The 57,671-nt window shown below is 36.8% G+C and carries 51 protein-coding genes, 2 tRNA genes and 4 pseudogenes (1 of these 57 running past the window's edge); 13 read left to right on the top strand and 44 right to left on the bottom strand.

Annotation, left to right across the window (positions count from 1 at the left end; translation table 11 throughout):
- On the top strand, positions 1-950 hold the 3' portion of the coding sequence (locus FC37_RS07540) for a replication initiation factor domain-containing protein (RefSeq protein ID WP_162148731.1). 16 nt of this gene lie to the left of the window's left edge; only the last 950 of its 966 coding nucleotides appear in the window; its start codon lies off the left edge, out of view; the stop codon is at positions 948-950.
- 1,961 nt (positions 951-2,911) lie between these two features.
- Here FC37_RS07540 and FC37_RS07535 read toward each other — a convergent pair.
- From FC37_RS07535 to FC37_RS07450, 18 genes are all read right to left on the bottom strand, one after another.
- Positions 2,912-3,316 (bottom strand): DUF1492 domain-containing protein, encoded by a 405-nt coding sequence (locus tag FC37_RS07535; RefSeq protein WP_025006055.1) that lies wholly within the window; start codon positions 3,314-3,316, stop codon positions 2,912-2,914.
- Between the two features lie 977 nt (positions 3,317-4,293).
- A complete protein-coding gene (locus FC37_RS07530; RefSeq protein WP_025006056.1) occupies positions 4,294-4,710 on the bottom strand; it encodes an ArpU family phage packaging/lysis transcriptional regulator in 417 nt (138 codons plus the stop codon).
- Positions 4,711-5,246: 536 nt separating this feature from the next.
- A tRNA-Gln gene (locus tag FC37_RS07525) sits at positions 5,247-5,318 on the bottom strand.
- Between the two features lie 173 nt (positions 5,319-5,491).
- Complete coding sequence (gene gtfA / locus FC37_RS07520; protein WP_025006057.1) at positions 5,492-6,934, bottom strand: sucrose phosphorylase; 1,443 nt, start codon at positions 6,932-6,934, stop codon at positions 5,492-5,494.
- 121 nt (positions 6,935-7,055) lie between these two features.
- Positions 7,056-8,162: an ABC transporter ATP-binding protein gene (locus FC37_RS07515; protein WP_025006058.1), complete on the bottom strand. Its 1,107-nt coding sequence runs from the start codon at positions 8,160-8,162 to the stop codon at positions 7,056-7,058.
- Between the two features lie 14 nt (positions 8,163-8,176).
- Positions 8,177-9,469, bottom strand: coding sequence for a glycoside hydrolase family 32 protein (locus tag FC37_RS07510; protein WP_025006059.1), 1,293 nt, complete (start codon positions 9,467-9,469; stop codon positions 8,177-8,179).
- Positions 9,469-10,326 (bottom strand): carbohydrate ABC transporter permease, encoded by an 858-nt coding sequence (locus FC37_RS07505; RefSeq protein ID WP_082603680.1) that lies wholly within the window; start codon positions 10,324-10,326, stop codon positions 9,469-9,471. The genes FC37_RS07510 and FC37_RS07505 overlap by 1 nt, the downstream gene beginning before the upstream one ends.
- Entirely contained in the window at positions 10,319-11,203 is an 885-nt protein-coding gene (locus FC37_RS07500) for a carbohydrate ABC transporter permease (RefSeq protein WP_025006060.1), read from the bottom strand. The genes FC37_RS07505 and FC37_RS07500 overlap by 8 nt, the downstream gene beginning before the upstream one ends.
- 20 nt (positions 11,204-11,223) lie before the next feature.
- Positions 11,224-12,513, bottom strand: a complete 1,290-nt coding sequence (locus tag FC37_RS07495; RefSeq protein WP_025006061.1) for an ABC transporter substrate-binding protein — start codon at positions 12,511-12,513, stop codon at positions 11,224-11,226.
- Between the two features lie 200 nt (positions 12,514-12,713).
- Positions 12,714-13,685, bottom strand: a complete 972-nt coding sequence (locus FC37_RS07490) for a LacI family DNA-binding transcriptional regulator (RefSeq protein ID WP_025006062.1) — start codon at positions 13,683-13,685, stop codon at positions 12,714-12,716.
- A gap of 40 nt (positions 13,686-13,725) precedes the next feature.
- The gene (locus FC37_RS07485; protein ID WP_056945584.1) at positions 13,726-14,406 is read right to left on the bottom strand and encodes a glycerophosphodiester phosphodiesterase family protein; all 681 of its coding nucleotides are present in this window, start codon (positions 14,404-14,406) and stop codon (positions 13,726-13,728) included.
- A gap of 51 nt (positions 14,407-14,457) precedes the next feature.
- Positions 14,458-15,117 (bottom strand): putative quinol monooxygenase, encoded by a 660-nt coding sequence (locus FC37_RS07480; RefSeq protein ID WP_025006063.1) that lies wholly within the window; start codon positions 15,115-15,117, stop codon positions 14,458-14,460.
- A gap of 65 nt (positions 15,118-15,182) precedes the next feature.
- The gene (locus FC37_RS07475) at positions 15,183-15,770 is read right to left on the bottom strand and encodes a histidine phosphatase family protein (RefSeq protein ID WP_025006064.1); all 588 of its coding nucleotides are present in this window, start codon (positions 15,768-15,770) and stop codon (positions 15,183-15,185) included.
- A complete protein-coding gene (locus tag FC37_RS07470) occupies positions 15,771-16,349 on the bottom strand; it encodes a histidine phosphatase family protein (RefSeq protein WP_025006065.1) in 579 nt (192 codons plus the stop codon).
- Between the two features lie 69 nt (positions 16,350-16,418).
- Positions 16,419-17,477 carry an SEC10/PgrA surface exclusion domain-containing protein gene (locus FC37_RS07465; protein WP_025006066.1) on the bottom strand — a complete coding sequence of 353 codons (1,059 nt, stop codon included), beginning with the start codon at positions 17,475-17,477 and terminating at the stop codon, positions 16,419-16,421.
- Positions 17,478-17,616: 139 nt separating this feature from the next.
- Entirely contained in the window at positions 17,617-18,291 is a 675-nt protein-coding gene (apf, locus tag FC37_RS07460) for an aggregation-promoting factor (protein WP_025006067.1), read from the bottom strand.
- A gap of 551 nt (positions 18,292-18,842) precedes the next feature.
- Positions 18,843-19,715 (bottom strand): metallophosphoesterase family protein, encoded by an 873-nt coding sequence (locus FC37_RS07455; protein WP_025006068.1) that lies wholly within the window; start codon positions 19,713-19,715, stop codon positions 18,843-18,845.
- Between the two features lie 30 nt (positions 19,716-19,745).
- A complete protein-coding gene (locus tag FC37_RS07450; RefSeq protein ID WP_025006069.1) occupies positions 19,746-20,138 on the bottom strand; it encodes a hypothetical protein in 393 nt (130 codons plus the stop codon).
- Positions 20,139-20,249: 111 nt separating this feature from the next.
- On the opposite strand from FC37_RS07450, the gene FC37_RS07445 reads away from it, so the two are divergent.
- From FC37_RS07445 to FC37_RS07435, 3 genes are all read left to right on the top strand, one after another.
- A complete protein-coding gene (locus tag FC37_RS07445) occupies positions 20,250-20,450 on the top strand; it encodes a hypothetical protein (RefSeq protein ID WP_025006070.1) in 201 nt (66 codons plus the stop codon).
- A gap of 97 nt (positions 20,451-20,547) precedes the next feature.
- Complete coding sequence (locus FC37_RS07440) at positions 20,548-20,946, top strand: iron-sulfur cluster biosynthesis family protein (RefSeq protein ID WP_025006071.1); 399 nt, start codon at positions 20,548-20,550, stop codon at positions 20,944-20,946.
- A gap of 62 nt (positions 20,947-21,008) precedes the next feature.
- Positions 21,009-21,215, top strand: coding sequence for a hypothetical protein (locus tag FC37_RS07435; protein ID WP_025006072.1), 207 nt, complete (start codon positions 21,009-21,011; stop codon positions 21,213-21,215).
- 57 nt (positions 21,216-21,272) lie between these two features.
- Here the strand turns inward: FC37_RS07435 and nagA are convergent, their stop codons facing one another.
- From nagA to FC37_RS07415, 4 genes and pseudogenes are all read right to left on the bottom strand, one after another.
- Entirely contained in the window at positions 21,273-22,427 is a 1,155-nt protein-coding gene (nagA, locus tag FC37_RS07430; RefSeq protein WP_025006073.1) for an N-acetylglucosamine-6-phosphate deacetylase, read from the bottom strand.
- Between the two features lie 16 nt (positions 22,428-22,443).
- Positions 22,444-23,157 (bottom strand): GntR family transcriptional regulator, encoded by a 714-nt coding sequence (locus tag FC37_RS07425; protein WP_025006074.1) that lies wholly within the window; start codon positions 23,155-23,157, stop codon positions 22,444-22,446.
- A gap of 165 nt (positions 23,158-23,322) precedes the next feature.
- Positions 23,323-23,395: transfer RNA gene (locus tag FC37_RS07420), tRNA-Thr, on the bottom strand.
- Between the two features lie 306 nt (positions 23,396-23,701).
- Positions 23,702-24,241 (bottom strand): annotated as a pseudogene (locus FC37_RS07415) (RNA-guided endonuclease TnpB family protein); the annotation flags it as partial.
- A 423-nt stretch (positions 24,242-24,664) separates the two neighbouring features.
- On the opposite strand from FC37_RS07415, the gene FC37_RS07410 reads away from it, so the two are divergent.
- Positions 24,665-25,417, top strand: a complete 753-nt coding sequence (locus FC37_RS07410) for a TIGR02452 family protein (RefSeq protein ID WP_056945583.1) — start codon at positions 24,665-24,667, stop codon at positions 25,415-25,417.
- Positions 25,418-25,428: 11 nt separating this feature from the next.
- On the opposite strand, the gene FC37_RS07405 is transcribed toward FC37_RS07410, so the two are convergent.
- From FC37_RS07405 to FC37_RS07390, 4 genes are read right to left on the bottom strand one after another with little or no spacing between them, the layout of a single operon-like run.
- A complete protein-coding gene (locus FC37_RS07405) occupies positions 25,429-25,800 on the bottom strand; it encodes a hypothetical protein (protein WP_025006291.1) in 372 nt (123 codons plus the stop codon).
- A gap of 32 nt (positions 25,801-25,832) precedes the next feature.
- Positions 25,833-28,064: a DEAD/DEAH box helicase gene (locus FC37_RS07400; RefSeq protein WP_025006290.1), complete on the bottom strand. Its 2,232-nt coding sequence runs from the start codon at positions 28,062-28,064 to the stop codon at positions 25,833-25,835.
- A gap of 11 nt (positions 28,065-28,075) precedes the next feature.
- Positions 28,076-29,401, bottom strand: coding sequence for an ATP-binding protein (locus FC37_RS07395; RefSeq protein WP_025006289.1), 1,326 nt, complete (start codon positions 29,399-29,401; stop codon positions 28,076-28,078).
- A 4-nt stretch (positions 29,402-29,405) separates the two neighbouring features.
- Complete coding sequence (locus tag FC37_RS07390) at positions 29,406-31,247, bottom strand: TerB N-terminal domain-containing protein (protein WP_056945582.1); 1,842 nt, start codon at positions 31,245-31,247, stop codon at positions 29,406-29,408.
- 219 nt (positions 31,248-31,466) lie between these two features.
- On the opposite strand from FC37_RS07390, the gene FC37_RS07385 reads away from it, so the two are divergent.
- The 3 genes from FC37_RS07385 (at position 31,467) to FC37_RS07375 (ending at position 33,878) form a co-directional block, all read left to right on the top strand.
- Entirely contained in the window at positions 31,467-33,125 is a 1,659-nt protein-coding gene (locus FC37_RS07385; protein WP_025006288.1) for a phosphoenolpyruvate carboxykinase (ATP), read from the top strand.
- Between the two features lie 188 nt (positions 33,126-33,313).
- On the top strand, positions 33,314-33,601 hold the full coding sequence (locus tag FC37_RS07380; RefSeq protein ID WP_025006287.1) for a type II toxin-antitoxin system RelB/DinJ family antitoxin: 288 nt from the start codon (positions 33,314-33,316) through the stop codon (positions 33,599-33,601).
- Positions 33,588-33,878 (top strand): type II toxin-antitoxin system RelE/ParE family toxin, encoded by a 291-nt coding sequence (locus FC37_RS07375; protein ID WP_338107506.1) that lies wholly within the window; start codon positions 33,588-33,590, stop codon positions 33,876-33,878. The genes FC37_RS07380 and FC37_RS07375 overlap by 14 nt, the downstream gene beginning before the upstream one ends.
- Positions 33,879-33,922: 44 nt before the next feature.
- On the opposite strand, the gene FC37_RS07370 is transcribed toward FC37_RS07375, so the two are convergent.
- The 8 genes from FC37_RS07370 to FC37_RS07335 form a co-directional block, all read right to left on the bottom strand.
- The gene (locus tag FC37_RS07370; RefSeq protein WP_025006285.1) at positions 33,923-34,342 is read right to left on the bottom strand and encodes a bis(5'-nucleosyl)-tetraphosphatase; all 420 of its coding nucleotides are present in this window, start codon (positions 34,340-34,342) and stop codon (positions 33,923-33,925) included.
- A 155-nt stretch (positions 34,343-34,497) separates the two neighbouring features.
- Complete coding sequence (locus FC37_RS07365) at positions 34,498-34,725, bottom strand: P8 family protein (protein ID WP_003632732.1); 228 nt, start codon at positions 34,723-34,725, stop codon at positions 34,498-34,500.
- Positions 34,726-34,811: 86 nt separating this feature from the next.
- The gene (locus FC37_RS07360) at positions 34,812-35,543 is read right to left on the bottom strand and encodes a carboxymuconolactone decarboxylase family protein (protein ID WP_025006284.1); all 732 of its coding nucleotides are present in this window, start codon (positions 35,541-35,543) and stop codon (positions 34,812-34,814) included.
- Between the two features lie 109 nt (positions 35,544-35,652).
- Positions 35,653-36,837, bottom strand: coding sequence for an acetate/propionate family kinase (locus tag FC37_RS07355; RefSeq protein WP_025006283.1), 1,185 nt, complete (start codon positions 36,835-36,837; stop codon positions 35,653-35,655).
- A gap of 331 nt (positions 36,838-37,168) precedes the next feature.
- Positions 37,169-37,642, bottom strand: a complete 474-nt coding sequence (locus FC37_RS07350; protein ID WP_025006282.1) for an LPXTG cell wall anchor domain-containing protein — start codon at positions 37,640-37,642, stop codon at positions 37,169-37,171.
- Positions 37,643-37,854: 212 nt separating this feature from the next.
- Entirely contained in the window at positions 37,855-38,058 is a 204-nt protein-coding gene (locus FC37_RS07345) for a hypothetical protein (RefSeq protein ID WP_051519010.1), read from the bottom strand.
- Positions 38,059-39,351 carry an MBG domain-containing protein gene (locus tag FC37_RS07340; RefSeq protein WP_155830914.1) on the bottom strand — a complete coding sequence of 431 codons (1,293 nt, stop codon included), beginning with the start codon at positions 39,349-39,351 and terminating at the stop codon, positions 38,059-38,061.
- Positions 39,352-39,495: 144 nt separating this feature from the next.
- Positions 39,496-41,055: a Rib/alpha-like domain-containing protein gene (locus FC37_RS07335; protein WP_025006281.1), complete on the bottom strand. Its 1,560-nt coding sequence runs from the start codon at positions 41,053-41,055 to the stop codon at positions 39,496-39,498.
- A 234-nt stretch (positions 41,056-41,289) separates the two neighbouring features.
- Here FC37_RS07335 and FC37_RS07330 point away from each other — a divergent pair.
- Together FC37_RS07330 and FC37_RS10080 are read left to right on the top strand one after the other, a co-directional pair.
- Positions 41,290-41,592: pseudogene (locus FC37_RS07330) on the top strand (amino acid permease); the annotation flags it as partial.
- 226 nt (positions 41,593-41,818) lie between these two features.
- On the top strand, positions 41,819-41,932 hold the full coding sequence (locus FC37_RS10080) for a putative holin-like toxin (RefSeq protein ID WP_081776578.1): 114 nt from the start codon (positions 41,819-41,821) through the stop codon (positions 41,930-41,932).
- A 230-nt stretch (positions 41,933-42,162) separates the two neighbouring features.
- On the opposite strand, the gene glmS is transcribed toward FC37_RS10080, so the two are convergent.
- A complete protein-coding gene (gene glmS / locus FC37_RS07325) occupies positions 42,163-43,974 on the bottom strand; it encodes a glutamine--fructose-6-phosphate transaminase (isomerizing) (protein WP_025006279.1) in 1,812 nt (603 codons plus the stop codon).
- Positions 43,975-44,168: 194 nt separating this feature from the next.
- A complete protein-coding gene (gene adhE / locus FC37_RS07320) occupies positions 44,169-46,793 on the bottom strand; it encodes a bifunctional acetaldehyde-CoA/alcohol dehydrogenase (protein ID WP_056945581.1) in 2,625 nt (874 codons plus the stop codon).
- 322 nt (positions 46,794-47,115) lie between these two features.
- Here adhE and FC37_RS07315 point away from each other — a divergent pair, with 322 nt between their 5' ends.
- Positions 47,116-48,489, top strand: coding sequence for an amino acid permease (locus tag FC37_RS07315; protein ID WP_025006278.1), 1,374 nt, complete (start codon positions 47,116-47,118; stop codon positions 48,487-48,489).
- 26 nt (positions 48,490-48,515) lie between these two features.
- Here the strand turns inward: FC37_RS07315 and FC37_RS07310 are convergent, their stop codons facing one another.
- Complete coding sequence (locus FC37_RS07310; RefSeq protein WP_155830913.1) at positions 48,516-48,968, bottom strand: DapH/DapD/GlmU-related protein; 453 nt, start codon at positions 48,966-48,968, stop codon at positions 48,516-48,518.
- A gap of 184 nt (positions 48,969-49,152) precedes the next feature.
- Here FC37_RS07310 and FC37_RS07305 point away from each other — a divergent pair, with 184 nt between their 5' ends.
- Positions 49,153-50,961, top strand: a complete 1,809-nt coding sequence (locus FC37_RS07305; protein ID WP_056945580.1) for a thioester-forming surface-anchored protein — start codon at positions 49,153-49,155, stop codon at positions 50,959-50,961.
- Positions 50,962-51,191: 230 nt separating this feature from the next.
- Here FC37_RS07305 and FC37_RS10840 read toward each other — a convergent pair.
- Positions 51,192-51,983 (bottom strand): annotated as a pseudogene (locus FC37_RS10840) (transposase).
- Between the two features lie 649 nt (positions 51,984-52,632).
- On the opposite strand from FC37_RS10840, the pseudogene FC37_RS07295 reads away from it, so the two are divergent.
- Positions 52,633-53,516: pseudogene (locus FC37_RS07295) on the top strand (LysR family transcriptional regulator).
- 42 nt (positions 53,517-53,558) lie between these two features.
- Here the strand turns inward: FC37_RS07295 and FC37_RS07290 are convergent.
- The 6 genes from FC37_RS07290 to FC37_RS07265 form a co-directional block, all read right to left on the bottom strand.
- Positions 53,559-53,927 (bottom strand): DUF956 family protein, encoded by a 369-nt coding sequence (locus tag FC37_RS07290; RefSeq protein WP_025006440.1) that lies wholly within the window; start codon positions 53,925-53,927, stop codon positions 53,559-53,561.
- 6 nt (positions 53,928-53,933) lie between these two features.
- On the bottom strand, positions 53,934-54,854 hold the full coding sequence (locus tag FC37_RS07285; protein ID WP_025006441.1) for a PTS system mannose/fructose/sorbose family transporter subunit IID: 921 nt from the start codon (positions 54,852-54,854) through the stop codon (positions 53,934-53,936).
- A gap of 28 nt (positions 54,855-54,882) precedes the next feature.
- A complete protein-coding gene (locus FC37_RS07280) occupies positions 54,883-55,695 on the bottom strand; it encodes a PTS mannose/fructose/sorbose transporter subunit IIC (protein WP_025006442.1) in 813 nt (270 codons plus the stop codon).
- 18 nt (positions 55,696-55,713) lie between these two features.
- Entirely contained in the window at positions 55,714-56,724 is a 1,011-nt protein-coding gene (locus FC37_RS07275) for a PTS sugar transporter subunit IIB (protein ID WP_025006443.1), read from the bottom strand.
- 208 nt (positions 56,725-56,932) lie between these two features.
- On the bottom strand, positions 56,933-57,133 hold the full coding sequence (locus tag FC37_RS10835; RefSeq protein WP_025006444.1) for a GH36 C-terminal domain-containing protein: 201 nt from the start codon (positions 57,131-57,133) through the stop codon (positions 56,933-56,935).
- Positions 57,134-57,135: 2 nt separating this feature from the next.
- Positions 57,136-57,579: an alpha-galactosidase gene (locus FC37_RS07265; protein ID WP_056945579.1), complete on the bottom strand. Its 444-nt coding sequence runs from the start codon at positions 57,577-57,579 to the stop codon at positions 57,136-57,138.
- Positions 57,580-57,671: the final 92 nt, after the last annotated feature.

Raw genomic sequence — 57,671 nt, 5'->3', positions numbered from 1 at the left:
AAATAAAACCCTATCTAACAAGCCGACTAGAGGTTCACTTTTTAGACCTTTTAGAAAATAATCTTTGTGAAATTAGTTTAGATAGGGTAACGGTGAACGGTGTATTTCATGCTGAACAGTTTACTAGTAAATTACATGAAAATAACTGGGCTTTACAGAAAGAACTAGACGGACACCCAACCAAATTCGGATTAAAAAGGATTAATAGTAATGGTGAGTTATTAGAAAAGCACAATATAGCAACGCTAGTTAGAAATAAAGGGAAAAATAAGCATCAAGGGAATTGGCGTTTAGATACATCAAACCATATTTATAGCGACAAAGAAAAACAAAAAATATTAGCTATTATTAATTTATTTGATGAGGTGCATATAACTAGATTAGATATAGCAATAGATTTTATTAACTTTGATAATGCTGGTATGAATTATAGGTTTTATAAGCCTAATGTAAAACAGTATAGGATAACAGAGCGGAACGGAGCAATAGGCACTATTTACTGTGGGAGCTATGGTTCAAGCGTCCAATATTGCTATTACGATAAATTAAAAGAGCGGAATAATAAAAAAGCTAGAATACCGCCTAATATTAGGAACTGGGAGCGCCTAGAAATAAGGCTAAGAAGAAAAAAGACGCTTAATTGGCTAGATGAAACCAAAAAAGCGTTAAATTATTTTAAATGCCCCGATAAAGTAAAGCTAAATCCAAATAAAAAAGATATGCGAAAAGTGGCAATGCTAGAATATTTAATCAACCACCCCGACCGCCTTAATAATAACTATTTATCTAAAAGTACATTAGCTAAGTATAGAAAGTTATTAAGGCAAAATAAAGGCTTAGATAATAGTTTAGCCCTAATAGCTATAAATAGACTTGATAAACAAACTAAATCGTTAGAGCGAGAAATAAACAGTTATTTAGGCACTAATAAATTAAAAGAAGTTAGTTGATGCAGAAAAACAAAGGCAAGCTAGTTAAATAAGCTGATTTTGCTTAGCAATACCCTATTGATAAAAAGATCAATACCCCCTTTAATGAATTAAAATTAGAAGTGCAAATATTGAACCTTTGAATTAATATTAATGCAAAAATAAGAAAGACGAGCTAGTTAAATAAACTAGTTCGCCTTTTTGCTTTGCATCCCTTTATTGGCTTGTTAACAGTCTAGTTTTTGAACTTTGCATTATTTGACGCACCTTAATAGCTTGTTAGAGGTCTAGTTTTTTGTCATAGTTTGCACTACCGTACCCGCTAAAAAGCCAAAAAACATCGTTATAGGTTCAAAGTTTGAACTCATATTATTATACGCACTCTATTAAATATGGTCGTCCAATGGACGTCCAAACATGAAAATAAAAATTTACATTTTGAAAAGAAAAGTTCAATAATCTTGAATAAAAATTGCATCTTATGAGCGTAGTTACAACTACGTACATATTAAAAATAAGCAAATTTAGATAGATGCTAATTAATAGATCACAACAAGAAAATATTCAAGAAAAGCATTAAAAAATTCATAGTATATAGGCTTTATGAACCTTACAAAGCCTATCATAGAACCTGTTAAAAGTTGTTAAACCTGAAAAAACATGAACTATAATTCGTGATTGACTGATTCAGCATGCTAAATGGTGGCATCACGATAGCGGGCTATTAAATACTATGTTAGATGCAGTAAGTAGCACCTAGCACAATGCATTTCACCACCTCTGCTATAACCTATGGAAATACATTTCCGCACTCTACCATAAAAGCTACGTACCCGAATCAGGTATGCAGGTCAAACTCTGTTAAGGGATGCAAAGTTAGATAATCAATCATAGGCATCACTTACAGGTTACCTCGTTAGGTTATAAGGTATCGGTGTTTCATCGACCCCTAACAAGGCATCATTATTTCAATGACCCCTTATAATCTAAACTACCAAAATGGTACTTTAGGTATATACATGTGAGGTTACTTACAGGTTACCTCACAATATAGAGTAACGATTCGTTACCCTATATGTTTACTAACCATTGAGCCACAAGGATTAGGGCATTTTGGTAGTTAGCCTCAACGTATGTATGTGTAATTGCATTCATACAACCGTACAACAAGTACACTTGTAAGTAAGTGAGTTAGATATACTTTGAACCTCCGTATTTATAGATACGCTGGTTTATTTATCTGATTCAGCAAGTAAAGCACAATTTTTGAAAAAGTATGTAATAATGTACCTGTCATTCAAAAAGCTCAATAAAGCCCCCTATTAATCTTTAAATATTGATAGAGGGCTTTATTATCTGATTCGGTAAAACATCGACCCAGCTTAAATCACTATTTTAAATTAAGGCAATGATTCAAAGCAGGGGTAGCAAAACGTTCACCCTTGTACATATTCTGATAACAAATGCTAACGACTGTACCTTTTGGAACAGTCGTTTTTTAGATGCATTTCAACAATGGACCTTGTAAGTTACTTAGTTAAATGCTCCTATTTAGAAATAATGTAAAGGTTTCACTAAAATTAACCGCCTTAACTACCCTATGGAAACCCCTTGTTTCACTTTAAAAAACTACTAAGAAAACCTAACTAGAACCCTAATTTTACCCCAAGTGTTAAATGCGTTTGAACCCTCCTATTACCCTCCTTTATTTGTTCATTAGAACCCTTACAAAACCCTACTTACTACCGTTAGATTTCCCTTAGTGTAAAATCGAAAAATCACTAAGAAAACCTAATTGAAACCCTATCAAAACCCATTGTTATAACCCCTATAAAACCCCCACAAAACCACTCATAAATAAGCATTTAAGATAATAAAAAATTCACTGCATAAAATTAAGCAGTGAGAATTAATATTTTTATTTAGTTGGGATGCAATAAACTAACAGAACAAATCGTTATATTAGAGCTAACGGGCTAAGTTTAACTTAGTTCGATTAGTGAGCTAATGCCCTCTTGAACGGCATAATAATTAAAACGTTCAGCAAACTCTTCTAATGCTTGCTTTTTTAATACGTAATATCTTGTATTGGAATAGCCTATTTCATTTCTTACTTCCCAATTAAGTTCATTTTTCAAATAAACGCCCGTTAATATTGCTTTATACGGCTTTCTAGGTTCACTTTTGCTGTCATTGATTGCCTTTGCTACACAATGAATAACCCGTTCAGCTTGTTTTATTTCATTTGAATAACCATTATCCCGTAATTGTAAATTATTAATGTTAGTAGGCATTAAATCTGCAAAAGAATAACCCGAAATTCTAATTAAACGATCAAAATATGTTTTAAAAAAGGTTTTTGCATCCATAACCGTTTTATCAGACATTGTTCTTAATACCTCACTTTATTTAATTTGAACTAAGTAGCATTTAGCTATTAAATTGCAACCATGTAAGTAAATTTCAACTCTAACAGGTTTTAAAGTCATACATGTATAAGCATACTAAAAATAATAGAGCCTCTTAGAATGCATTTAAAAGGGATGCATCCCTCATTAGTAAAAAATACTGCTATAGGTTCAATTTTTGAACTATGTAACTTTGTATCTTTTAGCCTTATTGAAAATATTGATACAAACCTAAACAACAAGCTTAAATGCAAGTTAGCAAAGTAGACATTTTATAAGCGTATCTATAAATCGAAATGCAGAAAAGATGCGTCCAATTTTGGATAGATGTTATAAGATGCCCACAATTTTGGGTAAGTGTTAGGAATGCGCTCAAAATTGAGCAGATGTCCCCAATTTGGGGTAGATGCTAAGCCGTGCTATATGCTCTTAACACCCCAACAAAACCCAACATGAAACAAGAAAAAGCTAACAATAGCTAACGTGAAAACCGTAAAAAGAGAATAAAACCGAATGTGAACCTCAAAAAACCTCAATAGAACCTGTCAAAACCTATCCTGAACCTGAAAAAACCTGAACTATGATTCGTGATTAACTGATTCAGCGTATTAATTAAAGGTTTACAACGTCCTAACAAGCTATTTACTAACAAATAATGCCGTCGTAGAGGTTTAACCGTTATCGGGTAAAACGGGCATAATTGGCAAAGACCTTAAAAAAGGTATTCTGACATTGCGGACACTTTAAAAAGGTATCGAGACATTTTAGAGCCCTTAAAAAAGATATAGGTCATATTTGTCAGACCTTAAAAAAGACATAGCGACATTTGAGACACCCTAAAAAAGGCATAGCAATATTTTAGAACCTTTAAAAAGATATTCAGCAACTAAAAAACTCACTACGCAATTTTGCGCAGTGAGAATTAATATCTTTCAATATTAAACGGGATGCAATGGTTAGGCTAGGCTTAATTCAATTATCGAACTAACACCCACCTTAATAGCATAGATGTTAAAACGCCCCGCAAACTCGTTTATAGCTTGTCTTTTTAACACGTTATATCTTGAATGCTCATAGCCTACCTTTTGCATCGTATCTATATTACTTAATTCTTTTAAGTAAACATCAATCAATATTGTTTTATAGGGCTTTTTAGGTTCGTTTTTGCAGTCATTTATAGCTAATGCTATGCAATATGCAATGGTTTCAGCCTGTATTATTCTTTGTGGGTAGTTTTCAGCATTAGACGGCTTTATATTACTAATATTTTCGGGCATTAAATCCATAGGCAATAGCCCCGAAATGCTTAATATTCGATCAAAATACTTATTAAAGAATTTATACGCATTTACTATAACAGTCGTGCCACTCATTGCTTTTTACCTCACCATTTCATATAAGATTTTTCTACCTGAAACTAGTTAGCATTTTGCTATTGAGTTAATTATATAAGCTCTTTTGGATTCTAACGAGTTTAAAAGTCATACATGCATAATCATACTAGAAATAATAAAACCACTTAGAATAGCATTTTAAGGGATGCATCCTATAACTAAAAAATGCCGTAACGATTCGTTACCCTATAGTGCATCCCTATAACAAAAAAAGGCTTACCTCGTAAATGAGATAAGCCTTTTAACTATGAATCAATGATATTAAGTTAATTATATCATTAAAGCCCTTTGATAAGCCTATTTACACCAAAATTGTTCTAATTATTTCGGGTCAATGTTGCCACCTGTAGACCAATTTTAGCAAGTCGCATTTTTACCCTATTTTTCAAAATATTGCCACCTAATGTTGCCACCTTTTTAAGTAAACTCAGAAAAACAGAAATAAACTCAAGGTAACAAAAAAGCTTTAATACCAACGTTTCTAAACATTAGATATTAAAGCTAACTAATTTATATTGGGTTAGCTGGACTCGAACCAGCGCATGATGGTACCAAAAACCATTGCCTTACCACTTGGCTATAACCCAATCTTCAAACCTTTTACTTGATTGGTTCTATTTGAATGACCTCTCGATCACCCAACAGATATTAGTATAGGGGAATGAAGAAAAAATATCAAGGAAAAATTCAAAAAAATTTTGATTTTTTCACATTTGCTCAAAAGTATCATGATTATAATCTTTGCATTTTCTAACGCCTTTTAAAAACCAAATACTTGATCATTATATTTAACTTGATAAGTCAAATTCTGGAAATCAACCTTAGCACTAGCCACGTCAGTCTTAGCTTTATTCATTCTAGTAATGACAATTTCATGATCACTAGGCGTTGCTACATCAATTGATCCGTCTAAGTCAAAGGCAGCCGCTGAATTACGGAATTCCAGTAACTTAATTAATGACTTAACTACTGGTCTATTAACTTGTTTTTTAATCTCAGCTAATTCGTAATAATGCCGATTAATATCGCGACCTTCCTTAGTCTTTTCCAACAATTGAATATCGTTTTCACCAGCAAGCAAACCAACATAATAAATTTGAGGAATACCTGGTGCAAAGATCTGCAATAACCGAGCAAGGAAGTACTTTTTATCATCATTACCTAATGCAGAATAATAAGTAGTATTAATCTGATAGATATCCAAATTATGATATTCAGCACTTGAATACTTCTTCTTAACATTTGCGCCAATTTGATAGAGCTTTTTGGTTGTATAATCAATCTGTTCATCGGTCAAGACATCCTTAGCATCAACTACCCCTAACCCATCATGAGTATCTAGCGTAGTAAATTGCTTCATTGGACACTTCTTTAACCAGTTAGCTAATTGTGTACTATTACCGCTATAAAGTGAATATAGCAAGACCATTGGCAAAGCAAAGTCATAGATGAAGTAGCCATGCTTAGCCACCTTAAATGGCATAGTGTAATGCTCATGAATTTCTGGCAAAATCGTTGCTGGAGTATCTTTCAAATAATCATTTACCTCTTCAAGCAATGACCAAATTTCAGGCTCCACAAAGAAATCATTGGTATCTAGTTTTTTAATGGCATAAGCAAAAGCGTCCAGACGAATCAGACTAGCACCATGCTTAGCCAAATTTTGCAAATTATTCTTAATAAATTCTTGAGTGGTCTTAGTTCTTACATCCAAATCCATTTGATCGGGGCCAAAAGTATTCCACATCTTTTCATGACTGCCATCTTTGAATTCAATATCTTGATATGGAGCTTTAGCCTTACGTTTATAAATTAAATCAATATCCTTTTGTATTGGTCGACCAGCAGGCCAGAACTTATCCCAGCTTAAGAACAAATCACTATACTTGCTCTGATCATGCTTAGCCTCAAAATCTTGGAAATAAGCTGAATGCTTGGATAAATGATTGATCATAAAATCAAACATCAAATAATATTGCTGACCTAATTTTTCAACGTCTTCCCAAGAGCCAAATTTAGGATCAACCACATCATATCGTGTTGGCGAAAAGCCACGGTCACCATTTGATGGGAAAATTGGCAATAAGTGAATGCCACCAATCGCCTTTTTAAAATAATGGTCCATTACGTAAGATAAATCTTTTAAATTATGACCTAAACTATCTGCATAAGTTATCAACATCGCTTTATTTTGTAATTTCATTTTTAAACCTTCTTTACAAAAATAGGTTCAATCTTCGAGAAAAGATCGAACCTATAAATATTTTTGATCATCGAGGATTATGTCGAATTGTTTTTCAAAAATTAGGGGGGAGAGAAAATTATTAATTGTAAATAGCCATTGTAGTGTCTTTATCGAAGAAGTGAGCTTTATTAACATCGAAGCCCATCTTTACATGATCACCTGGCTTGTGGTAATCACGTGAATTTACATCGGCTACAAATTCAGTACCATCGACTTTTTGATACAGTTGAATTGTAGCACCAAGCAATTCGGAAACTACAACTGTTGAACTGATTACAGCATCAGGCCACGTTTCCAAGAATGCTTCCTCAGCATGAATGTCTTCAGGCCGAATGCCAAATACGATGTCCTTATCGTTATAGCCCTTCTCATTAAGCATCTTTGCCTTACCTTCTGGGATGCCAATGTTTAAGCCTTTACCATCGGAAATACGGCCATCCTTGTAATGAACATTAAAGAAGTTCATTTGTGGTGAACCAATAAAACCGGCTACAAACATATTCTTTGGCTTGTTGTAAACTTCAAGTGGCGTACCAATTTGTTGTACCTTACCTACTGACATAACTACTACTCTATCAGCTAAAGTCATAGCTTCAGTTTGGTCGTGAGTAACATAAATTGTTGTCGTACCTAATCTTTGATGAAGTTTAGCAATTTCTGCACGCATAGATACACGTAATTTAGCATCAAGGTTTGAAAGAGGCTCATCCATCAAGAAGATTGGTGCATCCCGCACAATTGAACGTCCTAAAGCAACACGCTGACGTTGACCACCTGAAAGAGCTGCGGGTTTCTTCTTTAAATAGCTAGTCAAACCCAAAATTTCAGCTGCGTGCTTTACTTTTTTATCAATATCTTCCTTAGAATAATGTCTAAGCTTTAATCCAAAGGCCATGTTGTCATAAATAGTCATATGTGGATACAAAGCGTAGTTCTGGAAAACCATCGCAATATCTCTGTTCTTTGGAGCAACATCATTCATGACTTTATGATCAATCTCAAGCGTACCTTCGGTAATATCTTCCAAACCGGCAATCATTCTTAATGTTGTTGATTTACCACAACCTGAAGGACCGACAAAAACGATAAATTCCTTATCTTTGATATGCAAATCAAAGTCATTTACAGAATACTTGTCATTGCCATCATATTTTTTATAAACATGGTTTAAATCTACTTCTGTCATTTTTCATTTCCTTGCTAATTTACCTTTTTAAGCATTGCTTGTTTTATTCCAGCAACAAAAGTAACAATACTTAAAGTCTTACTTTGACTAAAGAGTTCAAAGCTCGAATTATCAATCACCAATGTCAATTTATGATTATCTGGATGCCATGAAACATTTTTAATAAATACAGGTGAATGAATTTCAATTACATATTGATCTTCTTTTTTGCGAGTAATGTGAATCTCACCATTATCACCTTTTAATATCAAACTATGATCAATAGGAATTTCTTCAGTTAATTTATAACTGCCTAAATCAATATCTCGACTGTCAGATAATGACATATCATTTATTGTTCCAATTGGCTTTTGGATTAATTGACCATTAATTGTAGTCAGCATTCTTGGGATCCCCATCATACCGTTCCAAAGATGACCGGATTCTTCAAGATAGTTAACATGATCAGCACTTCTCAACCAAGGAATAATAATTCGATTGTCTTTTTCATCTACAAAGCTTTGAGAAGCATAGAAGTCATCGCTATCATCTAAACGATGTTGTTCTTCTAACTTAAACTTAAAGTTTTGCCAATCCATATATCCCTTAGCAAGATAAACAACACTATTTCTGCCATCGCCTAAAATTACACTAAAGGCTAAATAATCTTGACCATTAATATTAAAGTAATCGGGACATTCGGTCATAATGCCGTACTCTTCACCTTGAAGCAAAACAGATTTAAATGACCAGTGAAGCAAATCGTCTGATTCAAATAAAACTAGGCTACCATGCTTTTCAAGTGCAGCGGCAACTACACAATAGTATTTATTACCGTGCTTAAAGACCTTAGGATCACGGAAGTTGCTTTCGTCTGTTTCTCCAGGCAAATCTGCTACCGTCATTACTGGGTTATTTTCATATTTCTTAAAATCAACACCATCATCCGAAACAGCTACACATTGTGTTTCAGTAATTTGACCATCTTCATCTACATGCCCTGTATAAAGAACATATAACTTGCCATCCTTTTCAATAGCAGAACCGGAGAAAATACCGGTTTTATCATATTGATGATCAGGTTTCATCGCTATCGGCATGTCTTCCCAATGAAGACCATCTTTGCTACGAGCATGACCCCAATGCATGTTATCCCAATGAGGGGCATAAGGATTATATTGATAATACAATTGATAATAATTTTTATAATGGATTAGTCCATTAGGATCATTGATCCAACCCACTGGAGCAGTGAAATGAAAAAGTGGTCGCAATTCATCATTATCAATTTTTCTTATTTTTTCATATAAGTAAGAATTTTCTTTCATTATTTATCACCATTACCTGCAGAACCCATTCCTTGAGTAAGGTACTTTTGGAAGAAGATATAAACTAAAACCAAAGGAACAGTAGAAATGGTCAAAATAGCCATAACTTGATTCATGTAAACTGGGTTCGTGCTGTTAATATTTGTAATAGCCACTTGTAGTGGGAATTGATCAGAATTGGTCAAAACCATTAATGGCCATACATAGTCGTTCCAACTACCTATGAATGATAACGTTCCAACTGTCGCAACTGTAGGAAGCGTCATTGGCAAAAGGATATTCCAGAAAATTCTTAGATTACTTGCCCCATCTAGTTCAGCAGCTTCTGTAATACTATCTGGAATTGCTGCGAAAGCATTTCTAAACATGTAAATATAGAATGGACTAGATATACCTGGCAAAATAACTGCCAAAGGCGTATTCAAAATACCAATAGTTTTAGCAATTTGGAATTGCTGAATTAAAAGTGTAGTACCTGGGATAACCAATAATGCAATTAATAAACCAAAGAGTAGTTTGCGTCCTGTAAAGTTGAATTTTGCGAAACCATAACCAGCTAAAGCATTTACTACAATTGAACCTATCGTTACACTTGTTGCATAAAATACACTGTTTAAAATGTATCTCATTACTGGGAATCTATGGAAGATGCTTACATAAGCTTTGCCCCAATCAGAAATATGACCTGAAGGCAAGAATGCCTTAAAGTTACTGATGTTGGCATAAATTTGAGATTCAGGTTTCATTGAAGAAACGATCATCCAAACCAATGGGAACAAGAAGAATAAAGCTAAAATTGTAATTAACACTGTAGTCCAGATCACGTGAAATCTTCTACGTGTCATAAATTTATGCATTCTCGTCACCTCCGGCGTTTGTGATCTTTCTTTGAATAATAGTAAAGATAATAATGATAATGCCGTAAATTACACTCATTGCACTTGCATAGCCTAATTGACGATCAGTAAACCCAGTACGATAAATGTAATAGATTGGTGTCATAGTTGCATTTTGTGGGCCACCTTGGGTCATGATCATTGGTTGAATCACCAAGTTGAAAGCACTAATGAAAGTCGTCGTTAAGATCATCATTGAAGTAGGTTTAAGCATTGGCAAAGTGATATGTAAAAATCTTTGCCAACTATTTGCTCCATCCAATTCAGCTGCTTCATACAATGAATCAGGAATATTTTGTAATCCTGCTAAAAAGATTAACATCTGATAACCAGCACCCTGCCAAGCAGATACCCCAATGATGGCAAACATAGCTTGCTTAGGTGAAGTTAAAAATGGCTGTGGTTTAATGTGAAAAATACCCAAAATACCATTTAACAAACCTTGATCTGGATTAAGAATGTACATCCAAAGAATAGAAACAACAGTTAATGAAACAACTTGTGGTGCAAAGAATGAAATCTTAAAAAATGTATTTCCAGGTCTCTTTTTATTAACAATTAAAGCTAATCCTAAAGCTGCACCAACCTGAATTGGCATAATAAAGATGACGAATTGTGCAATGTTTTTTAAACTTTGTAGAAATACGGGATCTTTAAAAGTATTAATGTAATTTGTAAAACCTACATATTGTTTAGCCCATGGTGTCAAAATGTTGTAGTTCGTAAAAGAATAGCTAAATGACATCAGGAACGGAATGATTAAAAACGTTAACAGAATCAGAATTGCTGGTAAAACGTACAGCCATCCGATTTGTCTCTTTATACCTTTAGTCTGCATAAAGATTCCCCTTTACTTCTCTATTTCTGAAGGTACTTTTGAATAACTTTAGCTTGTTCGTTCATTACCTTTTGAACATTAGGATTCTTCTTGTACAAAGTTACGTTTTGAACAGTATCAGCAAATGTTCTAGTTACTTGTGGGTAGTTAACTAAAACTGGACGAGCATGACCCGTAGTTTGGTTTTGCTTAATGAAGAATCTCATTTGTTCATTAACTTTAGGCATCATCATCTTAGATACACTCTTACGTGCTGGCAAAACAGTGTTAGCCATATCGCTGCGGTACATACACTTCTTACTCATTAAGAAGTTAATCAAAGCACCAGCTGCCTTCTTGTTCTTAGCTGTAGAAGACATTGCGTATTGCCATGAGCCTGTTGGTGAAACTTGCTTATGAGTAGCTGGAGATACAGGATATGGCATTACGCCCCATTGCAAATTCTTGTATTGGTTTTGCAAAGTTTGAACTTCCCAAGTACCAGTCATCATCATGGCATATTTGCCAGTTTCAAAACCTTTATCCTTTGGTGAAATAGTAGTGTAACCATCTTTGACCATGTCTTGAATTAATTGGAAGGCTGAAGTAGTTTGCTTGGAATTAAAGTAGCCAACTGCCTTAGTGCCAGCAGGATTAGTAATGCTACCACCAGCTGACCATACAAATGGTGCTAATGAATAAAGAGCCATTTCTGAGTGGTCATTCAAGTTCATATTAATTGCTGGTTCATGGAAGTGATTTTTAAGTCTCTTACAAATATCTTTAAATTGAGTCCAAGTCCATGGATGCTTCAAAGTAGCAATTTCTGAATCTTTAATCCCAGCCTCTTTGAACATCTTCTTGTTGTAATAGATGCCGATGCTTGATTCTGAATAGCCAGCAGCATATAACTTACCTTTATAAGTACCTTGTTTAATAATGGTTGGTAAGATATCTTTCTTGTTAGTAATATATTTATCAATTGGTTGAATAATCTTTGAATGAGCATAAGCAGCAGTGTTAGGACCATCCAAAGTTAAAACATCTGGCAAACTTCCGGAGTTCAAAGCGGCATTAACTTTATCTTCATAACCACCACCTGAACCAGAACGTGGAATAAATTGAACTTTGGCTTTATAGCCGTGTTTGTTTTCTTTATTAAAGTCATTAACATTCTTTTGAAGAGCCTTACCTTCAGGGTCAGTATTTGAAACGTGTACCCACATTGTCACGTTCTTACTGTTGCTGCTCCCTTGGTTATTGCTACATCCTGCTAAACCTAGTGCTGCAATAGCGGCAACTGTTGCAACTCCTAATTTCCACTTTTCCATAGTATCTCTCCTTTGAAACGTTTCAATTCTATTCGAAAAAATAAAACGCTTCTTAGCTCTAACATAATTCCAATTAATTGAAACGTTTCTATTTTTGCCTTAAAAAATAATCATTAGCACAAAACTATTTTCATTTCCTTTTTTGGAAACGTTTCAACTTACATTTAAATAATAATACCGCTTTCATAGCTTGTCAACAGTTATTTTGTGGTATTTCCATCAACATATCTTACTGGGTACATTTTAGCTTCATTTTTCAAACTAGGATCCGCAATTTTGCGTAAAACTAAGTCAACTGCACCATTGGCCAATTGCTCAACAGGTTGGGCAATTGTAGATATCCCTAATGGAAGATCTGAGGACAAATTCATCCCATCAAATCCTATTAATTGAATATCTTCAGGAACTCTATATCCATATTGATTTAAAATTTTTCTTAATTTCAACAATAATAAATCAGTATGACAAAAAATTCCATCAATTTCTGGATTATCTTTTAACATCTCTAAAAAATACGGTGTAAAGTCTTTTACAGGTTCTTGCAAAAAGATCTCTTTATAATCAATTCCCATATCCTCGAGATAATCTCTAAAACCATCTCTTCTTAGCATAGTCCCATTAAGATATTTACTATGACTACCAACATAAGCTAAGTTTCTAGCACCATGCTCTAGCAATTCTTTAGCAGCTAATTTTCCGCCTTCATAATTATCCGATGTAACATAAGATACTTTTTTATCAAAATAACGGTCTAAACTAACGAATGGAATATTGGAATAAATATATTGACCAATATCACTGTAAGTAATCGCAATAATTGCATCAATTTTATTTTGCTTCAGCATCTTAATATGTTTTGCTTCTTCTGCTGGATTACCGTTAGAATTACATAATAATATTTTATAGTCTTCATTATCTAAACGTTTTTCTACATAATAAGCGAATTCTGAGAAAAATGGATGCCAAACTGAAGGCAAAATAAGAGCTATGGTTCTTGAGGAATTGGTCTTCAATCCTCTAGCATATTCATCTGGAATATAATTTAATTCTTTAATTGCTTGATTAACCTTAACTAGAGTACTTTCTTTAACTCCTGGCACATGATTAATCACACGAGAAACCGTACCTACTCCTACCCCTGCTCTTTGAGCAACATCCTTCATAGTTGCCACTTTTATCACCTCTTTTTTTCACTTTCTTTTTCATTATACTTCAATAATCTTTTTTCAACTGATTCATTAATTCAAAATTGTTGGTAAAAATGCCTGCTACGCCGCGTTTCATATATTTTTTAGCCAATTTAGGATTATCCACAGTCCAAATGCGCTGTGTAATTTTGCTTTGCAAGTACCAATGTGGATGAATTGCCGCAAAATGATTTTTTCTAACAAATCTTTGTGGAAAAATAACCGGAACTTTGGTTAAAAAGCAATATTGCTGATGCGGATCGATTTGCTGGCAGTTTTTTAACGTTTGATAATTAAAAGACGAAAAGATAATGGGATGCACGAAGTGATACTCTTTTACTAGTGCCAAAACAATAGCTTCGATTCCCTTATCGTGAATCTTATTAGTCTTGAACTCTAAGTTAATGTACAAATCTTTATCCTGCAAAATTTCAAAAAGTTCTCTCAACATAGGTACAGGCTCACCATTTTTCAGATGAAACTTCCTGATCTCATTCAACGTATAATCCTTGATATAGCCACTACCATCAGTTGTCCGATCAATCTCTTCGTCATGCATAACTACGGGGACTTTATCTTTAGTCATATGCACGTCAAACTCAACGCCTTCTGCACCATGCTTTGCTGCATAGCGAAACCCTTCTAAAGAATTTTCTGCAAACTTCACCGGCAAGCCTCGGTGAGCAAAAATAATTGTTTCTGTCATATTTTACCCTACAAAAAAATACCACCTTACGGCAGCATCCCTTTTTCAAAATTAATCTAACACAATTGCACCTTGAGTTGCCAATGCATCACGTACAAGAGTCTTAACATCTCTTCTAATAACCATACCATCAGTTTCTTCAATATATTCCTTATATTGAGGACTTTGTACATGCTTATCATATGCTTCATCGTTTGCATAAACTTCAACAAAGTTCCATTCGTTAGGATCATCCTTGTTAGTACCTGACATCATAATTTCCATACCTGGTTCAGATGCAATGCTGGTAGTCATTTCCTTCTTAACTGAATGTGAGAACTTTTCAGCATCTTTCTCTTTAACTTCAACAGTTACCAGACGCATAACGAAATTATCTGCATAGCTGTTCAAAGCCTTTTGTGCATGAGTAGTGATTACTTCTGGCTTTAAGTTGATGATCTTCTTGTCAGTGCTAATGCTATCTACAGTTTCTTCAAAATCTACTGCTGACATTGATGCGATGTGCACGTCTTCAGCTTCCTTGTTACGGAATAATTCGATCTTGTAATTGTCTTCACCCTTAGCATCATCATGAGCGCTGCCAATTACTAAAGTTCCTTCTTCAGCTGGGATAGAATCGCGCATATACTTTTCGGCCTTGCGAATATATTCATCGCGATCATTTTCTGCAATATTTAATTTAGTAATTTTAAAAATTGGTGTTTCATCCATTTTTCTTGCCTCGTTTTTTATTCTTTACATACTTAATTATAAGCTAATGTAAAAAAATGAACTCTTTATTTTTCAGTTAATTGTTCAATTTTTAATTTTTTAGCAGGCCAGCAGCTTTTTACGTATTCAACTTCATGTCCGTTGCTCTTCAGTTGAACATATTCAGCATTGTGAAAGCCATGGAACCTGTGGTTGCCAGCCTTTTCACGAATATACCGACTCATGCTATCGCCATGACCGACTACTAAAATATTTTCGCCGTCTTTGGCATCCCGCAAGATCAAATTAATTCCGCGCTCCATTCGTTCAACCACTTCACGATTATCTTCCATTGAACCGGATCTAAACTTCATAAGCGGCCACCAAAAGTTTTTCTTAGCTTCAAATGGTCCATAATTTTTCTCTTTTAAATCCTTCAAACGTTCATAATCCATTTCAGGACCAACAATAATTTCTAGCGTATCACTAGCGCGCTCCTGCGTTGAACAATAAGCCTTATCAAATACTATTTGCTTTTTCTTAAAATAATCACGCAAAGCTTCAGCCTGCTTAATACCTAACTTAGTTAAAGCAGAGTCACAGCTACCTTGCATTCTTTGTTGGGCATTGAATAATGTCTGTCCATGTCGTACTAAATATAAATTTATCGCCATTTAAATTTGTTTCAAACCCTCCGCAGGCCATACATACTTATCCAAATGAACATTTTTACCATCAACTGACAACTTAACAATAGAAGCATTGGCAAAACCAGCAAAGTTAGGATCAGCAACATCTCTTACATATTTGGCCAAAATGTCACCATGGCCAACAATCAATGCAGTTTCGCCATCGTTGATGTTGTCTAAAATTTCCACAACTGCACGATGCATTCTATTAACAACATCTTCGTCCTTTTCCATAGTTGGATCAACATTAGGATTATTGTAATTCCAAGGAAGCAAAAATTCATCTCGACCTTCAAAAATACCGTAACATTTTTCACGCAAATCCTTTAATCGCTTATATGGCATTTGATGATCTGTAGCAATCTCCAAAGTGTCACAAGCACGTTCTTGGGTTGATGAAAAAGCCTTGTCAAAATGAATATTATTTTTTTGGAAGTAGTCGCGTGCCATCTCTACTTGACGAATTCCCATCTCATTTAATGGAGAATCACACCTTCCTTGCACCTTGTGATAATAATTAAAATATGTCTGTCCGTGTCGCAGTAAATATAAAGTTTTTTTCATTGCTTCCTCCGTAGTATTTTTTATCTATCATATCAAAAAAGCACGCTTAATACGTGCTTAATTTAACTTTTACGGCCTAAAGTTGGTGTTGTACTTTTCACTTCCCACAATAAAAGTTGGAACGCTAATGAAGTGCATTGAATAAATCTTGCCCGTCTTAGAAATACTAAAGCCATAATAATTATGATCGCCATCATGACTTGATCCTTGAGTATTGAACAAGTCACCTGCATGTTCCCATTCGCGGTACAAAGACTTGTTTTTACGCTCATCTTCACCAGATCCGGCAAAACCAAAAATCATTTGTTTTAAGCCAAAGTAAACGTTGCGCTTCATTTCACCCATTGGCATAGTAGTTTTATTAATAGTAAAGCCGGCCATATCTTCTACATAGTTATCATCTAGTTCAAGACCATGCTTTTGACAAGCTTTAACAATACCTTCCACATAATGTCCTTGATCTTTAATGCTACGGCCGTGTTCTTCATATTCATTAGCAATATCATCAGCTAATTCTTGCGTGCCAGTGCTATAAATCCAAGGTTCAAGACCTAATTGTTCACGAGCACTATTAATTACTCTTAACGAAAAATCAGCTAATTCATGTTGTTCACTTGCAGAAAGCTTGTCTGGATTGATAAGTCTTTTATCGCTTGCAGTTTCACCTGTGGCAACGCGTGAGAAATTATTTTCTTCCATGCCCTTCATCGAAGCGGCAATGAATTCTTCACTTGGGTGGCCTTTATATGCTTCTAATAGTTCAGAACGTGTATAACCACTTGGCAACTTAATAACGGCTTGACTATATCTTTCAACCGTCTTCTTCACCAATTTGGCATTCTTAGCTAAAATCCAATGTGAGTTATTACCAATTTTATAAGCTAAATGCTTTTTCTTGCCAATTTTTAGATATTTCTTAGCAGAATAAGAATATGTTCTGCTTGTATAAGCGTAATATTTAGATTTTTTACCACGATTGGTATAAAGACGTACTTTCTTATTTCCTTTTACTCGCAGTTTACCTTTGCTGGCTGCTTGCACTACTTGAGGATGAGTTTGCGTAAGCATGCCAACTGGTCCCATTAAACAGACACTAGTGAGCAATGTCACCATCATTTTCTTTTTCATAATTGTCCTCACTTTCTAGGCACTGTCATCATTATAGTTTTATTATATCGTAGTCTTTTAAATTACAAAAAAGACACCCCTCCGAATCTGGAAAAGTGCCTCCTTTTTATTATTCAATCGTTATTTAGTTTTTAACTGATTAATACCAGCCGTTTGCTTGCCAGAATGACTTAGCAGCAGTCCATGAACCGTAACGGCTTTGTACGTATTGGTCAGCAACTCTTTCTTGGTTGGCAGCTGAGTAGTCACCGTTCAAGTATGATGCTGAAAGTTGGTATTTACCTACGTATTGACCGTTAGAAGCACTGTATGAGCCACCTGATTCACGGCTAGCAATCCAAGCCTTAGCACTTGCTTCTGAGCCTGATGCGTTTGAAGTGTATGATGAAGCGCTAGTATTTGAAGCAGTTTGAGTATTTTGAGTTTGTGATTGTGCTGGAGCTTGAGTTGAAGCTTGAGCAGTAGTTTGAGTTTGGGTAGCAGCTGCGTGGTAACCAATAGTTACGTACTTAGCACGAACCCATTGGTTCTTACCTAAGTCGTACCACTTGTGGCCCTTTGAGTCGTATGCAGTCTTGATAACTTTCCATGAAGTGTCGCTTGCTAAAGTTTGACCAGTTGCTACTGGGTTTTCATAGTTGTTATATACAGTAATTGAATTATCTGAAACGTAGTTTACAGTTACTACGCTTGCATCGTTTTGGACGATAGCAGCTTGTGCAGTGTTTGAGCCTGCGTTGTTTGCTACTACTAAACCTGTAACTGACATAGCAGCTACTGCAATTGACTTAACTAAGATAGATTTAATCTTCAAAAAAATTCTCTCCTTAAAGTTATAAAAAATAATATAAGTAACGAATTTTCACTTATTCGTCTGTCTGTATTCAATTGACATCGTATATACTACAAGCTTTTCGTTTCAGAACCATAACAAGAATATCACTCAATCATTAAGAAAATATTACTTAATATGACATTATTGTAACATTTGTAACATTAGTGTAAATTTATTTAGATAATACAAAATACTGATCTATCAAGGTTTCTAGCACTTTTATTTTTAACTTGCTATGTGCAAAAGCATGTTCGTATTTAACAAGCTGAAATATTACTGCAAACAAAATAGATTCTTTCCAGTTAGAAAGTTAAGTGCTATAGTAAAAATGTATTTTTAAATAAAAGCGAGGAATAAATCATGACTAAATACGAAGTTAAGTTAACTGAAGAAGATTTACAAATGATCAAAGATTGTCACTCAAAGAACCCTTCAATCATGAAGGCTATGAACGAAGCTAAGAAAGTTGAAGACTAATTAATATTTTTGATCTCTAAATCTAAAAAGCATCCCAATCGGGATGCTTTTTCTTATTCATCAAACTTTGTTCCTTGTGGATTTTTCCAATTATAAACGCAAACAACCTCACCGTTTCCATCAAGCACTACAACATTGCCATCATTATGTGGATAAATTAAAGGATCAGAATGTGATCCACCATCAGTAAAAATTCTGGCTGGTTCACCTGGATACTGCATTTTTCTAACAATACAGTCATCCTTTTGCAGTTGCTTCATTTTTCGCCCATCATCGTATTTACCTTCTAAAACAGCTGTAGGCGTATGACCCGTCACAATTGTTTTACCAGTTCGATTATGGGCAATCATTTTTTCCGCTTGATCAGAATACCAATATTCTTCTCGTGCCCAAATCCGATAAAAGTCATAATCAAACTTCAAACCATAAACTACCTTATTGTATGTAGTGGAATCATTATATTTTTCATCAGGGCGCACACCCGCATGAACAAAAATAATCTGCGGTGTATCATACATTGTCGGACATGATTTTAAGAAACGATAATATTTACTTTCTCTAACTTCATCGGGCAAAAGCGTCCGGCCAAATATATTGGTTAAAGTCTTCCCACCGCCGTTATAGAACCAGATTCCATCTTGATGCTCAGTTCCTTCAGCGAAATTAAGCATCATTTGTTCATGATTACCTAATAAAACAAGGGCACCTTGGTTTTTCTGATCTATTAAATAATCCAAAACTTCTTTAACATGTTCACGTCCATCAATATAATCACCACCGGTAACTAATTGAGCTAATGGATAGTCTTTCTTGGCTTGTTCAATTAAATCAATTGTCTCTAAATTGCCATGAATGTCAGAAATAAAAATATAATTATCCTTTTTCTGATCATCTTCAAAAGTTTGATCAACAATTTTACGGGTCATTCTTACCCCTTCTTATCTTTTTTTAGACTATTAATTTGTTTCATTCCACGCTTTTTGCAAAACATCACTAAAATGTTGCAATTCGTTTTCATCAAACACAATTAATAAACCATTTCTAATTACATCCATTTTTTCATCGCCATTACGACTTAATTCCAAGCTAGAAACAAATAATGCATTTTCATCAGACGCTTTCATTAAGACATATTTAGCCTCATATGGGGCGCTCCCTTGACTATCGTCTAAATATTCCATAGCAATTTGATCTAGCAACTTTTGAGGGAATTCAAATGCTTGAATAGTACTCTCAGCTTCTTTTTGACTTACCCAACCTTGATAATTATCAGGTGTAACTTCATCAGGCATTTTCATTAACATAAATTGTGATTTGTTTTTATCAATAAATAATTGGCAAAGTGGCATCGCTCTTCCTCTCTTCTATTACATCATTTTCTTCTTACTTCTATTATAAGCTGCTTTTGTATCAACCATTAGAAAATCGACTACAATAATATATGAAAAGAAGTGATTGTTATGTTTAATGATAAAAATGCTATTTTAGCTAAAAATTTACACGTTGATTCTTTTAAGTATCAATCAACTGAAGATATGCCTAATGAAGCTTATGAAAAATGGCAAGAAAACCATATGAACGCCAAAGTATTCAATTTAGAATTTCGTAATATCGGTCAAAGTGGCGAATGGCAAGAAATGATCGTCATCTGGGGCGACTAAAAAGTTGGCTTTTCTTGATCTAAATCAATTTCTTATCTAATTTTTACTTGTATAATCTAGTTAACAAGTAAAGAGATTTAGACAGGAAGTAACGAATATGCTAAAAATCACATTTACTGACTCCGCATTAGATTATTTAAAAAGAAGAGAAATTGCTGACAAGACTTTGATCTTAATTACCGATGATGGCGGCGGCAAATATTCCATCAAGGGTGGCGGCTGCAGTATTGGCTCACATTTTTCAATTATTTGGGTTGATGAAAAAGATCCGGACTATCCTGTTCAATTAGACAATGATCAAGGACTTAAAATTTATACTTCTAAGTATGATATGACCTTGATGGGTCCAAACATGGTGATGGATTATAATGCTGGCAGCCTTAACCTTCGCTCCGATGAAGGAATCTTAGATGGCGGCGTTGAAATCGGCAACGGTGCTGCCCTAATTAAGGCTAACAAAAATGTTAAAATGACTGGCGTTGAATGGCGCTGCTAATAATGAAAAAATCTGCTTTTGTTTTATGCAAAAGCAAACTTTTTTAACTACAGTCAAAACTTTTGGCATTTTTATTAATTTATTTAACTGGGGATGCACGCCTGCAAACGACAGTTGGTGAATTTACCAACATTGGTTCGGTTTCAGGACAAGTATCGCAATTATATTTGTGTGATGTTTTAGCTCGAGGCTATGAACAAAAGACTGATATCGATACTGATAAACTGAAGGAACGTGCACTTCAAGCAGTAATTAAAAAATCAATCTAATCAAAAACAGGTATGCATCATGACAACGCATACCTGTTTTTCTATCTAATAATTATTTTAAGCCTTATATCTAGATACACCATCCAAATAAGTCTCACTCAAAGTCATGTCTGGATTCAAAACAATGAAATCAGCTGGCTTATCAGGCTTAATTGAACCACATTTATCAAGCTTATTAATTGAACGTGCTGGAACATATGATGCCATCATAATTGCATCTTCAGGAGTAACAACGTTCCAATCAACCAGATTCTTTACAGCTTGCTTCAACAATAAAATACTACCTGCTAAGTTATCGCCATCCTTTAAGCGAGCCATGCCGTCTTTTACATAAACTGGTAATTCACCTAACATGTAATCACCATCTGGCATGAGTCCTGCTTGCATACAGTCAGTAATCAAACAAATATGTTCTGGACCCTTAGCACGTACTAAAGCTCTGACAGTTGGTTCCAATACATGGTGACCATCACAAATTAATTCATCGGTTACTAAGCGAGCAGAATATGCAGCACCAAGCAAGTTAGGAGCATGTTGTGACATTGGTTCCATACCGTTATAAGTATGACAAAACATAGTAGCACCTGCTTCGACACATGCAATGGCATCCTTATAATCTGAGGCTGAGTGTCCTAATGAAATGATGATGCCGTCTTTCACTGCTTGACGAACAAATTCTTTGGAACCCTTACGTTCTGGAGCCATCGACATCTTAATTAGCATCCCGTCAGAAGCTTCTTCATAACGGCGAAGCTCTTCAATTGAAGGATCACGCATATACTTAGGATTTTCTGCACCAGCATGTTTAGGAGTAAAGTAAGGTCCTTCAAAGTGTAAGCCTTGAATTTTAGCACCAGTTTCTTCACCCTTATGTGCTGCATACTTTTCACAAGTTTCAATTAAATGTTTATCACTATCAGTAATAGTAGTTGGAAGCCATGAAGTAACACCTGCCTTAAGTAAACCTTCAGAAATCTTGTTGATTCCTTCCCAGTCACTCTTCATAGAATCTTCATTAACTAAACCGTGAATGTGAGTATCAACTAATCCAGGAGCAATCCATTTACCGGTATAATCAACAATCTTGCCTTCAGGCTTTTCATCTTCTGGATAATAAAAACCAAATTTTCCGTGATCATCAACTTCTAAATAACCACCAATTTCAGTTTTATTTTCTAAAAAGAATTTATCTGCATGAATGAAATATGTCATCATTTTTCTCCCCATATTATTCATTATATTGCTTAGATCTATATACAAATTTATCTCCGCGAGCGAGTGCTTGTGTAAACTCGATCGGGATGTTTTTATCATTTATTGCTTTACGGTTAATTTTTAAACTAGCCGTATTTTCTTTAACATGAAGAAGTTGAGCCGCTTCTTTAGTCAGATTAACTGTTTGTACATCTTCAAATGCCAAGACGCTAATTTGATGATATTTCTTTTTCAAAGTTCCATATAAAGTCCCTTGATTCAAATCATCTAAAGTTAAATTAGGAAAAATCTTCTCTGGCAAATAAGTGCGGTTATACACTAACGGCTCACCATCAGCCAAACGTAATCTTATCAATTCATATGCTTGATCATTTGACGCAAGATTCAATTGCAGTGCAATTTCTTTTTCTGGTGTACACAATTTAAGAGAAATATTTTTAGTAGATATTTCCTTGCCTTCGCCTTCCATCTGGCTACTAAAAGAATACATGCTACCTAAGTTCGGCTGCTTGATAAAAGTTGGTGCAACAAAGGTCCCTTTACCATGCAAACGATAAATTAAACCCTTTTCTTCCAATTCATTAAGTGCTAAACGCACAGTGCTACGGCTCACCTTGAACATTTCAACTAGTTCTCGTTCGCTCGGAAGCTTCTGATTAGGTTGATAATCTTTTTTGATATGTGAAGCCAATTGGTTCATCAATTCTTTATAAAGTGGGCTTTTCATTTACTCACCTTCTAACTGGTTAGTACCACTTTGAGTAAAATTATATCATGAAAGAGCTTTCTGCAAAGTGGTTATAACCAGTTATTTTTGGTGCAAAAAAAGACCTGCATGAATACTCAACTTCTAAAGCTGGGCTTCATTACAGGTCTTTTGTTAGTACTCTGATGCTGAATGGCAGAATCGAACTGCCGACCTTCTCTTTACGAGGGAGACGCTCTACCGACTGAGCTAATTCAGCAACCTCACAACACTAGAATTATACCAAAAGTGCGGATTGCATGCAATTAATGTTTCTATGTAAAAATGCGTTAAGAATCTCCACCCTTAACGCATTTTTCTCATACTCAACTATTTTTTAATCAGGTCAACTACCCTAGACTGAAGTCTAGGGCTTAGTGGTTCGTTAGCTTGCGCCAACCAGAACACCAACTTGCTTAGATACGGACTTGACTTACCAGCAATAATCTTTTGGCTATTGCCGATAGAGGTCGTCTAATTACCAAAGCCTTTTGAGTCCGCGAGTTGCTAACGGACTACAGCCTTTCTAGGCTGCTTCTTTTATTTTAGGATTCTGCCACTTGCCTAATCCTTTTTCTAAGATGTTCACGGCCGCATTCCAATCACGAATATGGTGCGTTCGACAGATTGGACAAGTCCATTCCCGATCCTTAAGGGTTAATTTCTTATAACCGTTTTGCCCCATAATACTGCCACATTGATGGCATCTTTGGGTGGTGTACTTAGGATCAATTGTTAGAAATTCTTTGCCATATAGATCTGCCTTATAAGCCAGCATATTAAGGAAGCTGCGCCAACCAACATCTGAAATAGCTTGAGACAAGGCATGATTCTTTAACAGATTTCTGCTTCTTAGTTCCTCGGCAACTACTAAATCGTGGTTTTTGATTAGTGCAGTTGAGAGTACTTGCAAGAAGTCATTACGCTGTCTTCTGATCTTGTCGTGCAGTTTAGCTACAACTAAGCGCTGTTTTTGATAGTTTTTTGCTAGCCGCAAATTGCGCCCTTTTTTTTTAACCCGGCGCTGCCTGCGAGACAAGACGCGTTGGGCATGGGCAAGCTGCTTGCAAACATGCCAAGAACTTTGCTCTCTTTTAGCTATTCTCATTAAATTATCTATAATAGTTAAGCTTTCTTAATAAAATCTTCTAATTCTTTTTTAGTAAATTGATCACCATATGTAAATTCTAACTGATGCAATATCTGATCATAAGGACTGCTTAAATTCTTTAATACGGTGATCAACTTCTTAAGTCCACTAATAGTAGCTTCTTCTTTATCTTCTTTATCTTCTTCTTTACCTTCTTCTTTGCCCTCTTACTTTTCTTCTAAAAGTCTTGTCTCGTAGTCCATAATCTTGTCCCTTCAATTTCCCTTAGCATTTATTATAATGGCATCAATTTAATACGCAAAAAGTTGGCAAAATTTTTTCAAAAATTCATACTTATATTTAGAAAATACAATATTTACTAAAAAGAAGGCAACTAACATGTACAGCATCCCTAAAATCAAAGATCACAATGAACAAATGACCAAGATTTATACACAGCAAATCCAAGAAACTGTCGATAACACTACTATCTACAATGATCAACCCACCTTTTCAGTTCCATCATCTTCAACTTATCCACAGTTATGTTTCACGCCAACAGATACTGCTACTGCAATTTCACATTCTAATTGGCAAACTGAAAAAACAGCTGCACTTAACTTCGCGGATTACCTAGAAGCAGGTGGCGGATACTTGCGCGGCATCGTTGCTCAAGAGGAAGTACTTTGCCTTGAATCTGATCTTTATCAGTGTCTTGCGCCATTTGAACAAACTTACTACAAATGGAATAATGCTCATATTAACCATTCTCTTTACGAAAATCGCGCTCTTTATTCACCTAACATCTTATTTGCACATCCCAAGATTTATGCACAGGTGGATATCATCTCCTGTGCAGCTCCAAATTACACTCAAGTAAAACTATCCGGCATTTCGTATAGAAATGCTTGTCTAACTTTACAAAATCGGATGACCTTCGTAAAACAAATTGCGGAGAGTCAGCACGTTGCTCACCTTATCCTAGGAGCATGGGGAGCCGGCGTTTTTGGTTTCAAAACAAAAGACGTTGCCCAAATGTGGTACAACGTCTTCAAAGAAAAATCTTCAATTAAAAAAGTGACTTTTGCCGTAATTGATGATCATCGCAATTCGGCAACACAAGATTTTAAAAATTTACTAATTAAGTCCTGAGAGACTCTTTTTTATTTTTCATTTTCTAAATTATTAATAGCAGTTTCAGCTAAAGCATAAGCTTGTTGAGCCTGATTCTTAGCTTGAACATAACCATTCAAGTTATCATCGCCACTAGCTAAAACTCGTGCAAATGCAATTTGTTCTGCCATCAAAAAGTTAAACAAAGAATCCCACTTTTTATCTGCAAACTTGATCTTTTTAGTAGAAATCTTAGGCATCATTTCTCGAGTTAAATTAAATGCCTTCTCTAAAATTTGCTCGTCCGCATCAGTTAAATCACGCACATTGTATGCTTGATGAACTTGGTGCACCTTAAGCAATTCCTTTAATAAAGTTCTGGTTTGTGCATCCTTAGATACATTTTGATTAATTTTAAGCATTGATCTTCTCTTTCCTTTTCAAGATATTCCCATTATACCAAATAGTTATCCGCCATTTGCTTAACGCAGCGTTTCATCTCTTGAATGTCTAATACACTATAAGCAAACTCCTTACGCAATAACTCTTTTGGCAAATATTGATCATACTTGTCGATTCCTGGAATTTCTTTAGGATAGACTAAATCCAGCGGATCAAAGTCTTTGTCAGCTTTCTCTTTAAGAATGCGCCAAAAGTCTTGTTCATCCCCATCCATCGCAAAATACATAAAATATGGACGAGATGAATTAAAACCTCGGATATTCAACTGCTCTCCGCACTTAATTTTGATCAACCGTTCAAGCGTCAAAAAGGCATACGTTCCAGTCCAAGGGAAAAGACACCACATATTGCCGCCAAGCTTAATCAAATTCTTTTTAGCTAAGCCAGCTAAAGCTGCAGTATCACGAGCCTGGGTTAAGCGTGCCTTGCCATTTTGCATCAGATAAGGATACATGACCTTCTCTTCCAAAACCTTTTTCATTCGTTGCAAAATCTTCGGCTGAATATCACCTGGCACATCCCCAAAGAAAGCAGGAATTCTTCCCTTCACCTCATGGCAATACACTTGATGACGCTTGCGATCGACATCGTCAACTACCCAAACTCGACCAGCAATTGCAATTTTGTCTCCAACTGGAGGTGGCTTAACAATTGTACCTAATTCTTCGCTGCCAGCATGAACACTAAATTCTTCATTTTCCGCAAAAACTGCATAAAATTTAAAGTTATTCACAACCTTTTCACCGGCAAGCCCGACTACTAATCCTTTATTCTCGGTCCATTCAATGTGGTCAATTTTAAGCAAATGCCTAAGCAAAACTTTGTAGTCTTCCTGACTAACATTATGAAAATACGACAAAGTGAGCACCCTTGAGGCAAGCTCTGCTGGCGTCATCTCTCCACTAGAGGCGAGCGTACTCATAGTTTGATGATAAAGCAAACTATACGGCAAGCGATTAGGTTCAGGCGGCTCCACCCATTTTTCTTCCGCGTAAAGTTGAACCAGGGCAATTCCCTGAATAAGAGGCCACGGAATTAATTCTGGCAGCATGGCCCGAGATTCTGGATGTTCTTCGCGCATAACAAAATGCATTTCTGGTGGATTGCCGCGACGACCTGTACGCCCCATTCTTTGCAAAAAGCCTGACACCGTAAACGGAGCATCAATTTGAAACGCTGATTCCAGCTGACCAATATCGATTCCCAATTCCAGTGTTGCAGTAGCACAAGTTGTCATATAAACATCTTCATCTTTCATCGCCGCTTCAGCTGTTTCCCGTAGTGCCGGTGAAAGATTACCGTGATGAATCATAAAGCGATCCGGCTCATGGTTATAAGCGCAATACGCCCTCAGTTCCTGACATACCGCTTCGCACTCTTCACGACTATTAGTAAAAACTAGGCATTTTTTACCACGTGTATGTTCAAAAATATAACCAATACCTGGATCAGCCAATTCAGGTGCCTTATCCGTTATAGGCTCGACTTGACTAGGATCAAAATCCTTGCTGCTGGCCTGTGGATCAGTTTTATAAAAATGTTCCATTGAAAGATGCCAAATCTGTGGTTCGTTCTGCACCTTAGGTGCAACCGTCTTTCTATTTGAACCAGCTCCTAAAAAATCGCTGGCATCTTGCAAATTACCGATGGTTGCTGAAAGTCCGATTCTTCTGGGATTAACATTTGCTAATTTTGACAAACGTTCAATTAGACAAAAGGTTTGGCCACCGCGGTCACTGCGCAAAAATGAATGGAGTTCATCAATCACAATATACTTCAGCCCGCCAAACAAATGAGGAATATCCATGTGCTTATTGATCATGAAACTCTCAAGCGATTCAGGCGTAATTTGTAAAACTCCTGATGGGTTCTTGAGCATCTTTCTTTTTTGCGTTTGCGCTACATCCCCATGCCAGCGCCAAATTGGTATATCGACATCCTGACAAAGCTCCGTCAAGCGATCGTATTGATCATTAATTAAAGCTTTTAGTGGCGCAATATAAAGCGCTTTGACCGAATCCTCTGGTTCATTATAGATATCTGACAAGATCGGGAAAAATGCGGCTTCTGTTTTCCCTGACGCAGTTGAAGCTGACAAAAGCACATTATCTTCCGTCCCAAAAATTTCCTCCGCGGCTGCTACCTGAATCGGACGTAAATTTTGCCAACCATGTTCATAAATATAGTCTTGGATAAATGGTGCATAATGTGAAAAAACATCCATCTTTTTTACCCTTAAATTCTAAATTCAGTATAATCTTGCTCTTTATTATCTGAGACAGCCTCAGATTTTGCATAATTAAAACGATCAGAATTAAGCAGATCCGTGATTTTAGTGTCAGGATTTTGCCAAACGATGTCTAGCAATTCAATAAAGTCACGAATAATTTCACGTGGCGTAATGTTAGTATCTGCACCAACGCGCGCATACTCTATCTTGATAAATTGTGCTAAATCATCATCAGTAATAGTTCTTTCATAGCCATATAAGTTAGCATGCATGTCCGCCAATTTTTCAGTTAAAACTAGCATTTCTTCTGCGGTCAATGGCTGCAACTTAATCACTGGAGCGTACATATCACGCGCACCGTTTTGAACAAACTTTCCTGTAGCAAGCCGGCTGCGAAGTGCTTCGTATGAATAAACGCCGCGGCGCCGGTCTTCAATTGCTTGTGGCGTCCCGCACATAATGATGCCTAAGTACTTCGCCTTACCCTGCAAGGTGTCATTGTACATTGTCAAAATCTTTTCATAATTATATTGACGACTAATCGCATTCGGAATTTTAAAAATGTTGACCAATTCGTCAATCATGATCATGAGGCCAGCATAACCTGCCTGTCTGAAGAAAGCCGCAAACAATTTGAGATATTCATACCAATCGCTGTCTGAAATGATAATATCCACACCCAAATCTTTTTTAGCTTCAGTCTTATGACTATACTCGCCTCTAAACCACTTAAGCACTTTAGCTTTAGTTTCATCGTCATTAGACATATAAGCGTGATAATACATGTTAAGCAATTTAGCAAAATCAAAACCATGCACTAATTCATTCAATGATGAAATTACTGCATAGATTTTCTTATCTACTTCAGCTTCAAACTTGGGATCATCATTGGCAATACCACTTTGGGCTACCTGGCTTTGCACAGAATTAATCCAACGATCAAGAATTAAGGTTAAGGCCCCACCTTCAGGACGAGTTTTGGTAGAAAGATTTTGGATTAATTCACGGTAAGTTGCTAGTCCTTGTCCTTTAGAACCTTGCAAGCGACGCTCTGGAGACAAATCGCCATCAACCACAACGAAATTTTTGTCCATTACATAATTACGAATTGTCTGCAGTAAAAAGCTTTTGCCTGAACCGTAACGTCCAACGATAAAACGAAAACTTGCACCGCCATCTTGAATAATATCAACATCATGAAGCAGGGCTTCAATTTCTTCTTTACGGCCGACTGTAATATAAGGCAAACCAATCCGCGGCACTACCCCACCTTTTAGTGAATTTAATACAGTTTGTGCAATTCTTTTTGGTACTCTTCTTTTTTCTGGCATTTTATCATCCCTTTAAAAACATTTCTTGTAAATCATCCGCATAATCTTCAATTATTTGTGGCTGATCTTGTTCATTAAATTCGATCACACTATCGCCAATTTCATCCAGCAATTTTTCATTAATATTATCAGTTAAAATCGAAACCATTAGATGGTGTTTTTGCACATAATCTTGCCACGGCTTTCCTTGCAATAAAGCCATTAGTAAAAAAATTTCGTCTTTGTCTAAACCGTAGTCATCTTGATCTACTGAAACTTCTACTTCCTGCTCCTGCTTTTGCACTTGCTCTTGTTCCTCTTGCTCAAGCTGCTTTTCCTCATCGGTTAACAGACTATCACGCGTGACAGAAGCATTGGCCCGAATCTTGTCTAAATCAGAAAAATCAATTTTAATCTGATCAATCTTTGCCTGTTTTTTTTGCTGTTGATAAGCAACAATTCCAGCCGTAATCGCCTTTAACACGGCTTGATCAATAAAACGCGGCTTGATTGCGCGTCCTAAATTCAGCTTCTCGCGTACTAAACGATCTACTTCATGCAAAAAAGTATTCAAGTTCGTTCGCTGTCTTGGCACAGCTTCTTCTTGATGAATGTACCACCAACCCTTTTTGTAATAATACTTTCTCACAGCATCAACCTTAACCGTCATTGGCTTTTTTGCTTTTCTGTAGAAAACTGCGAGCTTAAAAACGGGCTGCTCAACGACCTTCGGCTTAGCTACAAAGCCGCTGTAATAAGCTATGCCATATTTTTTAGCATCTAACACCTCTTGCCAAACACATTTTAAAACTTGAACAAAAACCTCTTTATTCTTTGCAATTACTTTTGAAGATTTCCAGTATGTCGTCTTTTTTGCAAAAACTTCCGCTAACTCTTCTGCCGTATATTTTTGCGGATAATGCAATATTTCATCATCATGATCTTGCTCAATATCTTTGGCAAAATGCTCAGCTATTTTTTCTTTTCCTAAGCCATAATAAAGCACGTAATCCTTTATCCAATCTGCCAAATATGTTTGAATTCCTAAATCGAAATTATCCACATAATTCTTTTTAAAAGCAATCAGTTTATCGTAGCCATCCTGTGGATTATCCACGCCAATATTATTAAACAGCTCATACAAATATACATATGCATAAGATGTACTAGTGCGATGGTAATCCCCCTTGCGAATCTTAGTCCTCCAGGTAAAGTAACTACGCAATTGCCCCACATTCATATCATGATAAGTGGGAAAGAAACGCTTGAAAGCAAAATATTTTTTATATTCATCTTCGTAATCAGCCATAAACTGCCCTTGAATATAAAAATTCTTCTGCCGACCTGTGCTAGGAAGAATACTGTAATCATATAATTCCCGCATTTGTCTGATTTTATCGGGAATCTCATCGTTAACTTGTCTACGCGGCAACCGCTGCTTTATTGGCTGCGCTTGATATTTTTCCTCTGTTTTTTCTCCTGGAATATAAAAATATTGGCTCTTAGCGACATTTGTATCTTGACCATTCATTGCTAATTTAAATGCATAATCTAGCGCCTTCTTAATCGCTTGCTCATCGCGATTATTAGTCAAAACTACGCCTACCCATTCTGCTCCCTTGATGCGAACCGGATCAGTAAAACCAGGCAAATCACGAATCGTTGGAGCAAAGTCACCACATTTTAAATCTAAAACCACAATACTGCTCTTGCTTGAATTTTCACCATTAATTCGAGAAAGCATAGCAAAATAGCCACTATCAAGTGGAGACATTAATACATAAGTATCCGTTGAACCTGACACAATTGGTTCAAACTTCAAGCCATATTTAGCATAAACATATTTAAAAAGCTGATTAGAATCCATTTTTATGTTCCTTTTTCGTACGTATGTTCTATATTATATCATCTATTTTATTCTTCGTCTTCTTTGCGTTTTTTTATTTTATGTATATGTTTTCGTATTTCATAAACCTTATATTTTAATATTTAGGTGGTTATACCCAGTCAAGTATGTTAGTATAATAGCTGTAAGTTAATGAAAGCGTTTTAATTAATAGCTTCCTAGAGAGGACAAAAACTTAATATGAGTACAAAAGAACGTTATTCTCAAGACGAACTTAGAAAAGCAAATCCAATGTTTAGCCGCACTCGTGCAACTATCGAAAGTGCATTTTACGGCAACAACGTACACGAAGTAACTAGTGTTGCTGAAGCTTATAATTTAGCAAAGAAGCAATCAGGCGTTATTGTTACTGACTTGCCAATCTTACACACTAAAGAATTAGGCTTGCCACATGGTGCAACCCAATTGGTTTACAACCACGGTAAGATCTTAGGTAGAACTGCCAGTGCACGTCACTTCGTTGACAATCCTAACGAAGATGCTGAAGCATTGAACGGTAACTTGCGTGAAGATATCTACAAGGGCCACGAACAAAAATACTTAAAGGCTACTGTTTTGGTAGGTCTTGACCCATCATTTACTGTTAAGGCTCACATCATGATGCCAGAAGATCAAGCCTTCAACCTGCTTTCATACATTTTGAACTTCCACTTCTTCGATGATGAAGCTGAAAAGATGTACGCAAAGTCTAAGTTCTATGATGAACCTGATATTTACTTCTACTTCGATCCTAATGTTCAAGACGAAGACTATCCAAAGGGTTTAGGCGTATTCGACGCTCCACATAACTGTGCTGCTGTCTTCAACCTTCGCTACTTCGGTGAACTTAAGAAGGGTACCTTAACCTTAGCTTGGGCTATCGCTCACCGTCACGGCTACACTGCATGTCACGGTGGTGAAAAGTCATTCCACTTTGACGATAAAGACGACAAGACCTTCGCATTCTACGGCTTGTCAGGTTCTGGTAAGTCAACTTTGACTCACGAAATGTACGATGGTAAATATGATATCACCGTTTTACACGACGATGCATTCATCATTTCACGTGAAGACGGTTCATCTGTAGCACTTGAACCTTCATACTTCGACAAGACCCACGACTACCCAGCAGGTCACCACGAAACTAAGTACTACACTACTATTATGAACTGTGACGTAACGTTAGACTCAAACGGTAAGAAAGTTATCGTTACTGAAGACTTACGTAACAACAACGGTCGTGTTATCAAGACCCGTTACACTAGTCCTCACCGTGTAGACTTTGAAAAGTCACCAATTACCGCTTTGTTCTGGATTATGAAGGATGGTTCATTGCCTCCAATCATCAAGATTGACGACCCAGTTTTGGCAACTACTATGGGCTGTACTTTAGCAACCAAGAGAACTAGTGCTGAAAACTTGCCTAAGGGCTTCGACATGAACACCTTGGTTATCGAACCATTCGCAGACCCATTCCGTGCTTACCCAGTATCTGGTGACTATACTGACTTCAAGGAATTGTTCACTAAGCGTGGAGCAAGCTGCTACAGCTTGAACACAGATGCCTTCATGGGCAAGGATATTCCAAAGGAAGTTACTAAGAAGTTAATCGAAGACTTGGCTAACGGCAACATTAAGGATAGCGACTTCAAGCCATTCGGTAACTTCAAGGGTGTAAGCTACTTACCAATTGAAGGCTACGAAGTTCACCTTGAAGACCCAGAATACCAAAAGACCTTGGCTAAGAGAATGCAAGATCGTTTGAACTGGCTTAACAAGTACGATGAAGAACACCCAGAAACTCCAATTCAAGATGAAGCTAAGAAGACCTTGGAAGCTATTATCAAGGAATTAAGCTAATAATTAGGGAAAATAATATTACCTCATATAATTAAAAACACATTTTCTTAATGACTAAAAGACGAGAGTTGTTACTCTCGTCTTTTTTGGTATAATCTTGCATTTCTATTAATTAGCTATATATCTTATATCTATTTTATTTACAGTTTCTTTAACTTACAATAAAATAGATATAAGGAGCTGATATTATGATTTCAAATAAAGAAAAATTAAGTCAAGTAAATTTTAAAATGCCAGAAAAAGATAAAAAAGAAGTTGCTGCTATTTTTAAATATTATGGTTTAGATTTGAGTACAGGAATAAAAATGTATTTAAAAGAGGTTCAACATACTAAAAGTATCCCTCTATCATTAAAACCAACTACTGAATTAGATGCTGCTATTGCGGAAGCTGATCGAGGTGAATTCGCTGGTGAATTTAATTCATTAGAAGAATTTAATCAAGGATTCGATAAGGCTTTGAATGATGAAGATTAAGTATACCCCACTATTCATTCGATCTGCCAAAAAATATAATAGAAAACATTATCCAATGGATAAAGTAAAAAAATGCGTCAAAGCAATCGTGACGAACGATCAAAAATTTTTAAAAAAGCATAAACCTTTAGACAAAGGTGTACGAGAAATGCATATAGATAGACAGTATAACGATGACTGGTTACTATACTATCGTTTTAACGAATATACTGAACAAATTGAATTAATTTTACTTGATATTGGTAACCATAAACAAACACATAGAATCATCTACTAAAAAGACGAGAGTTAATTGCTCTCGTCTTTTTGTTATGTAGATCTTTAATTACTTTTTTCAATATAGTCTTGTGCAGCTTCAAGCACTCGCATCTTATCATAAACAGTGAGATACTTTTCAGCTTCAGCACGTGTTACCCACTTATCGCCCTTGATCTCTTCTTTTTGCGTAACTACCTCTTGTCCTGCAACATATTTAGCTAAAAAGTAGGTAACCATTTTTTCTTTACCTGCAGCTAATGCATATCGCGTTTTTTGAACAAAATTAAAATCAAATTCTGGCTTTAACCCTACTTCCTCAAATACCTCTCGCTTAGCTACAGTTTCAGCATCCTCATCATTTTCTAAGTGTCCCTTAGGAAAGCCCCAATTGTCATTAATCACGCTTTGAACAATTAAAAACTCTAATTGACCATCCTCACGTCTACGGTAAATAACTGCACCAGCAGAATGTTCCAATTTCAGTCTCATTTTTATCACCCATTTCATTAACAAGACAATTATTGATAATTATTGATAATTCATATGCCGTTTGCAAGAAATATACAAAAAAATTGACCAAATTAAAATTTGGTCAATTTAAAGCAGACGAAATTATTAAGACTAGTAGAATATTTTAGTTACTTCTTTAAGTTTTTTTCGCAGTAATCCTTGATCTTGTCATCATCGGCCTTGAGCATCCATTCACAAGCTGCTTCAGTCTTCATGGTGTCATGGTTGTTTGCTTCCATTTCGTGGTCCCAAATAGCGTCACGAATAGGCATTGAGTTACCCTTTGCCCAATCAAATACTTGGTCCATTTCACGATCAATCATTGCTGTTTGTTCAATTTCTTTTGCATCTGCCATAATTATAAGCTTCCTTTCATCTACAGCTTCTATTCTAGTTCTATTAGCTTAAGCTGTTAAATGAAAGGGCTTAATTTATTAATTTTCTAATCTTTGCCGTTAACTGCTTCATCAGCTTGGTTAACGATTCTCACTGCATTAAGTGAACGAGGATATCCAATGAATGGCACATTTTGTTCAATGACCTTCATTAAGAATTCCTTGTCGTTGCCCAATCTAATATTAGTTTGCGCATGTGACAATAATTGTGGTTCACAGCCACCTTGTGCAGCAATGTAGCAAAATGTAATCATTTCGCGGTCACGATCGTCTAAACCTTTTCTGGTGTAGTAATCACCAAAACAATTATCTACAAGCCACTTGTTGATGGTACCCTTCTTGGCAAAATCCTTCATTTGCGGACCAAATAAACGAATTTGCGTCTCTTCACCTTTTTCTAGGCGATTCTTCATCGTTGTGGTTGACTGACCTGGTAGCGGCAAATCTACTCCTCTTGCAGTCAAAATATCGTTAGTTGCTTTGAAAAATGGAAAAACACGACCTAATCCTAAATAGTCAACAGCTTGATACAAAACTTCTTTAGCTTCATCTGGACTAACCCCGTTATCAAGAGCAACGGGAAGCATGACCTTATACTCGTCAATCCCTTGCATCCCTAACAAATAAGCCAGCGTTGACAACATCTTAGTTCTATCAGGCAAATCAACCGCAGCTTGTACTTCATCAAAAGCAAAATGATTAATCCGTTCTAAGGCTTCTGGATCCGTTTTTTCTAATAAGTTAGCATGAATTCTTTGTGCATCTTCTTTAATTGACATGATATTTTCCTTTCTAAAACGATCTCTTCACTACTTATTTTAAGTACGTTTCAGACCTAAAGAAAAATATCTATTTTTTATTCTGCGGAATAACTTCTGCTTATGCTTATTAGCAACATTTAGTTAAACGGACAACATCACGGGCAATCATCAACTCTTCATTAGTTGGAATGATCATCACTTGAATCTTGGAATCCGGCTTAGTGATAAACTTCCGGCCATTGCTCTTATTAGCCTCATAGTCAGGTTTTACACCCATATACCTAAAGGCATCCATTATCTGCTTGCGCACTTCTACGTCGCCTTCACCAACGCCTGCGGTCAAGACTATTCCATCGGCGCCGCCCATTTCAGCAAGATATGAACCAATATAACGCACAACACGATTGATAAAAATCTTGCGTGCCAAAACAGCTCGCGGATCATCGTTATATTTCAAGTCACGCATATCTGAAGAAATACCAGAGAGTCCAATTAAACCAGACTTTTTATTCAAAATATCAATCATTTCATCAATTGAATCTCCGGTTTTATGCATTAAGTGTTGCACAAGAGATGGGTCAATATCGCCTGACCGCGTACCCATAGTTACTCCGGACAAGGGACTAAAGCCCATTGAAGTATCATAAGACTTGCCATTTTTAACAGCGGTAATCGAAGAACCGGAGCCTAAGTGACAAATAATTAGCTTTAAGTCCTTCACATCGCGTTGCATCATCTTAGCTGCTTCTAAGGTAGTGTAATGCACGGAGGTGCCATGAGCACCGTATTTCCGCGCACCATACTTTTTGTAATAATCATAAGGAATAGAATACAGATAATGCACAGGATCTAATGTTTGGTGGAAAGAGGTATCAAACACGGCTACCTGCGGCACATCTGGCAAGACATGCATAAAGGCTTCAATTCCCTTAGCTTCGGCAGGATTGTGCAAAGGCGCAAAACCAGCTAAATCCCAAATCTTTTGTAAATTATCCTTGTTAATAATGGCTGAATCTTTAAAATATTCACCGCCATTTACCACACGGTGTCCTACCCCAACAATCTCATGCAATTTCTCGACAGCATGATATTTCTTCAAGTCATTAATCAATAAATTTACCGCAGCTTCTTGATCTGGAATAGCAATTTGCTTTTTATGTGACTCCCCATTAGCTAACACAATTGTAAAGGTAGAATCTGCCAGACCTACACGATCGGCCATTCCTCGTGCTACTACCTTTTCATCAGGCAATGAAAATAATTTAAACTTGAATGACGAACTCCCCGAATTGACCGCCAAAACTTTTCTCATTAACTACATCCCCTAAATATTAGTTATATTTTTCACAAGTGAATTTTCACTTAATAGTATAGCTTATTAGAATAGCCAGTCAAATGATTTTCAAAAATTCAATTAAACAGCAAAGTCAATCAAATATATTGTTATATAGGTAATAATTGCAATTATTTTTTCGAGATGTAAAACTGTCAAAATCATATTTTGATAAATATCAATATTATGTCTATTTTTTGGAAAATATAAAAAATATATTCTACTTTGTTCAATTTATAACAAAATTTTTGAGCAAACAAAAACTCCAACGCAGTTTTGCGTCAGAGTCTTGTTTTATTCAAAGGGATGATTATTCATCCTTTTTCTTTTTGCGATCGGCTAAACCAAAGAGGCCTAAAACCATTGCAAGGATACCGAAGATACCAGCTTCATTTTGCTTTTCACCGGTTTGTGGTAATTCATGCTTGCCACTGTTTTCTTCAGTTTCGGCTGAAGCAGCCTTAGCTGGGGCATTAGTTGAAGCGTATGTATCAGCACCCTTTGGTGAAATTGAATTATTGTTTCTAGCTGGAGCAGAATTATTCATATCTTCATATAAAGGTGCGTTGTTTTCTTCGTAGCCCTTAATTACGGCTGGACCAGATTCAAGATCTTGATCCTTCGGAGTGGTATCGATTTCGGTATCATCTGAAGTCTCATTTGGAGTCTTGACTGGAACCTTACCTGTTGGGATCTTATCTTCAGGAGTTTCTGGAGTTACTGTGATTGTCTTGTGTTCAATTACAACAGGAATATCTGGATGTCCATTTGGTCCAAATTTCACAGTTTCAGGAACGTCTTGACCATCAACTAGCTTCCAACCTGCTGGAATTATTGAATGAACATCAACAGTTTCATCGGTCTTACCGTCAACTTTGTCAGTCTTAATGGTTTGACCATCTTCGTCTTTGTAGATAATGTTGGTTGTTTGAGCATTTGGTGTGTAAGTGATATCAACACTTTCTGGACCAGTACCATAAGTTACAGGTTTAGTTGCTATGCTTGCAATTGTTGGAGTATATCCATCAATCGTTGGTGTAGTGCTTGGTCAACTACAGCATTTCTGTAGATCTTCGCATCCTGAGCAGTTGAAGTTCCTTCGTAACTTCCATTAATTTCAACTTTAGCCTCTGCTTTAGCTATTACATATGCAAACTGACCACTTTCGCTAACTTTGTAGTTTGGATTATCCTTTTGCAATTACTTTACACCAGCTTGAGTTAAAGCAATGTAGTAAGTACCAGCATCGGTTGGAACTTTATCCAATTTCTTGCCATCTTTATCAACCCACTCATAATCACTAGGTGTCAAGTTAGCAACATTCAAAGTTTGCCCTTCAACTAAACCAGCTGCAGTAAATTGAGCATCATTATCATCAATTGTTGCTGTTTGACCATCGTAAATCTTACCAGGAGCGGTATTTGGATTCTTGTCTAAAGTTACGGTTAAGTCTTTTTGCTTAATTGTAAAGCTTGCATTGCTACTTAAATCCTTAGCAGCAAGAGTTACATTACCTGCACCTGCGTAATTATCAATAGCAGCTTGCAAGCAGGCGAGGCCATCAGTGCTTAGCCTAACAGTGTAGTCATCGGCCTTAGCTGAATTATTTTCAATGGTGTAGTCACCCGCATGTAACTTGTAAGTATCAGCAACAGTGCTACCTGGGAAAGTAAACTTAGCTTCAATATCACCATCAGGACTATTCAAGTCATCAAGTGAAATATCCTTGCCATCGTAAATCTTAGAAGCTGAACCACTTACAGGATTAATTGTGTAAGTAAATTCACCATTAATCGTTAAGTTGTAGTTTGGATTTTCCGCTTTCAGCTTAGCTTCTGAACTATCCTTGAGCTTCAAGTAGTAAGTGCCTGCATTGATTGGATCACCAGTCATAGCAGTGAACGTACCATCAGCATTCTTGGTGAACCAAGCATAGTCACTAGCAGTTAAGTCAGTTGACTTCAATGTTTGATTCTTTACAAAACCACTATCAGTCCAACCTAACTTGCTCAAAACATCAGCTACTGAAGTAGTCTTTGCATCATAATCGCGACTACCTTCCTTGCCAAGAGTTGCTGTAGCAGTTGCAGTAGCACCGTAAGTTACAACAATTTGCGTATTCTTAGTATCACCGTTTACTGTTTCGGCAGGGATTTGACCATTTACAAGTTGAAGTGGAGTTGAGGTAGATCCTCCTTCAACTGTTTGAGTGACAGAAATGTTGTAGCCAGCATGAATTGGAACATCTTGTACGCCCCAGTTACTATCAGCTTTCCAACCACTACCATCAAAGCCTTCAAAGGTGACTCCAGTATCATCACCATTTACTTTAACTTGTCTGCTTAATTTGGCAGTTTGCGTAATTGTGCGATCTGCTTGACCTGGTTCCTTAATGGTAATCGTTCTTGTAACACTCTTATTTAATAATGAATTTGGAACATAGTAAGTAGTTAAGTCATTTCTCATGTACCAAACATCATTATCATTATTCATATAGACCGTATTAGAGTTGTAATTTGGGTTTGCACATGTGAAAGTTGAGTATAAACCATCATATCTAATGTTAGCCACGGTGTAACCATCACGACTAGGAGAAGTCAATCCAATAGAAGCGTCATTACCCTTAGGTGGTAAACTTCAAGATCCTGAAATTACGTGGAAACCAGGAGTAGCTTCGTCGCCTGCATCCCAATCTGGAGCCCAATTACCAGTGTAAACAATCTTATTAGTAGCTGTATCTAAAGTACCTGCTTTCTTAAAGAATACTTGAACTTGAGCATCTGGAGCAATAGTTTCCCCATTATGTTTACCACCAGCAATCTTAAAATGAGCAGTAAGTGTTCTAGTTTGAACTTCATAAGGAATATACAAAATCGTGTGAACTGGCTTTGCTTCATAAACAGAAGCTGCATCTGTATATGCTATTGATGCGTTGCTAGAAAGAGATGTATTTTCTGAATTCCAAGTTGGGAATACAAATTGATTTGCTGGGACCTTATTCTTATTGTCAGCAGGACCACTAGTATAAGCAGTGTAGCCCTTTAAGACCGTAATGCGGCGACTGTCATTAATGGCTACATTACAGTGAGCTACTGGAGTAACAATATTTTTCTTAATTCCTTGATCATAATACGTAGCAGTAATCTGAACATCATTGTAGGAACCTGGCTTCATCCAATTAGATTCATTACCAACGTATTGGAAAGTAGTACCTTCTGGAAAGACATCCGTGTTAGTAACAAGATCTTTAGCCGTTAACTTCGTACCATAATCAATTGTTCTACTCTCGGCCTTTACATTAGCCTTGGTAGTAAGCGTAATATCCTTAACCGTATACCTTGAACCACTTGGCAAAGTAATTACAATATTACCGTTCCTGGTTTCTCCGGCTTTGTCTAGAACCAGACTCTTTTCGCCGTTGTCACCCTGCCATTCAAAGGTAGTTCCGGCAGGCCAAACTTTATTGCCACCAGAGAGTAAATTATTAATTACATTAATAATCCCATGAGGACCACCTTTAACTGTTACAGGGTTTTCAACAAAATTGCTTAAGTTGCGCCCGTCATTCTCTGTGTAACTTGTAGGGCCGTTGGTAAGATCTACTACTTCATTCTTTATATTTTTTACAGAAGTCATGATGGCAAAGGCATCTTCCTTAATTCTTTGCCATTTTATTTGTGGTAAAGTACCAACGTTTACTGGTTTAGTTTGAGCACAGCCTAAATCTTTATATGCTTTTTTCACAGCCTTAGCAAACTTTTGCGTTGCTCCCGGATCTTGACTGTCTGGATTAGCAAAGATTAGTGGCTGACTAGCATCAGTAAACCCACTGTTAAAAGTTGTATTGATAATCAAATGAAACTTACCAGAATTCATGTCGGCACTAGTCTGATTAGTTCCAGCTAATTGTAACTGACTAGCAGACATTTGCGTGCCATCAGCTAAGGTAATCTTAACCTGATTTTTAAAATCACCGCCATTAACTGCCTGTTGGATTAGTTGCTTATTTTGACCAACGGCTGCAGGGTATTGTAACCCGAGATTTGCTATTGGATATTTAGTTGGCTTGCCATCGACAGAAATGTTAAGAGTTGGGCTTGCATCACCGCCGGCATTAAAGATATAAATGGGATCGTCTTTTAAACTAGGTGCTGTGATATAGTTAACTTCGATTTCTTGCTTATCCGCATTAGGCAATGCAAGCTGATCAAATCCATTGGTATAAGTTAAATTCAGCTTAAATTTATTAGTTTTAGTGGTATATAAACTCTTTGGCGCAGTCCAATCACTAACACCAGCCGTAATTCCTAGAGCATAAGCTAAAGCGTAGTTTTCGTAGAAATATTCGCCAATTTTTGGCCAGTATACAACAACGCAGTTGTTTATTATGGGACAGCTATTGGCTTAATTATTCTATTTACAATTATCAATTTCTTGGTATCCTGCATCGTTCTTGCTTCCTTTGTTCAATACGTGCCATCAATTTTGACAGTTATCAAATTCAAGCACACCAATGAATTCCCTAACCATGGCTTCAAGCTTCCTGGCGGCTACACAATTCCAATCTTGGCTTTGTTAATTTCCTGCTACATGGTTACTAACTTCACTTGGAAGACAATTTTGGTTGGTGTTGTAGTCGGTGTCTTGGCTGCTGTCGCCTACTTCTTTATTGAAAAAGACGAAAAGGCAGAACAAAAGCACCAACACTATTTAGCTAAAATGCGGCAGAAATAGCTAAAAACAATTAGACGCAAAAAGGAATCGAATCAAATTGATTCGGTCCCTTTTATTTTCACTCGAGATTTACGATAAATTTATCTTGTTTGCTTGTGAACGTATATTCGAATTTAGTATAATTTTATCCGTAGAAAAGCTGAAGCGGTGGCAATCCTTCAAGGAGATGGTGCTTATGAGTGATTTTTAACTCGTATTCCTATCCTAATAGAAAGAAGACGCCTTCGTGTCTGTATCAGATGCGTTACAACTAATGCTAGAATTCGGCTCATTTGTCGTTATGTTAATCTCATTAGTTGTGGAGTTGATTAAGTTCTTTAATCAGCAAAACAAAAAATAACTGCTTTAGCTCTGCAAAGCTGGCAGTTATCTGATAAATCATAAAATTATTGGATAGCACCCGCAGATGCTATTTCTACATTAAGAGGTTGGCTCATTTGCCGACCTCTTTTTCATTACTATTATAGCAAGTTTTTTAAGTCCGTACAAAAATATCTCAATGAATTATCTTAACTAAAAATAGCGATGGTACATTCACCATCGCTATCCTTAGTTTTATTCAAATATTAATTATTCAACAGTAACACTCTTAGCTAAGTTACGTGGCTTATCAACATCTAAGCCCTTATCCTTAGAAGCGTAGTATGCAAGAAGTTGAGCAGGTACAACTGTCAAAAGTGCTGACATGTAGTAGTTAATTTCTGGCAAAACAATGTCATCGCCTTCGCGAGCAAAGTCCTTACCAACAATAGTGATTACACTAGCACCACGAGAAACAACTTCTTGAATGTTACCACGAGTAAGATCAGCAGTAACTGGATCATTAATCAAAGCAACTACCGGAGTACCCTTTTCAATTAATGAAATAGTACCGTGCTTAAGTTCTGCCGCTGCAAAACCTTCAGTTTGGATGTATGAAACTTCCTTCAACTTAAGAGCAGCTTCAAGAGCAACAGCATAGTCAATACCACGACCAATGTAGAATGCATTTCTTGATTTAATCAAGTAGTCATCTGCAAGCTTCTTGATCTTTTCCTTACCGTCAACGATTTGTTGGATGCCTTCTGCAGCCATTGCCAAATCTTGACGCAAGTCCCAATCCTTAGCATTTTCATTATTCAACTTTTCACCAAGAGCCTTAGCAAGAACAGCTTGTAAAGCAATCTGAGCGGTGTAAGCCTTAGTTGAAGCAACGGCAATTTCAGGGCCAGCACCCAAGAGCATTGTGTAAGTAGCTTCACGAGAAAGAGTTGAACCTTCTACGTTAGTCATAGTTAAGCTTGGAATGCCACGCTTGTTAACTTCCTTCAAAACAACACGTGAGTCAGCAGTTTCACCTGATTGAGTCAAGAAGATGAAGAATGGGTGCTTGCTCATCATTGGGAAGTGGTAGCCAGCTTCTGAAGCCAAACCAACTTCGGTTGGAATACCAGTGTAATGTTCAAAGAGAGTCTTACCAACTAAGCCTGCATGGTAACTAGTACCGGCAGCGAAGATGTATAAACGGTCTGCCTTAGAAATAGCATCAAGAATATCTTGATCAACCTTTGGTTCACCATTTTCATCAAGGTAGTTTTGTGACATGTGACGCATTACGCCAGGTTGTTCATCAATTTCCTTAAGCATGTAGAATTCGTAAGCACCCTTTGAAGCTGCGTTTGGATCAATGTTCAAAACGTGAGGTTCACGGTCAACTTTTTTACCATCAACAGTTTCAATAGTGTAAGAATCCTTAGTAATGTCACCAACATCCCCATCGTGCAAATCAACGAAAGTCTTAGTTTGGTCCATTACTGAAATAGCATCTGAAGCAATGATGTTAAAACCATCACCGATACCAAGCATCATTGGTGACTTGTTCTTAGCGATAAAGACATGATCTGGTTCAGTATTATCAACAAGCAAGAATGCGTATGAACCCTTAACAAGCTTCAAAGCTTCCTTAAATGCTGAAAAGCCATCCAAATTCTTGTCGCGTGCAATCTTACCGATTAATTGTACAACCACTTCAGTATCAGTATCTGAGTGGAAGTGTACGCCTTGTAAGTACTTTTCCTTCAATTCAGCGAAGTTTTCAATCACACCGTTGTGGACCAAGTAGAAACGCTTAGTTTCATCAAAGTGAGGGTGAGCATTGTCAACAGTTGGCTTACCGTGAGTAGCCCAACGGGTATGACCAATACCTACCAAACCTTGTTCATCTGGAGTCAACTTTTCTTTTAAGTTTGAAATACGGCCAACAGCCTTAGTCAAATATTCATTTCCATTTAAATCATTCAAGTAAATACCAGCTGAATCATAGCCACGGTATTCCAAATTTGTTAATCCGCTTAAAATAATTTCTCTTGCTGGTTTACCAACAACCCCAACAATTCCACACATAAATTTTTCTCCTTTGGTCTAGTTCACTTTTTGACAGTGGACTAGTTTGATTTCATTGTTACAGTTGCAATAATATTCTTTTTTGCCAAAGCGGTCAAGTGATTATTATCGAAATTGGTATAATCGATTTTAGAGCAAAAAAACAGCGGTCAGTTTTAATATACTGATCGCCATTTTGTATGTGTAAATTTAAATTACTTAGTCTTAATATCCTTGCCTTCAAAGCTGTCTCTCATCAATTGAGCAATTTGACTAATTAATGGAGCAACTGGGTTAGTTACAGTATTTTGGTCGCCGTAAGCTTCAACAGCTAATTGGTCAACCTTCTTATTGAATTCATTTTCATCAACACCGTAATCCTTGTATGCCATCTTGATACCAACTGATTGAGCTAAATCGATAATCTTTTGAACTAATTCTTCAATCAATTCAGCATCGCTTGAACCGGTCAAACCGATAGCTCTAGCAATTTCTGCGTAATCCTTGTCAGCACGGTAAACTGAGTAATGAGGCCACATAGCAAGCTTTTCTGGACGCTTAGCATTGAAGCGGATAACTTGTGGTAAAGCAATAGCATCGCTGACACCACTTGGAATATCAAAGGTTGAACCAACAGTGTGGGCAATTGAGTGTTCCAAGCCAAGGAATGCGTTCGAGTATGCCATACCAGCAATAGTAGCTGCATCGTGCATCTTCTTGCGAGCATCAAGATCACCATCATATGACTTCTTCAAGTTAGCGAAGATGATCTTAATAGCTTCAAGTGACCAACCACGAGTAAAGTCAGTAGCCATAGTTGAAACGTAACTTTCGATTGCGTGACCTAAAGCTTCAAAGCCTGACCAAGCAATCAAGCGTTTGGGCAATTTTTGTACGAATTGGTCATCAACAATAGAAACATCTGGGGTCAAAGCATAGTCACAAAGGGTGTGCTTAATACCAGTCTTAGCATCGCTAATGACAGCGATTGGTGAAACTTCTGAGCCAGTACCTGAAGTGGTTGGAATACATACAAGTTGAACGCCGTTAATCTTTGGGAAGCGAACTACTCTTTTTCTGATATCCAAAAACTTTTGATAAGCTTCTTCAAACTTCATTTCTGGATTTTCGTAGAATAAACGCATTACCTTAGCAGCGTCCATGACTGAACCACCACCGATGGCGATGACAACGTCTGGTTTAAAGATGTTCATTCTGTGAACCCCATCTTTAATGACGTCGGTGCTTGGATCAAGCGTTACGGCCTTGAAGACTTCGTATTCTTTTTGACCACGACGCTTAGAAATAATGTCGGTAATTTCATCGGCAAAGCCTTGGTCAGCTACGCCTTCATCAGTAACGATGAAGAAACGGTTAACGTTTGGCATGTGACGTAAGTAGTTAGCAGCATTGTGTTCGAAGTAGGTCTTTGATGGTACCTTTACCCATTGCATGTTGTCACGACGCTTGGCAACAGTTTTAATGTTAAGCAAATCGCGAGCACCAATGTTGTGTGAGAAGGTGTTAGCACCATATGAACCAGTACCCAAGGTAAGTGATGGAAGCATGTTGTTGTAAAGGTCACCGATACCACCAAGAGCAGCTGGTGAGTTAACCAAGATACGGCATGCATCCATCTTCATTGAGAATTCTTTGATTACTTTTTGATCACTTGAGTGAAGTCCAGCAGTGTGACCACGACCACCATAATCAAGCAATTCTGAACAAATTCTGAAAGCATCATCATGATCTTTAGCACGGTATAAAGTGAAGACTGGTGAAAGCTTTTCAGCTGAAAGTGGGAATTTTCTACCAACGCCCTTGTATTCAGCAACAATAACCTTGGTCTCCTTTGGTACATCAACGCCGCAGAGCTTAGCAATTTCATAAGCTGACTTACCAGCTACAGGACCTGCAACAGTACCACGTCTTGGATCGATGAAGTGTTCTTCAAACTTCTTAATTTCTTCTTTGTTCAAGAAGTAGCAGCTCCACTTCTTGAATTCTTCCTTAACTCGGTCGTAGATTTCATCATCTACAACAACTGAGTTTTCAGAGGCACAAACCATACCGTTATCGAAGTTCTTTGACAAAACAATGTCGTAAACGGCACGGTCAATGTTAGCAGTCTTTTCAATGTAGGATGGGCCGTTACCAGGACCAACACCGATGGCTGGCTTACCTGATGAATATGCGGCCTTAACCATACCAGGACCACCTGTAGCTAAAATGGTTTGAACACCTGGGTTATTCATTAAATCAGTAGTAGCATCCAAACTTGGTTCTTCAATCCATTGAATTGCATCTTTTGGAGCACCCGCAGCAACGGCTGCAGCTTGAATGATCTTACCAGTTTCTACACAACACTTTTGAGCTTGTGGGTGGAAGCCGAAAATAATAGTATTTCTAGTCTTTAAAGCAAGCATAGCTTTGAAGATAACAGTTGAAGTTGGGTTAGTTACTGGAGTAACACCGGCAATAACACCTTTAGGTTCAGCAATCTTGGTTAAACCTAATTCCTTGTCTTCCTCAATTACGCCAACAGTCTTTTCGTGACGTAAACTATTCCAAATATTTTCACTAGCGTACATGTTCTTAGTAGTTTTGTCTTCTACTACACCACGCTTAGTTTCTTCAACAGCCATCTTAGCTAGTGGGTAAGCATTTTGTTCACCTGCAGTAGCAACTGCTTCACAGATCTTATCAACTTGTTCTTGTGTGAAGTTAGCCATTTGGTCTAATGCAACATGTGATCTTTTTACTAAATTATCAACCATGTCGTAAATTTGCTTTTTCTTCTCTTCCTCTGTTTGAGTCTCTTTTGGTTGTGTCTTAGCCATTATTTTATTACCTCTAAGATCTACTAATTCTTGTGAACTAATTTACAATGTCAACTATAGCACAATAAATTTAAAAGTAAACGCCATAATTTACGTAGTTCACTAGTGAACAAGCATAAAAAATCACTCTATGATTTACTCTCAGACTAATGAAAGCGGTTGCTATTTTTACTAGTTTGTGAATTAACAAACATATTAATTTATATTATTCTTCTTATTCTTCTGAATTTTTTTAAAGCTTTCCTATAATCACTGGTGCTCGATTGCAAAAATGATAAAATATTAAGTACATGTGAGAAAACCGAGAATATGGGGGAAATATATGAGTGAGAAAAAATCAGAGACTAGTTCTGGATATAAAAGAACCCTAAGCAATGCTCACATTCAATTAATTGCTTTGGGAGGAACAATCGGAACCGGTCTTTTTCTAGGTGTCGGTGACAGTATTCATAGGGCCGGGCCTAGCGTTATCTTGATCTATATCATTGTAGGTATTTTCCTATTCTTGCTTATGCGAGCCTTAGGCGAAATGATTATGTCCGACCTCAACAAGCATACTTACATTGATTTTATTGAACAATATCTGGGTAAAAACATCGGTTTTATCACTGGTTATCTATACTGGCTTAGTTGGATCACCTTAGGAATGGCAGAAACTACCGCCTTAGGTATTTATTTCAAATATTGGTTCCCAACTTTAAAGCCTTGGATACCTGGCATTATTACCATTGTTGCCTTATTAATCATCAATTTAATCTCGGCGCGTGTTTTTGGTAATTTGGAATTTAGTTTTGCTATTATCAAAATTATTACGATCGTCGCTTTCGTTTTATTGATTTTGTATCTATTAATTACAGGTGGCAAAACAAGTTTCGGGCCTGTAGCTTTTGCTAATTTAGATGATCATGGCGGATTTTTCGCTCGTGGTCCACACGGTTTTTTACAAGGATTCCAAATGGTAATCTTCAGTTTTATTGGGGTTGAATTAATTGGTTTAACGGCAGCTGAAGCTCAAAATCCAGAAACCACATTAAAACGCGCAATCAATCAATTGCCAATCAGAATTATCCTATTCTACGTGATGGCGATTTTAGGAATTTTATTGGTTATTCCTTGGTCAAAAGTTTCAACTAACTCTAGTCCTTTTGTGCAAGCTTTAGGTGCAACCGGTATTCGCAATGCCAGTTCAATTATTAACTTCGTAGTAATTTCGGCAGCAGTCTCCTCCACTAACAGTTTTTTATACAGTGCGGGACGACTTTTGTTCTCAGTTACTTTCCACGGCAAAGGCAAGTGGAATCAAACTTTTGGTCACCTATCCAGACGGCAGTTGCCACAAAATGCTTTAATTTTGTCAGCATTATTTATGGCCTGCGCACCACTGATTACCTTGATTATCGGCGATCAAGCCTTTAACTTTATTTCATCTACTTCAACAAGTATGTTCTTGATCATCTGGTGCTTAATGGTTTTGACTCACATTGCTTACAGAAGAAAAACACCTGAAAATAAGTTAAATGACTTCAAAATGCCTGGCTTCCCTTACGTTGATTATTTGATTCTATTGTTCTTCGTATTGATGATCATCTTACTTTTGATTTTACCAAGCTACCGCATCCCAATGATTTCAGCTATCGTTACTTTCATCATCTTGTACTTAATCTCCAAACTATGGGGTGACAAAAAAGAAGCTTAAAAAAAGACGCGACAATGTTGCGTTTTTTATTCTTCTATTTTTTTGATAATTTTTGCAGGTACGCCAGCAACTACTGTGTTTTCCGGCACATCCTTAGTAACCACTGCTCCAGCGGCTATTACAGCATTTTCACCCACAATTACGCCTGGACAAATGGTAGCCCTGGCACCGATCCAGGCATTTTTCTTGATAAGTACTGGCTTTAATTCGAGTTCTTTTCTCTGCTTAGGTTTTAAACCGTGGTTAACGGAAAGAAGATGTGCACCTGGTCCAATTAAAACATCGTCTTCAATGGTGATGCCACCTAAGTCAACCATCATCACATTGGAGTTAATAAAGATGCGTTCACCTATTTTGATGTTGTGGCCGTAATCCGTGTAAAATGGCAATCTAATTTCTGTACTCTTGGGGATTTTTTGTCCTGTGATTTCACTGATTAATTGCCGCGCTTCACATTCATAATGACGCTGCGTGTTCAAGTTCTGCAACAAGCGCTGATTTTGTTCGACAATTTGGCTCAGATCATTTATATGATCTGAGTTTTTTTATTTATTACACAATTTTTTAAAATATTAGTGGATTTATTAAATAATGAGTGTTATTATTGAAACCAGAATTTAGGTAAGCTAATTCAGTTTTTAATTTGTGAAAGGAGGCGGCAATATGCAAACTAGAAAAAATGCTGTTTTATTAGCATTTATGATGATTTTGACTAGTTTACTATTGCTAGTAAGTTTATCTGCAAATATTACTCATGCTGCAGAAAAGGGGTCTACTTTAAACGGGCAGACACAGCAGTTTAATAAAGGTGAAGGAAACCCCAATTCGAAAGATTCGAAATCTGATTCAGAAAAAGCTACTCCAAGTAAAGGAACTAATTCTGAAGATAATTCTACTACTCAATCAAATCAGACGGCCACTGTAACGATTAATAAAATCGCTTCTGATACCCAGAAACAATTGGCCGGTGCTCATCTTCAAATTTGGGAGAATGACAAGCTAGTACAAGACTTTACTACTACTGGTGAAGCAAGTGTGTTCAATCTACCTAAAGGGAAATATACACTTAAAGAAGTATCAGCTCCTAAAGGATATGATGTAGCAAAAGCAAAGCCATTTACGGTTGCTGCTGAAAATATTACTACTACTATTGGTACTACTGTCAGAGCTGGTACAGGTGATACAGGTAATAAGATTTACATCCCTGATTCTAGTAATGAAGAAATTGTTATTTATGGTCCAAACGGTCAAAAAGATGGAAAGTTAGGATATTGTTTCAATGCTAGAAAAGATGCTCCTGATCCTCTACAATATTATGACCATGGGGTTTCCTATAGTAGAACAAGCATCCAAGATGGCTCTTTAGTTAATAAATACATGGGTAAACCACTTAAGTCAAAAGATAAAGATAGCTTAGATGCTATTAAAACTATTATTTGGAATGGTTTTGGACAAAATCCAGATAATGTTCAAAAGAAATATGGCTTAACAGATGATGAATTGTACCGGATTACCCAGCGTGCCATTTGGTACTATACTGATTCCGCTTCTGATGATCATGGTAAACCTTCTTTAGGTACTTTAGGGATGCCTAATGAAGCAAATACAAATGTTAGCAAGGAAGTATTGCAAAATGCTTTAGAAGATATTATTAAAGTAGATCCAAACAGTCCAATTCCTACTGGAATGGCAATAGATTTCTTTATTCCAGATAAGAATCATAAAAATTACCAAAATATTTTAGCTGCTTCATTTACTTCAACTTCAACTAAGCCTGGTAAGCCGGTTCCAGTTACATTAGTAGATTCTAAAACAGTTCCTGAAGGTACAAAGCCAACTACTCCTGAAGGTACAAAGCCAACTAAGCCAGAAGGCACAAAGCCAACTAAGCCAGAAGGCACAAAGCCAACTACTCCTGAAGGCACAAAGCCAACTAAGCCAGAAGGCACAAAGCCAACTAAGCCAGAAGGCACAAAGCCAACTAAGCCAGAAGGTACAAAGCCAACTACTCCTGAAGATACAAAGCCAACTACTCCTGAAGATACAAAGCCAACTACTCCTGAAGATACAAAGCCAACTACTCCTGAAGTAGAACAACCTAAGGCAACTACTCCAACTACTCCAGAAGTAGAACAACCTAAGGCAACTACTCCAACTACTCCAGAAGTAGAACAACCTAAGGCAACTGAACAGCCATCTGACAATACTGCAACTCAAAAGAATAATGATGATGACTTCTACGCAATTCCTGTTAAAGCTCAAACTACTGACAAGAAAGCAAAAGTTAACCACCAAAAAGCAGTTTACAAGACTAATAATTCACAAAAGATGCCAAAGGCAACTTCAGTTGTTTATACAGCTAACAACTCAGAAGCTTTACCAAAGACCGGTGCAAAGCAAAGTGCACTTATTGTATTAATTGGTCTTGGTATGGTAGTTTTAAGTGGTTTTTTATACAAAAAAGAATTCTAATTAATTAGAAAAAAATTCAATTATTCGAATTGAATTTTTTTCAAAACAATGAATAATAGTTAAATTAAAAGGCTCTCTATCAAATGTTGTTGATAGAAGTCAAATATAATTTAGATTAAGCATTAAGCTATTTGATAATAGCTTGATGCTTTTTCTTTTAGAATCGCATCTTTTTCTTCTAATTTGATTCTTGTTACTAAATGATAAAAGTTGGAATAGCCATAAGCAGTTCATTCAATTTGCTTTATTTTGCGGTTAGTACCTTCAAGGCAGCCATTTGATTCAGTAAATCTAGCAGCGTTAAGCAAATCATGAAGACAACGTTTAAAGGTTTTTAACGTAATGTTCATTTGATAACCTATAGTATCTTTACAGTTGAGAAGTTTTCTTAGATCAGAAACATTTTTATTTATTAGGGCTTTACTAATATCTTGTAAAAGATTGTAGGTATTCTCTAATTCTTCACTTAGCGCTAGTCCATCAGTCACAATTTGTTCCTGAGTTAGTGTATCTTTGAGGTGAATGTGTTTTTGTCTTTTCAAGATCATCAAAGGGCTTTAAATATAGTTTCCAATAATATTTAAGCAAGTTATATTCACGTGATCCTTTATGGTACTTCTTCATAACATGAATACGACATGAGTTGAACGGTTAAGCATTTGAATGATGTGAAAACGATCAAAAATGATCTGAGCATTAGGAAATAGTTCTCTGGCCATTATGTCATAGTAGTAATTAAGATCCATAGTAACCGTTTTAACCTTCCTACGAATAGTAATTGGAAAGTGCTTAAAATATTTAAGAATATCCTTTTTAAATCTATTAGGTAAGATTTTGAGCACATGGTGAGTCTGACCATCAAGGGCAATAAAGTGAAGCTGACGACCCACACCTTTGAATTCATCAAAAGCTAAGTGTTCAGGTAGCCAGTCATAATCTTGGGTAGAAGTAGTCTGATATTTTTCAAGCATTCGTTGAACAGTACAAGTTGAAACTGAGTTTTGGATGGCAATAGTTTTCATTGACATGTCTTCAGTTAAAGCGGAAATAATCTTTCTTTTCACTGGATTTGAGATATGACAATACTTATTTACTAAATTAGTTTCAGCCATAGAATTATGATGACAGTCTTGGCAAATAATTCTTTCTTTGGCTATTCTGATAAAGACGGGTAGACTGGCATCTAAAGCAAGATAACGGAGATTAGAATAAGAATGGCCATTGTGCCAAATATGATCAGAGCCACAAACAAGACAATGATCAAGATGAAGGACAGCATGATAGAATTTGGCCTCACGTCCACGATATTTCCCTAATGAAGTATCAAGGAATTCTAAATTATCTGCTTCAATATTAAGAGTAAATTTAATATAATTATTGAGAGAAGTCATAAGCAATCACCTTAATTTCTAAAGAGTAGTATCAAAGGATATTAATGTAAGAGGCCTATGGCTTCTTTTTTTGTGCAAAAAAATCCTGTTGATAGAATATCATAGAAATCTATCAACAGGATTTATCATAGAACCGACAATTTCTTGAATAAGTTATTTATCTTGGGTCTTCATAATCTGCTACTCCTTTTCTTGCTCATTTTTAGTTTAAAAGATAAAGTAAGTAATGTAAAAAACTTATTAAGTATCACGTATAATAACTTTTATTTATGGTGAAAATATGGAATTAAGAGTTTTAAATTATTTCGTTGCCACAGCGCAAGAGTTAAACATGACGAAAGCGGCACAGAAATTATTAGTTTCTCAGCCTGCTTTATCACGCCAGATTGCGGATTTGGAAGACGAATTAGGGGTCAAGTTATTCAACCGCCAACCACGCCATTTAACTCTGACACCTTCAGGACAATATTTATTAGAGCAAGCAAAAGAAATTTTAGCTTTAACTGCCAAAACTAAGAGCAACCTGCAATCATCAGCTGTAATCAGTGGTGATTTAACTATTGCTGCCGGCGAAAGTGTTGGGATGCAAAGACTGATGAATATTGTAAGTAACATTATTCAGGACTACCCTACAGTTAAAATTCATATTCTAAGTGGTGACTATGAATTCGCTGAAAAGAAGTTAAACATCGGTACAGTCGATTTTGCGGCTATCATTGGTAATGTTAACCTTTCAAACTATGCTTCCATTCAATTGCCAGAACGAGACGTATGGGGCGTATTAATGACTAAGAACGATCCTTTAGCTAAAAAGAAGGCAATTACCCCAGCGGATCTGGTTGGCAGAACCGTCTTAAATTCTCAACAGGCTGACACGATGCACTATTTCGATAATTGGCTTGGCAATTACAAAGACGACGTCAATTTCATCGGAACGGTCAACCTAAGCTTTAACGGAACTTTACTAGTTAAAAACAATGCGGCTATGATGTTTTAACACTAGATAAAATTGCTAATACTTCTAGCGAATCGGGTTTAACATTTAGGCCAATATCGCCAGCTTTAAGTGAACCAATCACGGTTATCTGGAAACATGAGACTAACTTATCACCCGTTGCCGAATTATTCTTAAATAGATTGCAAGCTTCTATTGCTGATGACTAAAAAAATCCCAAGGCCATTCGACCTTGGGATTTTTAGTTTGCTTTATTTTTTCTTACGAGTAAAACGTTGCTTAATTTGTTGCCACATACTTAATGCTTTACGCATATGGTCAGCAGGTACGTATTTTCTTATTGCACGCAATACCTTTTTAGGATCACGCGCAGCGAAGATAAATTTACCATTAGATTTAGTTCTAATTTCAAAACGTGGAATATAACGTCCATTAAAATGAACATCCGCAACTACATAAGTTACTTCTTTCCATGGAATTTGAACATAGTCTTCAACATTTCGCTCATTATAAAATTCAAAAGCTTTATCGCCGATCATAATTTTTCCATAGGATGCAATACCTCTAAACCAGGTACCATCAACGGTTAGATCGACTCTTGTGTTAATTGATTTAGCCATTTTTTATTAAAGAATGCCCCATACGTGGAATAGAACACCGATAACGAAGATACCAATGATGATCCAGATTGGTGAAACCTTCTTCTTCAATAACCACATACAGAAGAATGTCAAAAGAAGACCAGCTAAACCTGGAATCAATGAGTCCAAGTTGTCTTGCAAAGTAGTAACTTTAGTACTGCTCAAAGCTTTACCATTACCCATGTTCCATTGCGTAAGAGCTTCTTGAATACCTTTAGCACCTGATGGAAGCTTGTCCCATTCGATGTAACCACCCTTTTGGATAGGGGTTTGTGAAACGATTGGAGTAAATTTGATGTTTACCCAACGTTCAATCAAGGCACCCAAAACGAACATACCCATCATTGAAGCACCACGGGTAACTTTTTGAAGCATACCACCTGACATGTCGTTAGTGATAGCTGAACCAGCGCTGTAACCAAATTCTTGTGTGTACCATAAGAAGGCAATTCTGATGATGTTCCAGATAACGAAGAACAAGATAGGTCCCATGATATTACCTGAAATGGCCATTGATGCACCTAAGGCACCAACAATTGGACGAACAGTGTACCAGAATACAGGGTCACCAACACCGGCCAAAGGTCCCATCATACCAACCTTAACACCTTGGATAGCGTCGTCAGTAACAGGAGCACCGTTAGCTTTATCTTCTTCCAAAGCCAAGGTAACACCAAGAACTGGTGAAGCTAAGTATGGGTGAGTGTTAAAGAATACCAAGTGTCTTTGTAAAGCAGCAGACAAATCTTTCTTGTCTGGGTATAACTTTCTCAATGCTGGAATCATTGAGTATGCGTAACCACCGTTCTGCATTCTTTCGTAGTTCCATGAACCTTGAAGGAATTGTGAGTGCCACATAACGTTAAAACGGTCACGTTTGGTTAATTTAATTTTCTTATCAGCCATTATTTAAATCCTCCTCTATGCGTTCATTTTAATAATCATCAATGATATCGCCGAGTGGATCGCCGGTACCGGCATCGCCAGAGTTGTTTGAACCTGAGCCGTTGCCACCCTTAGCTTCAAGAGCTAAGTACATCAAAGCCATTGAAAGACCGATAGCACCAAGGGCGATCAAAGTTAAGTCCTTGATAGCAGCTAAAGCGAAACCAATTGCGAAGAATGGCCATACTTCTTTACTTGCCATCATGTTGATAACCATAGCGTAACCTACAGCAACAACCATACCACCACCGATGGTCATACCAGCTGATAACCATTGAGGCATCATTGCAAGCCAACCTCTAACAGTGCTTGCTGGGATAGCCAAAAGCAATGCGGCTGGGATAGCGATTCTCAAACCTTGCAAACATACAGCAATCCATTGCCATACGTTGATCATACGCCAGTTACCCTTCTTAGCTTGTGCGTCCATGATGTGAACGATAGCAGTTGAGATAGTACGCACGATCATAGTTAAGAACAAACCAGCAACAGCCAAAGGAATAGCGATACCAGTAGCAGTACCGATACCAGCAGTACCTTGACCACCTTCAACCAAGATAATAGCTGAAGCTACTGAAGCCAAAGCGGCATCTGGTGCAACAGCGGCACCAATGTTTGCCCAACCTAAGGCGATCATTTGTAATTGACCACCCAAAATAACACCTAAGTCCAGGTGACCGGTAACTAAACCGATCAAAGTACATGCAACTAATGGTTGGTGGAATTGCCATTCATCCAAGATACCTTCCATACCTGCAAGAAAGGCAACACCCACTACCAAAATCATTTGTATAGCGTTCATTTATTTACTCCTAATTAATTATTTCTTTTGTTCGTCAAGTAAGGTTTGAGCCTTCTTCAAGATAGAATCCATGTTACCTGGAGCATCTGAAGGAACCTTTCTAACATCAAACTTAACGCCCATCTTTTCAAGTTCACGGAAAGTATCAACGTCTTCTTGGTTCATTGACAATACGTTGTTGGCGTTAACGTCGCCTTCCTTGTATGACATTGAACCAACGTTGATATCCTTAAGATTAATACCGCCCTTGATAGCTCTCAAAACATCTTCTGGATTTTCAAACAAAAGAAGTGCGTGTGTGTTACCAAATCTTGGATCCTTTGCGATTTCTTCCATCTTCTTAAGTGGAACAGTGTGAGCTTTAACACCTGCAGGTGCAGCTTCACGAATCATACTCTTACGCAAGTCATCCTTAGCAACACTGTCTGAAACAACAATTACTCGATCTGGCTTCATTGCTGGAATCCAACCAGTAGCAACCTGACCGTGAAGTAAACGTGAGTCGATTCTTGCCAAAACGTACTTAATGTGACCGTCACCAATTACAGTACCTTCTGGAATTGACTTCTTACTGCCCTTAGCTGAGCCCTTGTCAGCGGCTGCTACAGGAGCAGCGGTCTTTGGCATTAAGTCAGATGGCTTAGTCTTGATACCATCCTTAGCAGGTTCAACTACCTTTGTAGCGATTTGACTTGCAGTAGCATTAGCATCCATCATTCTTTCAGTTAATGCTTGTACAACCATTGGTAAATTCATACCAGCTACAATTGCCCATTTATCATGCTTTTCAGCAAGACCATTTGCTTGGTTAAATGGTGTACCACCCCACAGGTCAACCAAGAATAGAACTTCATCTTGGTTTTCAAATGAAGCAATTGCTTTTTCCATTTTGCCACGAATGTCATCTGGGCCTTCACTAGGCTTTAAGATAACATGAGCAAAATCTTTTTGTTCACCGAAAAGCATTTGCGCAGATTGTGCAATACCATCGGCAAAACCACCATGGCTGGCTAAAACAATTCCTACCATGTAATTTCCTCCTCTAGATCAAAAAAATGAATCCGCTTTTATTATACGATAAATGCTTTCTTTTACAAAGGAATTTTCGAAAATAATTTCAGTTAGGGAAAATAATTTCCAATTTCTAAACTCCTTGTCCCACTAGCTAAGTGGAAAAATAAAAAGCAATTTGACATTACTGCAAATTTGCTTTTAGGTGAATTTTATTTCTAAAAAATTAATCAACCGCGACAAAATATTTTACTTCTGCGACGAAATCCTGTTTCATAACAGAATCATAGTACCCAACTTCCATTAGTTCATTCCCACCATAAATTTGACCCGTATTTTCATCACGGTAATCGAGATCAGGATTTAAGCCATATAACTTTGTCTGAGTAAATACCAGCTGAACCTGCGACATAATATTGAAATTCATTACTAAAACTTCTTTTTGATCTTTAGAAACGAAGTTCCATGCTGCCTGATTGCTGCTAAATGGTGATTCAAGCGATAAAAATCGCCGAATTGAATTAAATGACGCAATTTTTTATAATCATTAATTTCTTTCTCTATCTCTAAAGAATCCTCAGATGATAACTTGGTCAAATCCAATTCATAACCTAAATCACCACTCATCGCAACGGCATAACGCGTTGCAAGTGAAGTATAACGACCATTTTGTTCATTAGGACTCACAGATACATGAGCACCCATCATATTAACCGGATAAACCAAGCTGGTACCATATTGAATTTTCATTCGATCAACCGCATCTGTATCATCGCTCGTCCAAATCTGAGGCATGTAATAGGCCATGCCTGCATCAAAACGGCCACCGCCACTAGAGCAAGCTTCAAATAAAATATCGGGATAAGCAGACACCAATTTTTCCATCAAATCATATAGACCTAAAACATATTAAACAAAAAAGAAGGAAGCTAGGCTTCCTTCTCTCTCCTTACTCCGGCTGTCAG

This window comes from Lactobacillus gallinarum DSM 10532 = JCM 2011 (assembly GCF_001434975.1).
GTDB classification, from domain to species: Bacteria; Bacillota; Bacilli; order Lactobacillales; family Lactobacillaceae; genus Lactobacillus; species Lactobacillus gallinarum.
The sequence above is the reverse complement of the archived record's forward strand: the minus strand, read 5'-3'. Positions and strand labels throughout refer to the sequence as shown.

What these genes read in the sequence shown, in the direction of transcription:
- FC37_RS07360 (WP_025006284.1), bottom strand. Translation starts at nt 35,543, where the DNA reads ATGTCAATTAAAGAAGATGCACAAAGAATTCATGCTAACTTATTAGAA.
- FC37_RS07455 (WP_025006068.1), bottom strand. Translation starts at nt 19,715, where the DNA reads ATGACCCGTAAAATTGTTGATCAAACTTTTGAAGATGATCAGAAAAAG.
- FC37_RS07275 (WP_025006443.1), bottom strand. Translation starts at nt 56,724, where the DNA reads ATGGTAGGAATTGTTTTAGCCAGCCATGGTGGTTTTGCCGATGGTATT.
- FC37_RS07315 (WP_025006278.1), top strand. Translation starts at nt 47,116, where the DNA reads ATGAGTGAGAAAAAATCAGAGACTAGTTCTGGATATAAAAGAACCCTA.
- FC37_RS07465 (WP_025006066.1), bottom strand. Translation starts at nt 17,477, where the DNA reads ATGAAAAAGAAAATGATGGTGACATTGCTCACTAGTGTCTGTTTAATG.
- FC37_RS07395 (WP_025006289.1), bottom strand. Translation starts at nt 29,401, where the DNA reads ATGCCAGAAAAAAGAAGAGTACCAAAAAGAATTGCACAAACTGTATTA.
- FC37_RS07440 (WP_025006071.1), top strand. Translation starts at nt 20,548, where the DNA reads ATGCTAAAAATCACATTTACTGACTCCGCATTAGATTATTTAAAAAGA.
- FC37_RS07400 (WP_025006290.1), bottom strand. Translation starts at nt 28,064, where the DNA reads ATGGATGTTTTTTCACATTATGCACCATTTATCCAAGACTATATTTAT.
- FC37_RS07530 (WP_025006056.1), bottom strand. Translation starts at nt 4,710, where the DNA reads ATGAGTGGCACGACTGTTATAGTAAATGCGTATAAATTCTTTAATAAG.
- FC37_RS07290 (WP_025006440.1), bottom strand. Translation starts at nt 53,927, where the DNA reads ATGGCTAAATCAATTAACACAAGAGTCGATCTAACCGTTGATGGTACC.
- glmS (WP_025006279.1), bottom strand. Translation starts at nt 43,974, where the DNA reads ATGTGTGGAATTGTTGGGGTTGTTGGTAAACCAGCAAGAGAAATTATT.
- FC37_RS07285 (WP_025006441.1), bottom strand. Translation starts at nt 54,854, where the DNA reads ATGGCTGATAAGAAAATTAAATTAACCAAACGTGACCGTTTTAACGTT.
- FC37_RS07390 (WP_056945582.1), bottom strand. Translation starts at nt 31,247, where the DNA reads ATGGATTCTAATCAGCTTTTTAAATATGTTTATGCTAAATATGGCTTG.
- FC37_RS07380 (WP_025006287.1), top strand. Translation starts at nt 33,314, where the DNA reads ATGATTTCAAATAAAGAAAAATTAAGTCAAGTAAATTTTAAAATGCCA.
- FC37_RS07375 (WP_338107506.1), top strand. Translation starts at nt 33,588, where the DNA reads ATGATGAAGATTAAGTATACCCCACTATTCATTCGATCTGCCAAAAAA.
- FC37_RS07405 (WP_025006291.1), bottom strand. Translation starts at nt 25,800, where the DNA reads ATGCTTAAAATTAATCAAAATGTATCTAAGGATGCACAAACCAGAACT.
- FC37_RS07515 (WP_025006058.1), bottom strand. Translation starts at nt 8,162, where the DNA reads ATGACAGAAGTAGATTTAAACCATGTTTATAAAAAATATGATGGCAAT.
- FC37_RS07500 (WP_025006060.1), bottom strand. Translation starts at nt 11,203, where the DNA reads ATGCAGACTAAAGGTATAAAGAGACAAATCGGATGGCTGTACGTTTTA.
- FC37_RS07340 (WP_155830914.1), bottom strand. Translation starts at nt 39,351, where the DNA reads ATGAATAATGATAATGATGTTTGGTACATGAGAAATGACTTAACTACT.
- gtfA (WP_025006057.1), bottom strand. Translation starts at nt 6,934, where the DNA reads ATGAAATTACAAAATAAAGCGATGTTGATAACTTATGCAGATAGTTTA.
- FC37_RS07355 (WP_025006283.1), bottom strand. Translation starts at nt 36,837, where the DNA reads ATGAGAAAAGTTTTGGCGGTCAATTCGGGGAGTTCGTCATTCAAGTTT.
- FC37_RS07470 (WP_025006065.1), bottom strand. Translation starts at nt 16,349, where the DNA reads ATGAAAAAAACTTTATATTTACTGCGACACGGACAGACATATTTTAAT.
- FC37_RS07305 (WP_056945580.1), top strand. Translation starts at nt 49,153, where the DNA reads ATGCAAACTAGAAAAAATGCTGTTTTATTAGCATTTATGATGATTTTG.
- FC37_RS07480 (WP_025006063.1), bottom strand. Translation starts at nt 15,117, where the DNA reads ATGGATGAAACACCAATTTTTAAAATTACTAAATTAAATATTGCAGAA.
- FC37_RS07535 (WP_025006055.1), bottom strand. Translation starts at nt 3,316, where the DNA reads ATGTCTGATAAAACGGTTATGGATGCAAAAACCTTTTTTAAAACATAT.
- adhE (WP_056945581.1), bottom strand. Translation starts at nt 46,793, where the DNA reads ATGGCTAAGACACAACCAAAAGAGACTCAAACAGAGGAAGAGAAGAAA.
- FC37_RS10835 (WP_025006444.1), bottom strand. Translation starts at nt 57,133, where the DNA reads ATGAATTTCAATATTATGTCGCAGGTTCAGCTGGTATTTACTCAGACA.
- FC37_RS07450 (WP_025006069.1), bottom strand. Translation starts at nt 20,138, where the DNA reads ATGCCACTTTGCCAATTATTTATTGATAAAAACAAATCACAATTTATG.
- FC37_RS07485 (WP_056945584.1), bottom strand. Translation starts at nt 14,406, where the DNA reads ATGACAGAAACAATTATTTTTGCTCACCGAGGCTTGCCGGTGAAGTTT.
- FC37_RS07385 (WP_025006288.1), top strand. Translation starts at nt 31,467, where the DNA reads ATGAGTACAAAAGAACGTTATTCTCAAGACGAACTTAGAAAAGCAAAT.
- FC37_RS07495 (WP_025006061.1), bottom strand. Translation starts at nt 12,513, where the DNA reads ATGGAAAAGTGGAAATTAGGAGTTGCAACAGTTGCCGCTATTGCAGCA.
- FC37_RS07505 (WP_082603680.1), bottom strand. Translation starts at nt 10,326, where the DNA reads ATGCATAAATTTATGACACGTAGAAGATTTCACGTGATCTGGACTACA.
- FC37_RS07425 (WP_025006074.1), bottom strand. Translation starts at nt 23,157, where the DNA reads ATGAAAAGCCCACTTTATAAAGAATTGATGAACCAATTGGCTTCACAT.
- FC37_RS07410 (WP_056945583.1), top strand. Translation starts at nt 24,665, where the DNA reads ATGTACAGCATCCCTAAAATCAAAGATCACAATGAACAAATGACCAAG.
- FC37_RS07475 (WP_025006064.1), bottom strand. Translation starts at nt 15,770, where the DNA reads ATGGCGATAAATTTATATTTAGTACGACATGGACAGACATTATTCAAT.
- FC37_RS07280 (WP_025006442.1), bottom strand. Translation starts at nt 55,695, where the DNA reads ATGAACGCTATACAAATGATTTTGGTAGTGGGTGTTGCCTTTCTTGCA.
- FC37_RS07365 (WP_003632732.1), bottom strand. Translation starts at nt 34,725, where the DNA reads ATGGCAGATGCAAAAGAAATTGAACAAACAGCAATGATTGATCGTGAA.
- nagA (WP_025006073.1), bottom strand. Translation starts at nt 22,427, where the DNA reads ATGACATATTTCATTCATGCAGATAAATTCTTTTTAGAAAATAAAACT.
- FC37_RS07445 (WP_025006070.1), top strand. Translation starts at nt 20,250, where the DNA reads ATGTTTAATGATAAAAATGCTATTTTAGCTAAAAATTTACACGTTGAT.
- FC37_RS07510 (WP_025006059.1), bottom strand. Translation starts at nt 9,469, where the DNA reads ATGAAAGAAAATTCTTACTTATATGAAAAAATAAGAAAAATTGATAAT.